Source organism: Streptomyces halobius (genome assembly GCF_023277745.1).
Taxonomy (GTDB): Bacteria; Actinomycetota; Actinomycetes; order Streptomycetales; family Streptomycetaceae; genus Streptomyces; species Streptomyces halobius.
Window position 1 is genome coordinate 9079133 of the sequence record NZ_CP086322.1, and the last position, 57671, is coordinate 9136803.

A 57671-nucleotide genomic window follows, 5' to 3' on the forward strand; every position below is an offset into this window, starting at 1 on the left:
CCTGGCACCGCACCTGGACGCGGCCGTGGCGGTCATGGACGAGTTCGCCGACTTCCCGGTGCGGGAGGTGCTGGCCGGTGAGGCCGGGGATCTGTCGCGGACGGGGTATGCGCAGGTGGCGCTGTTCGTGGTGCAGGTGGCGTTGGTGAACTGGCTGCGTGAGCGGGACCAGCGCCCGGATGCGGTGATGGGGCATTCGGTAGGTGAGTTCGCGGCGATGTGGGCGGCCGGGATGCTGGAACTGGCCGACGCGGCGGCGCTGGTGGCCGAGCGGGCCCGCCTGATGGAAGCCCTCCCCGACGGCGGCGCGATGATCGCCATCCACGCCACCCGTGAAGAAGTTGAGGCACGCCTCGCCGGCGCTCCTCGCTCGTCCGTCGCGGCGGTCAACGGGCCGGAAAGTACGGTGGTTTCGGGTCCGGAGGACGAGGTGACGGCTGTAGCGGAGTTCTTCCGCGACCGGGGGCGCAAGACGAGTCGGCTGCGGGTCTCGCACGCCTTCCACTCCCCGTTGATGGAGCCGGCCGCCGCCGAGTTCCGTACGTTCGCCGAGCAGTTCAGCTTCCATGAGCCGAGCGTGCCGTTCTACTCCACCCAGACCGGTACTCAGGTGACCGCCGTGGATGCGGAGTACGTGGCGACGCACATCACGAACCCGGTGCTCTACCACCAGGCGCTGACAGCCGTCGCGGAGCAGGCAGGCACGTTTGTGGAGGTCGGTCCGGACACCACTCTGACTGCCCTGGCCCGCACGGCCCACCCGCAGGCGGCGGCACTTCCCCTGCTGACCTCCGCCCCGGACACGGCCCCCGCCCACACCCTCACTCTCGTCCTGCACACTCTCACCCACCACGAAACCCCACCCCCCACCCTGGAGGCCGGCACCACCCCCCACATCGACCTGCCGACCTACCCCTTCCAACACACCCACCACTGGCTCACCGGCGGACCGTTCGCCGGCTCGAGCCTGTCGGCGGCTGAGCATCCGTTGCTGGACGGGATGACGGAGTTGCCGGTCAGTGGGGCGGTGTTGTTCACGGGGCGGGTGAGTGCGGGTTCACATCCGTGGCTTGCGGAGCATCGGGTGCATGGCCGGGTGCTGGTGCCGGGGACGGCATTGGTGGAGCTGGCGGCCTGGGTGGGCGCCGAGCTCGGGGCGCCTGTCGTGGACGAGCTGGTGGTCAAGGCGCCAGTGGTCCTGGGCGACGACGACGCACTGGTGCTCCAGGCGCTGGTGGAACGTGGGGACGAGTCCGGAGCTCGTGGCATCACCGTGCACAGCCGCCCGGTCTCCGCTGCCGCTGCCCACCCCGCCGAGTGGTCCGAGCACATGTCGGCGGTGCTGAGCCCTGCTGACGCTGACGCGTCCGAGCCGGATTCCTGGACGGCAGGACCCGGTGTCCCGGTATCCCTGGACGGTCTGTACGAGCAGCTTGCCGACTTCGGGCTGGACTACGGTCCGTTGTTCCGTGGGCTGCGGTCGGTGGAACAGGACGGCCGGACGGTGATCGGCCGGGTGGAGATGGACGAGGCATACGAGAACGCCGCCGGGTTCGCCTTGCATCCCGCGCTGTTCGACGCAGCCCTGCACGCCATCGCCGCCACCGCCGAGCGCAACGCCGACGATGACGTTCAACTGCCCTTCTCTTGGAGAGGAGTACGACTCCACCGTCCCGCCAACGGGGGAGCGGTGCGGGTCCTGATCCGGCAGCTGTCGCCGCGTTCGTACCGGTTGCGCCTTACCACCCCGGACGGTGAAGCCGTCATCGACGTGGCCGAGTTGACGGTCGCGGAGGTGTCCCCGCAGCAGATAGCGGCCGCTGGTGCACACAGAGCCGGGCAGCCCCTGCTGGTCCCCGTCTGGCGGCCCGCGGCCCTGACGGCCCCGGCCGAGACCGACCATTGGTCGAGCGTGGGCTTCGTCGACGATCTCGGGTTCGGCTCCGCGGATTCGCTGGAGGCGGCGGTCGAGGCCGGCGCCGGGGTGGTGGTGTACGAGCTGGGATCGTCGACTGTCGGCGACGGGGCGTCGTGGCCGTCGGCCGGTGTGGTGCATCAGGCGGTCGGTGCGGCGCTGGATGTGGTGTGCCGGTGGCTGGCGGCGGCGTCGGAGGACCAGCGGCTGGTGGTGGTGTCGCGGTGGGCGGCCGGTGTGGAGGGCGACCTGGTCGTGGACGCGGCGTCGGCGGCGGCGTTGGGGTTGTTGCGCAGTGCGCAGGCGGAGCATCCGGGCCGTATCGCGCTCGTGGACATGGATGACGATCCTCGCTCCTGGCAGGCGCTGACGCGTGTGCCGTTCGCCGCCGAGCCGCAGACCGCGATACGCGAAGGCACCCTCAGGGTCGCCCGCATCACCCCGAGTCAGGAGCAACGGGCGCTGGAACCAAACCCCTTCGGTTCGGGTGCGGTGGTGGTCACCGGTGCCGGGGGCCAGTTGGGGCGGGTGATCGCGCGCCACCTGGTGGTGACGCACGAAGTACGCGATCTGCTGCTGCTGAGCCGGTCGGGCGCGGCATCGGCGTCGGTGACCGGGCTGCGGGACGAACTCTCGGAGCTGGGCGCCCAGGTGGCGGTGGCGGCCTGCGACGTTGCCAATGGCGACGAGGTGCGCTCCGTACTGGCCGGCCACAACGGTGACATCACCGGAATCGTCCACTCGGCGGGTGTGCTGGACGACGGATTCGTTGAGTCGCTGACGGCAGAGCGGGTGTCGGCGGTGCTGCGCCCGAAGGTGGACGCCGTGCTCAACCTGCACGACGTCGCCACCGAACTCGGCCTCGGCCTCACACGTTTCGTGGTCTTCTCCTCGGCCGCCGCGGTACTGGGCGGTCCCGGTCAGGGCAGCTATGCGGCGGCGAATGCCTTCCTCAACGAGTTTGCGCGGGTCCGGTCGGCTGCGGGAATGCCGACGCTGGCGTTGGACTGGGGCCTGTGGGAGGCGTCCGGGGACGACGGGATGGCCTCCGGGCTGTCGGCGGCGGACCTGGCGCGGCTGCGCCGGTCGGGCTTTGTCCCGCTCGCGGAAGAAGAAGGGGTGGCGCTCTTCGACCGGGCGCTGGCGGGCGGTGATCCGGTCGCGATGCCGCTCGGACTGGACCGGCCTGCGTTGGGCAGGTCGGCTGAAGTTCCCACAGTCCTGAGGGAGTTGGCGCCGGTCTCTGTGCGTTCCGGGCACCGGATCGGCCAAGGTGAGGACAAGGGATTTGCGCAGCGGCTGCGGGGCTTGGACGCGGCGGAGCGGCGCGAGCGGGTACGGGAGCTGGTGATTGGTACGGCCACGGGTGTGCTGGGCCGCTCGGCCGATGCCGCAATCGACGCCGACACATCGTTCTCGGGGCTGGGCTTCGACTCGCTGACCGCGCTGGAGTTGCGCAACCGGCTGGGTGGTGCGGTCGGTCAGACACTTCCGGCCTCACTGATCTTCGACTACCCCGATGCCCGCAGCCTGACCGACTACCTCCTCGAACTCCTCGTCGGCACAGAGGCCGGGGCAGACACCGAAACCGCACGGCCCGCCGCCACGGCGGGAACGGGCGCCGACGAGCCGATCGCCATCGTGGGTGTGGGATGCCGTTTCCCCGGTGGTGTGGTGTCCCCGGAGGGCCTCTGGGGACTGGTCGCGTCGCAGACCGATGCCGTGTCGGGCTTTCCGGTCGACCGTGGCTGGGACGTCTCGGAGCTCTTCGACGAGGACCCCGACGCGGCGGGCAAGTCATACGCCCGCGAGGGCGGCTTCGTGCACGGCGCGGGCCTCTTCGACCCCGACTTCTTCGGGATTAACCCCCGCGAGGCCATGGCGATGGATCCGCAGCAGCGGCTGTTGCTGGAGTGCTCGTGGGAGGCGGCCGAGCGGGCGGGCATGGATCCGCTGGCGCTGCGTGGCAGCAGGACTGGCGTCTACACCGGCCTGATGTACCACGACTACGGAACCGAGCTCACCGAATGCCCCACGGACGTGGAGGGCCTGGTGGGTACCGGCGTCGCGGGCAGTGTGGCGTCGGGCCGTGTGGCCTACACGCTGGGCCTGGAAGGACCGGCGTTGACGGTGGATACGGCGTGCTCGTCGTCGCTGGTTGCGGTGCACATGGCGGTCAATGCGCTGCGATCGGGCGAGTGCTCGCTCGCGCTGGCGGGCGGCGCCACGATTATGTCCACCCCACGCGCGTTCATCGAGTTCTCGCGGCAGCGGGGGCTGTCGCCGGATGGCCGGTGCAAGGCGTTCTCGGAGGAGGCCGATGGTGTCGGCTGGGGCGAGGGCGTGGGCGTACTGATGCTGGAGCGGTTGTCGGATGCGGTGGCCGCTGGTCGCCGGGTGCTGGCGGTGGTACGCGGGTGCGCCGTGAACCAGGACGGTGCGTCGTCGACGCTGACGGCACCCCGAGGTCCGGCGCAGCGGGCGGTGGTCGAGCGGGCGCTCGCAGCCGCCGGTGTCGAGCCCGGTGACGTAGACGTCGTTGAGGGACACGGAACAGGCACCCGGCTGGGGGACCCGATGGAAGTCTCGGCACTGCAGGCGGTCTACGGGCACCGTCGCGGCGAGGAGCAGGAGCCGCTGTGGCTGGGTTCGGTGAAGTCGAACGTCGGCCATGCGCAGGCTGCTGCCGGCGTGGCCGGGATCATCAAGATGATCGGCGCGTTCGCACACCGAATGCTGCCGCCAACGCTGCATGCGGCGCAGCCGTCCTCTGCCGTGGAGTGGGATGGCGGCGGCGTCGAGCTGTTGCGGGAGGCGCGGCCGTGGGAGCCGGATCCGCAGCGTCCGCGCCGCGCAGGCGTCTCGTCCTTCGGCATCAGCGGCACCAACGCACACGTGATTCTGGAGGAGCCGCCACTGCCGGCCGAGCCGGTGGCGGAGGGTGCCACCGACGCCGACGCTGCCAGCCCCGTCGTGTGGCGGTTGTCGGCGAAGTCCTCCGGGGCGTTGCGTGCGCTGGCCGCCCGCATGGGCGAGCACGTCGCCGCGTCCTCGGACGCCGACAGCGCGGCGGGGCTTCGGCGGATCGCCGCCGCGCTGAACGGCCGGAGCCGATTCGCGCATCGGGCGACGATCATCACGACCCCGGCTGAGAACGCTTCAGAGGTCAAGGCCGGCGTCGTGCGGGCGTTGGAGACGCTGGCCTTTGACGAGGGTCTGGCGCTGGAGGGGCCTGCGTCGGCGCGGACGCTGGATGCGGGCACCGGGTTGGTCACGGGTGGTGCTCGGGCTGGTTCGGGTGCGGTGTGGCAGTTCTCCGGTCAGGGGACGCTGCGACCGGAGGGCCTGGGCCGGCTCTGGGAGGTCCCGGACCTGGCACCGCACCTGGACGCGGCCGTGGCGGTCATGGACGAGTTCGCCGACTTCCCGGTGCGGGAGGTGCTGGCCGGTGAGGCCGGGGATCTGTCGCGGACGGGGTATGCGCAGGTGGCGCTGTTCGTGGTGCAGGTGGCGTTGGTGAACTGGCTGCGTGAGCGGGACCAGCGCCCGGATGCGGTGATGGGGCATTCGGTAGGTGAGTTCGCGGCGATGTGGGCGGCCGGGATGCTGGAACTGGCCGACGCGGCGGCGCTGGTGGCCGAGCGGGCCCGCCTGATGGAAGCCCTCCCCGACGGCGGCGCGATGATTGCCGTGAACGCATCTCCGCATGAGGTGGAGGAGCGGTTGGCCGGGATGTCGCGCTCGTCCGTCGCGGCGGTCAACGGGCCGGAGAGCACGGTGGTTTCGGGTCCGGAGGACGAGGTGACGGCCGTAGCGGAGTTCTTCCGCGACCGGGGGCGCAAGACGAGTCGGCTGCGGGTCTCGCACGCCTTCCACTCCCCGTTGATGGAGCCGGCTGCCGCCGAGTTCCGTACGTTCGCCGAGCAGTTCAGCTTCCGTGAGCCGAGCGTGCCGTTCTACTCCACCCAGACCGGTGCCCAGGCCACCACCGTGGACGCGGAGTACGTGGCGACGCACATCACCAACCCGGTGCTCTACCACCAGGCACTGACCGCCGTCGCGGAGCAGACGGAGACATTCGTGGAGGTCGGCCCGGACACCACCTTGACCGCCCTGGCCCGCACGGCCCACCCGCAGGCGGCGGCGCTTCCCCTGCTGACCTCCGCCCCGGACACGACCCCGGCCCACACCCTCACCCTGGCCCTGCACACCCTCACCCACGGCCAGACACCCGAGCCGACCCCGACCGGTTCGACTTCGACAAACACCACGCCCCCGTACACCGAGCTGCCGACCTACCCCTTCCAACGCACCCACCACTGGCTCACTCCGACCCCGCACAAGGAGAAGGGGACCGAGTCCCAGCGGGACGACGACCGTTTCTGGAAGCTGGTCGAGTCGGGCGACACGGAGGCGCTTGCCGGCGAACTGGCGTTGACCGACGGCGAGTCGGTGGCAGCGCTGAAGGCACTGCTGCCCGCGCTGGCGCGCAGGCTGGAGCAGGCGGGCGGGCACGGTCAGGACAGCGGGCGGCTGCTGTCCCGCACCTGGCACCCCTACGTCGGCTCGGCGCGGGTACGCCCTCTGGCACGCCGACGCTGGGTGCTGGCCGGCCCGGTCGACGGAGCGGCCCCCGTGCTCACCGGGCGGATCGCGGCGACGTTGGGCGATCTGCTGGTCGCCGGGCCGGTCGCCAGGACGGCCGATGAGCTCGACGCGGCGGCGAGGGAGCACCCTGACGCCGGGTTGCTTCTCCTCGCCGACGCGGCGAGCGGACCGCTGCCCGCGCCGGGCGCCTTCGCCGGCCGCGCCGTGGTGCTGACGAGCGGAGCCGTGCGGACCTCGGAGCGTGACGCGCTGCCCGCACCGGGCGCGCTGCTGGACTGGGCGCAGGCATCGGCGGCTGACGACGTCAGCGCGGTAATCGATGTGCCGCAGGATGCCGACGAGCGTGCCTTGGGACGGCTGGCCGAGGCGCTGGGAGCGACGACCGTGGAGCCGTGGTTGGCGGTCCGTGCCCAGGGGACGTTCGTGCAGCGGCTGGAGGAGTGGACACCGCGTCCGGCGGTGTCGGCGCCCGGCGTGCGACCGCTGGTAGCCGTGGTGCCCGACGAGGCGGCCGCCGACCGGTTCGGCGGTCCCGGCCCGGACGTGGAGGTGCTGGTGCCGGCGGCACGGGACGGCGAGATGGATTCCTCGTACTCCTCGCTCCTGGCGCGGCTGGAGTCCGTGCTGGCCCGGCGCGGAGGCGACGCCGACTTCGTGGTCGTCGCCCTGCACGAGGGCGTTACGGGGCGGGAGGACCTGGTGCAGGCGGTGGCCGGACTGGTCGTGGACAGCCCCTCGACCGAACTGCTGGTGTTCACGCAGCACGACGACGCCCCGTTGGGCAGCGTGCGCGCGGACCAATTGCGCGCGCTGACCACGCAGTTGCGGGCCCTGGGCACGAACGCCTCGACGATCGGGTTCCAGGACCAGGCCGGCCTGCCCCCCTTGCGCGCACTGGTCAACGAACTGCACCGCAGGGGCGGCGTAGACGCGACAGCAACACCCCTGGACTGGAACACGGCGATAAAGGCCGTGCCGGCACGGCTGCACGCGCAGCTGCAGTCGGTGCCCGCCGCCCACGCCGCATGGGAGACCGCGCACGGCACCGGCACCCATGCGCCCGACTCGTCGGACGAGCAGCTGCGCACCCGGCTCGCGGAGAGCAGCCAGGACGAGGCGGCCGCGTTGATCGTCGAGGTCATCTGCCGGGAGGCGGCCGACGTGATCGGCTACGGGGGGAGCCGCTCCCTCGGGGCGGACCAGCTCTTCGCCGATCTTGGGCTCGGCTCCCTGATGGCGGTCGAACTGCGCAACCGCGTGGCCGCGCGCACCGGTCTCGAGATCCCCGTCTCCCTCTTCTACGACCAGCCCACCCCCATGGATGTGGCGGCCCGGCTGGCGGAGACGGCGGCCGCGGGGCACGGAACCGCGCCGTTGACCGCCCCGGCGCCGTACACCGACACGGGCGAAGCCACTGACGAGACCACGACCACCGCCGATACCACCACCGAGACCACCGACCAGGACACCGACGAGGAGGAGTACTGATGACTGGAGGAGTTGAGGCTCAGCCGAAATCCGCGGCGGAGCCATGGCTGAGAAGATTCCACCCGGCGCCGTCGGCCCGAGCCCGGCTGGTGTGCGCTCCGCACGCGGGCGGCGCGGCAACGGCATACCACGGTCTGTCGGAGCGGCTCGCCCCGGATGTCGAGGTGCTGACGGTGCAGTACCCCGGCCGTCAGGACCGCCGGCACGAGCCCTTCGCCGACAGCATCGGTGAGATCGCGGACCGCCTGGCGGAGGTCCTCCCGGCCACCGGCGCGGACGGTGCGCCGCTGATCCTGTTCGGACACAGCATGGGCTCGGCAGTCGTCTTCGAGCTGGCACGCCGGCTGCCGCCGGACGCTGTCACCGGAGTGATCGTGTCCGGACGCGGCGCCCCGTCGCAGGCCGTGGCCAAACCCATCCGCCTGCACGACGAGGCGGCGCTGCTGAAGGAGATGCGGCTACTCGACGGGACTGACGCGGACGTCTTCGCGGACCAGGACCTGCTGCGCATGGTGCTGCCGGCGGTGCAGGCCGACTACCGCATCATCCAGGCCTACCAGGCCGAGGAGTCCGCCTCGATCGACGCGCCGCTGACGGTCTTCAACGGTGACGCCGATCCGCGCGTGAGCGTCGACGCGGCCGCTGCCTGGCAGCAGCACTCCACCGGCCGCTTCCGCTCACGGGTCTTTCCTGGCGGGCACTTCTATCTGGACGACCTGTCCGTCTCCTTCGCCGAGCACGTCCGCGAGGCGATCGAACAGTTCCTCGACGACCGGTTCCTCGACGACCCGGACACGGTCGCGTACTCGTACTCGCGTAAAGGAGCTTCATCATGAGCGACACGTCGACCCCCTGGACCCACCTCGCGGGCAGCGGGAAGGACAAGGAAGTCGTCCTCGCCGTCGACTACCCGAAGACGGGGCGGCCGGAGGCGGGCTTTCCCGACCTGGTGGTCCATCTTCCTGACGACATCGAGGTGTGGGAGACCGCTCCGGTCTCGGTGGCCGGCATCGACGGAGAACTGAGCGGATCGGACTGGGTGGACCACTGGCTCGAAGGGATCGTGGCCAACGACTGGACCGTCAAGGCCGTCATGGGGTTCTGCGCCTCCAGCCCCTACGCGTCCACCCTGCGCGACCGGATAGCCGACACCCGGGGCAGCACGCCCAGGCTGGTGCTGTTCGATCCCGACGTTCCCCAGGAGTTCTATCTCGCCTGGCAGTTCACCCGGGTCATCGAGGGGTACCTGCCCGAGCTGACCCCGCAGGAGATCGCCGCCGCCAAGGAGACCGCCGAGCGGATGCGCGATGCGCACGACACAATGTCGGGGCTGGCCCGGGCGCTCCTCGACTTCGGCCGTCCCCTGGTCGAGCTCAACTGCAGCCGCAGCGGACTGGACGCCGCCCGCACCCAGGAGCTGTTCGACGCCTTCCGCACCTACGTCTCCTACCAGGTCGGCGCCAACGCGGTGGCCGTCGCGGACGCCGACGCCCTGCTGGCGAGCTGGGCAACCGCCACGGCTGTCTCTTCCTCCACCCCCGGCGACGGGGCCAAGGCCGCGGCCGAGGAGCTCTCGTTCCCCTCGACCATCCACGCCGATCTTCTGAGCAGCCGTGAGGTGGTCGAGGCCGTCGCCGGACTCCTGCGATGAGCGCCCCGCTGCTGCCGGAGCTGCTCGACGACCAGGCGCGGCACGGTCCGGACGAGCTCGCCGTCGTGGGCCCGGACCGCTCCCTCACCTTCGCCGCCCTGCAGGAGGAAGTGGCGGCCGTCGCCCGCGGATTGCGGGCCAGGGGAGTGGGCCGGGGCGACCTGGTAGGCGTACTGCTGCCCCGCACGGCCGACGTCGTGGTGTCGGTCTTCGGCATCCTCGCGGCAGGTGCCGCGGTCGTCCCGGTCGACGCGAGCTACCCGCCGGACCGCATCGCGACCATGCTCGCCGACGCGGCCCCGGCGGCGGTCCTCGCCGACTCCTCCCTGACCGGCCGGACTGCGCTGGACCCGTCCCGCCTCTGCGGCCTGGCGGACGTGCGGGTGCCCTCCGGTGACCGTCCGGCACCGCCGCTCCCCTCCGACCTGGCGTACGTGCTCTACACCTCGGGGTCCACGGGCAAACCCAAGGGCATCATGATCGAGCACCGTTCGATCGCCAACCTGTATGCCTCCCACCGGGACCGGATGTTCGCGCCGGCGACCGCGCTGGTCGGCGCGGAGCGGCTGCGGGTGGCCCATGTGGCCGCGTTCTCGTTCGACGCGTCGTGGGATCCCCTGCTGTGGATGCTCGCCGGGCACACCCTGCACATCGTCGACGAACCGACGCGCCGGGACCCCGTCGCGCTGACCGCCTATCTGCGCGAGCAGCGGATCGACTTCCTGGAGACGACGCCGAGTTACGCGGAGCAACTCACGGCCGCGGGCGCCTTCCGCCCCGGAGAGGGCCACGCACCGCGTGTGCTCGCGGTCGGCGGCGAGGCGGTCGGCAAGCGGCTGTGGGAGGAGTTCCACACCCGCCGGGACATGCTGGTGTTCAACCTGTACGGCCCGAGCGAGGCGACCGTGGACGCCGTCATGGCCACCTTCGACGAGGCACCCGACCCCGTCATCGGCACGCCGGTCGCCGGGGTCACCGCGTACGTCCTCACCCCCGAGGGGACCGTCGCCGCGCCCGGCGAACCCGGTGAGCTCTGCCTGGGCGGCGCGGGTGTGGGCCGCGGCTATCTGGGGCTGCCCGATCTGACCCGCGAACGGTTCGTGCCCGATCCGTTCGCGGGCGGGGAGCGGCGGATGTACCGCACCGGGGATATCGTCGTCCTCGGCGCCGACGGCCGGCTGCGCTACCTCGACCGTGCCGATCAGCAGGTCAAGGTACGGGGCTATCGGGTCGAGCTGGGTGAGATCGAGGCGGTCGCGGCACGCGATGCCGCCGTGGCCCGGGCGGTGGCGAGCGTGCGCCGCGAGACGTTCGACGGTACGCCGGTGCTGCGCTGCCACGTCGTGCCGGCGCCCGGTGCCCGGCCCGACCTCGAAGCGGTCGGCGGTCGGCTGGCCGAGGCGCTGCCCGACTACATGGTGCCCACCGAGCTGGATGTGATCGACGAGGTGCCGCTGACCCCCAACGGAAAGCTGGACCGGGCCCGCCTGGCGGCCCTGCCGCTCTCCACCCTCGTCGCGGCGGACCCCGTGGCCGGGGACGGCGACGAGGCCGAACTGCCCCCACGGGAGCGGCTGTCGCGTATAGCGGCCGGTCTCCTGGGCCGGCCCGTGGCCGACGACCAGGACCTCTTCCAGGCGGGCGGCGACAGCATGACGGCCGCGCGGCTGGTGGGCGCGGCGCGTTCGTACGGCCTTGAGGTGAGCCTGGAGGCCGTCTTCGAGTGCCGCACGGTGGAGGCGCTGGCGGCGCGCGTGGGTTAGCCGGGCGGCGGATCGGCGACGCGACGGCTTTTCGTCGAGAGGGAAGGTCCTGCACTCCCGGCCGGGAGTGCAGGACCTTTGTGCTGTCCGGCCGGGGGGATTACCGGACAGCGGCTCGGAGCCGGCGGCGGCAGGGCGGCAACCGCCGGACGCCCCCGGTGTCACAGGTCGGGGGCCGGTGTGGTCCGCTGCTCGACCGGGGTCTCGCCCGAGCGCAGCGGCCGTATGTTGATCAGCAGTCCCGCCACGACCGCCGTGGCGAGGAGGACGAGGCCCAGCCCCCAGGCGGCGTGGTTGGCGCCATCGACATAGGCATCCCGGGCGAGCTGTGCGGCCGGGACGTCGCCGCGGTGGCCGGCGATGTAGTCGGTCATCGCGTTGGCCGCGAGGCTGGAGCCGAGCGCGATGCCGAGTGAACCGCCGATCTGCTGCGACGTGGTGCGGAACGCCGAGACGATGCCCGTGTCCTTCGGAGCGATGCCGGTCACGGAGATGTTGGTCGTGGGAGACATGATCAGCCCGATGCCGAAGCCCATCAGGATGGAGGCCGGCAGCAGGTTCGTCGCGTACGGGCTGTCGGGTCGCAGTTGGGTGAGGAGCAGGACGCCGGCCGACGTGGAGACCAGTCCGCCGACCACCAGCCGGCCGGTGGGCACCTTGATCATCAGCCGGGCGGAGATCTGGGTGGCCGAGATCAGCGTTGCCGCCACCAGCGGCAGGAACGCGATGCCCGATTTCAGGGGCGAGTAGCCCATCACTGTTTGGAACTGATACGTGATGAAGAGCGACATGCCGAGCAGTGCGAACTGCGTCATACCGGTGGCGACGAACGCGCCGACCCGGTTGCGGTTGGCCAGTACCCGCAGCGGCAGCAGGGGGTGACGGGTCTTCGACTCGACGACGACGAAGGCGGCGAGCAGGACGGCGGCCAGGCCCAGGAAGGTCAGCACCCGTTGCGATCCCCAGCCGTGGTCCGCCACCTCGTTCAGCCCGTAGACCAGGGCGACGAGGCCGGCCGACTCCAGCAGCGCGCCGGCCAGGTCGAGGCCGCCCTCCCGGTGGCCGGGCATCGATGGCAGCATCACGAAGGCACCGGCCAGGGCCACGACCGCCATGGGGATGTTGATCGCCAGGCACCAGCGCCAGTCCAGCGCGTCGGTGAGCACACCGCCGACCAGCATGCCGAGACCGGTTCCCGCTCCCATCACCCCGCTGAACACGCCAAAAGCTTTGGCGCGGTCGGCCGGCTTGGTGAACGTCGTGGTGAGGATGGACAGGGTGGACGGCGACAGCACTGCCGCGAACAGGCCCTGCACCACACGCGCCGCCAGGATCTCCGTGGTGTTCTGCGCCAGGGTCCCGGCGAGCGAGGCGAGCGCGAAGCCGACCAGGCCGACCTTGAAGGTACGAGTGCGGCCCAGGCGGTCGGCGAAGCGTCCACCGAGCAGCAGGGCGCCGCCGAAGGCGAGGGTGTAGCCGGTGAGGACCCAGTGCCTGTTGGTGTCGGAGATGCCCAGGTCGCTCTGGAGTGAGGGCAGGGCGATGTTGATGATGGTGGTGTCCAGCATCACCATCAACTGGGCCAGGGCCACGACCGCGAGGCCCCACCATTTGCGGTCCCTCGCGTGGGCACCGCCGGCTGCCACCTGCTTCGTCTGCTCGGATGTCACGTCAGGCTTCTTTCTTGTACGAGTCCTGCGCGGTGTGGTCCGCCACCTTGCGCATCAACTGGAGAAGTGTGTGGATCTCGTCCCGGTCGAGCTGCCCGAAGGTGTGCTCGCCCCGGCAGTGCACGCTCTCCTCCACCCGGGTGAGGAAGGCTCGGCCTTCATCGGTCGGGCCGACCAGCACGGCCCGGCGGTCGTGGGGGTCGGGGGAGCGTTGGACGAGATTGCGCTGCTCCAGCCCGTCGATGAGCGGTGTGATCGCCCGGGAGGAGATGCCGTAGCCGTGGGCCAGCTCGGACACCCTCCGTGGTGCGCCGATCTCGAAGAGGTGGAGCAGTAGACCCGCCTGTGCGTACGGGATGCGCGCCTGCGAGAACAGGGCGCTGGTGTCGCTCACGAACGGCCGGGCGACCTTCATGAAGGCGTCGAGCAACGCGTCGAGCTCCTTGGCCCGTGGCATCTCCGGCCCCTCTCTTTGCTTACCTATCGTTGGTTATTACCTTAGCTCATAGACCAGGGTCAGTGAATACCCAGGATAGGTAAATAAAACCCCGGAGGCGGGGCGGGTGCGGTGTCGATGAATCTCGTGCAGCGCGGCGACATCAGGAGGCTTTGCCGCGGGCGGTGGAAAATGATCTACGTTGGCGCAGGAAACGATCTCCCCGAGTTCGCGCCCGACCAGCGACTTTCGTCGGTGCCCCGCCGGGGCGGTACCGGTCTCCAGGCAAGTCGGCCCCCACGCCGCGGCCCGGCCCGGGGAAGCTCAGCAGGATCTCGGCGTCCGGGTGCTGAGGGAACGCCTCTTCCACCGCCTTCGCGATGTCGTCGGCAGCGGTGCGGGCGGCTTCCAGCTGGATGAGGAGGGCGAGCATCTGCTTGCCCAAGGCGTCCTCCATCAGCGGCGGCTGGTGGGTCCGGTCGGCGCGGAAGACGTCGTGGATGCGGTGGGCCTCCGCCTCGATGCCGCGCGTGCGGCCGGCGGGCTTGAGGACGGCCTGGAGCTGGGTGCGAGTCAGCGCGCCGCCCGGGTGGGAGTGGCGCGGGGCTTGTGCAACGGCGGCCTCGTCAGCCCTCGCACGACGGGGGCCTTCCGTCATGCCATCTCCGTCATGTCATCTCGGTCATGTCATCTCGGTTGTGCCGTCGTGTCTTGCGCCATCACCGAGATGGCTGTCACCACCAGTCCGGACGCGATGAGCCATCGGCCGCCGAATTCTGTGATCCGGGTGCCGTTGACGACGGGTCCCGGTACGAGGAGACGGGCGGTGAAGGTGGCGTTCGTCGGGTCGAGGGTGAGGTGGGCCTCTTCGAAGTCCAGCCAGCGGCCGGTGAGCGGATACCACGCCTTGTAGACGCTCTCTTTGGCGCTGAACAGCAGGCGGTCCCAGCACACGTCGGGCTGTAGGGCTGTCAGCCGGGGGAATTGGGCGCGCTCTTCGGGGAGCGATATGGCGTCGACGACTGCGGGGTCGGCGATCGGCTCGTTGGGTTCCGCGTCCAGGCCGATGGTCATCACGTCCGTCGCGCGGGCGACGGCTGCGGCGCGGAAGCCGGTGCAGTGTGTCATCGAGCCGATGATGCCGTCCGGCCAGCGTGGTGCACGGCCGGGGCCGGGCAGGATGGGGGCGGGGGCGATGCCGAGTTCGGACAGGGCGCGGCGTGCGCAGCGGCGTACGGTGTGGAACTCCTTCTGCCGTTTCGGGACCGCGCGGGCCACCAGCTCCAGCTCCTCGGGGAACATGGTGGACGCCGGGTCGTCGTCGTGGTCGTCGTGGAAGGCTGCGGCGGTCGCGATCGGGGGCGGCAGCAGTTTGTCGATCATGCGGTGGTTCCTGCGGTTCCTGTGGTTCCTGTGGTGGTGGGGAGGATCTGGACGGGGCGGCCCGGCGGGGTGGAACGGCGTCGCCATTCACGTGGGTAGCCGAGCGACACCTCCTGGTGGGGGATGCCGTCGCAGATCAGCAGGCGCGGTATGTGGAGATGGCCGTAGACCACGGCGGCCGCGCGGAAGCGGCGCGGCCAGTCCGCGGTGGCCTCCGTCCCGCACCAGAGCGCGAACTCGGGATACCACAGCGGGCGGGTGGGTTCGCGTACCAGCGGGAAGTGGTTGACGAGGATGGTGGGCAGCTCCGCCGGCACGGCGGCGAGTTTGGTCTCGGTGGCCGTCAGCCGGTCCCGGCACCATGCGTCCCGCGTCGGATACGGATCCGGGTGCAGCAGGAACTCGTCGTTGCACACCACTCCGGCCTCTTCGGCGATGTCGAGCGCGGTTTCCTTGGAGTGCGCCCCCGGCGGCCGGAACGTGTAGTCGTAGAGGAGGAACAGGGGCGCGATGACGACCGGGCCGCCCTCGCCCTCCCAGACCGGATACGGGTCCTCAGGGGTGAGGACGCCCAGCTCCCGGCAGATTGTGACCAGATGCTGGTATCGGGCGACGCCGCGCAGCTGGACGGGATCGTTGGCGGGGGTCCACAGTTCGTGATTGCCGGGAACCCATACGACGGTGGCGAACCGGCTCTTGAGCAGGGCCAGGGCCCATCGGATATCGGCGACGCACTCGGCGACGTCCCCGGCGATCAGCAGCCAGTCGTCGTCGGACTCCGGTCTGAGCCGCTCGACGATCTCGCGGTTTTCCGGGTACCGGACGTGCAGATCGCTGACGGCCACCAGCGTGCCGCGCCCGCGCCCGCGCCCGTGCCTGCGGTCGCGTCCGAGGGGCGAGCCGGTGGCGGGTGCGGGGGTGGTGGTGCGGTCGGGGGTGCGTGTGCTGGGGGTTTCTGGAGGGAGGGTGCGGATCTCGTAGGTCACGTTCGAAAGTAAATACGGTGGTGGGGGGAGAGGGAAAGGGCGGAATGGGGAGGGGATGGAGCCGCCCTTGGGAGACCGGCCTGGCACGCTGCTGCCGCCTTTTTCTCCAGGATCGCCAATGCCGCGTTGAGGACGGCGGTGCGTGTGCGGGAGATGCCTCCGACGGGCCGCACGGTTCCGTGCGTGGCGTCGTACAGCTCGTCGGCGCAGCTGTGCAGGGGCCGGAGCCGCGGCAGCGCCCAGCCCCCGACGCCGGCAGCAGTGAGTACATCGAGCCGATTCCCGTCGCGGTGCGGCGTGCGAAGGTGGTGGAAACGAACCGATCGCACCCGACCCCGAAATGCAGGGCGTTACCCGCGGTTGCATTGCCTGGGTGACTGCCGCGGGAGTGGCGAAAGGCCCCAAGATCGCACGGCGGCCGAATCGTGAAGGCGGAGCTTGGAGATTACCGGGCGAGCATGGTCTGTTACTCGCGACGGCAGGGGTGGCACATGTCACGGGACGCGGATTGACATCCTCGGTACAGACTGAGGGAACTCATTGAGAAGCGTCTTGCGGTGCCGGCAGCTCATGACCAGAGCCGACCCTGCGCCCACATCCCGGCTCTGAGCCGCATCTCGGATGGCACGGCTGCCGGAACCGGCCTCGGACAGGCGTGGACACTTCGGCGGCCATGGCGTGGATCCACGAGTCGTTCCGGACTCCCCTCGTCCTGCAACGGACCGGCGCTGGATCCGGCGCTGCTGCGGGAGAGCACGTCCGTGGTCTCTCTGCACGCCAAGGCCACCACATCGTCGTGAACGGCTGGGGCCTCCGTTTGCTCTCACAGGTCCTCGGTCGTCCTCGACGGCCGCCAAGGAGGAGCGGGCATCTGCCTGCGGTGGTGCGCGGGTGCACATCACCTGCGCGTAGTCCGCAAGGTCACCGTCGTGGCAAGAAGGCGCCGTGTCGAAGGGTGTGGGCGTGTTGGAGGTGAGCGCCGTCGGGATCCTCCGAAGCCGAGGGGAGGTCCAGGCCAACACCGGTTGGCGCCGCTGGTACCCGGCTGGTACCGGCCGGGTACCAGTCGGGTGTGGGCCGGTCTGGGGGTGGTGGTCAGTGGAGGTCGAACCGGTCCAGGTTCATGACTTTGTTCCATGCCGCGGCGAAGTCGTTGACGAATTTTTCCTTGGCGTCGTCGCTTGCGTAGACCTCGGCGAGTGCGCGCAGTTCGGAGTTCGAGCCGAAGACGAGGTCGGCGCGGGTGCCCCTCCACGTGATCTGGCCCGTTGCGGTGTCACGGCCCTCGAACGTGTTCGCGTCCTGCGATGTCGCTTCCCAGATTGTGCCCGGGTCGAGGAGGTTGACGAAGAAGTCGTTGGTCAGGATCCCGGGGGTGGTGGTGAAGACACCCAGTGACGTCTGCTGGTGGTTGGCGCCCAGGACGCGCAGGCCGCCGACGAGGACGGTCAGTTCGGGGGCGCTGAGGGTCAGCAGGTTGGCCTTGTCGAGCAGCAGGTACTCGGCTGGCAGCCGGTTGCCTTTTCCGAGGTAGTTGCGGAACCCGTCGGCGGTCGGCTCAAGCGCGGCGAACGACTCCACGTCGGTCTGCTTCTGCGAGGCGTCCACGCGCCCCGGGGTGAAGGGGACCTGGAGGTCGTAGCCGGCGTCTTTGGCGGCCTGTTCGACGGCCGCGTCGCCGGCGAGGACGATGAGGTCGGCGAGCGAGATCTGCTTGCCGCCGCTCTGGGCGGCGTTGAAGGATTCCCGGATGCCCTCCAGGGTGCGCAGGACCGTCGCGAGCTGGTCGGGGTCGTTGGCCTCCCACCCGTTCTGCGGCTGGAGGCGGATGCGTGCGCCGTTGGCGCCGCCGCGTTTGTCGCTGCCGCGGAACGTCGAGGCCGACGCCCACGCGGTGGACACGAGCTGGGACACCGACAGGTCCTGGCTGAGGATCTGATCCTTGAGGGCGGCGATGTCCTCGGCGTCGACGAGTTCATGCGTGACTGCGGGCAGCGGGTCCTGCCACAGCAGGGTCTCGGCCGGGACCTCCGGGCCGAGGTACAGCGACTTCGCGCCCATGTCGCGGTGGGTCAGCTTGTACCAGGCCCGGGCGAAGGCGTCCGCGAACTCCTCGGGGTTCTCGTAGAAGCGGCGGGCGATCGGCTCGTAGACCGGGTCGAAGCGCAGCGACAGATCAGTCGTGAGCATCGTCGGAGCATGGCTCTTCGACGGGTCGTGGGCGTCGGGGACGGTGCCCGCGCCGGCGCCGTCCTTGGGCCGCCACTGGTGTGCACCGGCGGGGCTGGTGAACAGTTCCCACTCGTAGCCGAAGAGGTTCTCGAAGAAGCTGTTGTCCCAGGCCGTGGGGGTTTGCGTCCAGATTCCCTCCAGGCCGCTGGTGATCGTGTCCCCGCCCTTGCCGGTGCCGAAGGAGCTGCTCCAGCCCAGGCCCTGCTCCTGCATGGAGGCGGCTTCGGGGTCGGGGCCGACGCGGTCCGCCGGGCCCGCGCCGTGGGTTTTGCCGAAGGTGTGGCCGCCGGCGATCAGGGCGACGGTCTCTTCGTCGTTCATCGCCATCCGGCGGAAGGTCTCGCGGATGTCGCGGGCCGCGGCGAGCGGGTCCGGGTTGCCGTTCGGGCCCTCCGGGTTGACGTAGATCAGGCCCATCTGGACCGCGCCGAGCGGGTCCTCCAGCTCCCGGTCACCGGTGTAGCGCTCGTCGCCGAGCCAGGTGGTCTCAGGTCCCCAGTAGACGTCCTCCTCGGGCTCCCAGACGTCTTCACGGCCGCCGCCGAAGCCGAAGGTCTTCAGGCCCATCGTCTCCAGGGCGACGTTGCCGGCCAGGATCATCAGGTCGGCCCACGAAAGGCTCTGGCCGTACTTCTTCTTGACCGGCCACAGCAGGCGGCGGGCCTTGTCGAGGTTGGCGTTGTCCGGCCAGCTGTTGAGGGGGGCGAAGCGCTGCTGGCCGGCGCCGGCGCCGCCGCGGCCGTCGCTGATGCGGTAGGTGCCCGCGCTGTGCCAGGCCATCCGTATGACCAGCGGGCCGTAGTGGTCGAAGTCGGCCGGCCACCAGTCCTGCGAGGTCGTCAGCACCTGGGCGATGTCCCGCTTGACTGCCGGGAGGTCGAGGGTCTGGAACGCCGCGGCGTAATCGAACGTACTGCCGAGGGGGTTGGTCGCGGCGGAATTCTTGGCGAGGATCTTGAGGTTGAGCCGCTGTGGCCACCACTGGCGGTTTCCGCCGCCCTGGGTGGGGTGCGGAGCACGTCCGCGCGCGACCGGGCAGCCGCCCGTGCCCTGTGCCGTTGCCTCTGTGGTGTGTGCGTCGTGGTTCTCGGGCATGGGAGTCCTTCCTCCACTGGCGGATCACGGTGCTCAGGAACTGCGGGCGGCTGGTGGGGACAGGACCCGGGAGATGACCGCGGCCCCGTGGGCGAGGGGCTGGTCACCTGACACGGCCGGACGTCGGCCGGTTCGGTGCGGCACGACCGGGCGGTTTGATGCGGTGCGCGGCGGGCCGGTTCGGTGCGGCGCCGGGACCGACCGGTCCGGTGAGCGCCGGGAGGGGCTCCGGCACGGCTTGACGTCATCGGATACGGCCTACACTCTCGCACTCCGCGGAGGCGACCGCCTCGACGCCGAGGTGCTCACCGTCCAGGCCCCGGCGCCGCACACGCGGACGCTGCACACGCGGGGCAGACGGGCCGGCGTGCCCGGCAGGCACCGGGCCGCCGTGACCCGTCTGCCCATCGTTCTCGTTGGACTCGTTGGTCTTGTTGTCCGGGGCCGGGGCGCCGGATGCAGTGGTGAGCGGACCTGTCGACTGAACCGTCACATGCTCTTCCCTGCTGTTGTCCTGTCCCTTGGCTGTCGCCGCACCCGATCCTACGATCGACCAAGTCCAAGTCAAGACAACAGCCAGACCCGTACGGGCTCAATCATCAGACGATGCACAGTCGGGCTGGTGGGTTCGAGTTACCTGCGGGAACGGCTCCGCGGCCGAGGCCGGCGCATGCCCGTCCGGCGCCGGTTGGTCGCCTGGGTGCTCGACGACCACGTCCACCTCACCGCGGACGGAGGTCCTCGCACGCGCCCCGCCCACCTGCCGGAGCTCTCTCGCGGCCGTCTGCAACACCCTCGGCGAGCTCGTCTCGCTCGGCGAGTGAGCGAGGCGGTCACCGGCGGCCGCCTCCTGGCCGCTCCAGGCGGCCCCGACCATTGCACGCCGGCCCACCCTCCTGGCTGAACCGCGACGAGATCCAACGCGCCGTCCAATGCACCGCCCGACTCACCGCCGGCGTTACGTCACCCCGGAGTGCCCGACCACGCCCCGACCCGGCCCCGGCCACGCGAGAGCGTCACCGGGCGAACGCCGCCTAATGGGAGCTACGGGGCCGGGGAATGCTCGGTTCCGTAGCCGCCAGCAGGTGAGCACTATCGCCGCCGGAAGCAGTCGAGTTCTGGTGTCAGACCGTGCCCCTGCTGGTGGCCGGGAGGCCAGACCGCTGATGGGGTGGCGTGCCCGCCCCGCGGGGCGTGAGCACTGGATCCATTAGGCCGCGCGCCGTGCCTTCCGCAGGCTACGACGCGCAACGAGAACACACTTGGGGAGGGTTTGTTGCTGCTGATCGGTGACGACTGGGCCGAAGACCACCACGACGTCGAGCTCCAGGACGAGGCCGGCCGCAAGCTGGCCACCGCGAACCTGCCCGAAGGAGTCGCCGGCATCGCCAGGCTCCACGAACTCATCGCCCGTCACGGCGGTGAGCTGGATCCTGGGGAGGTGGTCGTCGGGATCGAGACCGACCGGGGCTCGTGGGTCCAGGCCCTGGTTGCCTCCGGCTACCAGGTCTACGCGATCAATCCCCGGCAGGTGGCCCGGTTCAAGGAGCGGTACGCCTCCTCGGGGGCCAAGAGCGACAAGGGTGACGCGCACGCGCTCGCCGACATGGTCCGCATCGACCGCGACCAGCTGCGGCCGGTGGCCGGAGACAGCGGCCAGGCCCAGGCCGTCAAGGTCGTCGCCCGCGCCCACCAGACCCTGATCTGGGAACGAACCCGCACCTTCCAGCGGCTACGCAGCACGCTGCGCGAGTACTTTCCCGCCGCCCTGACCGCCTACGCCGACCTGACTCTGACCAGCTCCGACGCCATGGAACTGCTGATCAAGGCGCCCACGTCGGCCACGGCGGCGAAGCTGACCCGCACTCAGGTCACGGCCGTCCTGGCCCGGCATCGCCGACGCAACCGCGACGCGAAGGCGGCCACCATCCAGGCCGCGCTCCGCGAGCGACAGCTCGCCCTGCCCGGGCAGGTCACCGCAGCCTACGCGGCAGCCGTGACCGCTCACGCGCGGCTGATCATCGCGCTGAACGAGCAGATCACCGGGATGGAAGAGCAGGTGAAGGCGCATTTTCTCGCGCACCCGGACGCTGAGATCTACCTCTCGATGCCCGGCATCGGGGAGATCACCGGGGCCCGGGTGCTCGCCGAGTTCGGAGATGATCCCACCCGTTACGCCTCCGCGAAGGCACGCAAGAACTATGCCGGGACCAGCCCCGTCACCCGGGCCTCTGGCAAGAGCCGCACCGTCCAGGCCCGATACGTCCGCAACAACCGTCTCGCCGATGCCCTCCAGCGCCAGGCGTTCTGCGCCCTGCGGGCGTCCCCCGGCGCCCGCCGCTACTACGACAAACAACGCGCCCGTGACATCGACTACAACCCGGCCCTGCGACAGGTCGGCAACCGCCTCGTCGGCATCCTCCACGGCTGCCTCAAAACACGAACCCGCTACGACGAAGCGACCGCATGGTCGCACCACGCCCAACCCCATGCCGCTTGACCTTCAACGACATGGGGTGTCTGACACACCCACGCCGGTTCGTCCGGCACGTTCTCGATCCCCCTGCCGGACGGCGCGCTCCCGCGTGTCCCCATGGCGCCCACACGCCTGCCCACCACCCGAAAAGGACCAGAATGTACGAGAAGAAGACCGCGACGGTACTGGGAACCACCATGGCCTACCTGGACGTCGGCGAAGGCGACCCGATCGTGTTCCTGCACGGCAACCCGACCTCGTCCTATGTGTGGCGCAACATCATCCCGCACGTGGCCGGCCGGCGGCGGGCCATTGCTCCGGACCTCATCGGCATGGGCGACTCGGCCAAACTGCCGGGCACCGGCGATGCCCGGTACCGCTTCGTCGAGCACCGCCGTCACCTCGACGCTCTGCTCGACCAGCTCGGCGTGGCCGGCAACGTCGTCCTCGTGGTGCATGACTGGGGGTCCGCGCTGGGCTTCGACTGGGCCCGCCGGCACCCTGACGCGGTCGCCGGCATCGCGTACATGGAAGCCATCGTCCGGCCGTACACCTGGGCCGGCTTCGGTGAGAGCGGCGAGTACTTCCGCGCCTGGCGCTCGGCCGCCGGGGAGGAACTCGTTCTCGAGCAGAACGCCTTCGTCGAGGGCTTCCTGCCCGCCGGCGTTCTGCGCGCCCTGTCCGATGCCGAACTCGCCGAGTACCAGCGGCCCTTCCGCACTCCGGGCGAGGACCGCCGCCCCACGCTTACCTGGCCGCGCGAGGTGCCGATCGACGGAGAACCCGCCGATGTGCACGCCGTCGTCGAGGAGTACAGCGCGTTCCTGCCCGGTACGGACATTCCGAAGCTCTTCGTCAACGCCGAACCCGGCATGGCGCTCACCGGCGACGAACGGGAGTTCGCGCGCACGTTCAAGAACCAGACCGAGATCACCGTGTCCGGCCTGCACTCCGTCCAGGAAGACGCACCGGACGAGATCGGTGCCGCACTGTCCCGCTGGCTTGATGCTCTCGACGGGCGGATCGGCTGACCCGTGCCCTGCCCTGCCCTCCCGGGGTTGCCGGACATGGGAGTTCCTGGCAACCCGGGGCGGGCGTCTCGTCTCGTCAGCGGCGGCGGTAGGGGCCCGGGCGGAGTCGGGCGCCGGCCATCCGGACGGCTTCCGGTGACAGTTCGGAGTGGGCTTCGATGAATTCGGTGACGCGGTCGGGCGCGGTGCGGGACAGTTCGCGCAGCAGCCAGCCGGGGCCGGTGTGGGCGAAGCGGTCACCGCTGACCAGGTTCGCGGCGGCCGCGTCCAGCAGCAGGTCGGCGAAGCCCGGGAAGGGGTGCGGGCTACGCCCGGCCAGTTTGACGAAGGCGACCACGGAGGCGCGGCGCTGCCACAGGCCGGGCGCTCGGGACCAGGCGGCGACCGCTTCGGCACGGGGCCTCAGTTGCGCCTCGTCGGCGGTGAGGAAGGTGTGCACCGCCTTGGTGGCGTACCAGTCGCAGACGTTCCAGTCCGCGATCCAGCCCTCGGCGAGAGGGCGGGCGAGTGCATCGATATGGTCGTTGCGCAGCCGGTCGCCGAGGTGTTCGGTGATGAGCAGGATCGCGGCGATCTTGTCCTCGCTCATCGGCTGGGCGAACCACCGGTGGGCCAGACCGAGCAGGTCCGCGTCGGACCAGGTGGTGAGGTGCCGCGTCCGCCAGAGGGAGCGGACCGAGGCGCGGACCCCCGCCATCGGCACGCCACGGAACTGAGCGGTGCCTTTCAGATACCGCTCCCAGTGGTCCCGGGTGCTCTTGTCGGCCGCGGCGGTCAGCAGCGCGTCCAGCAGGGCGGTGACCTCGGTGGCCCCGGTCTCGTCCGTGGTGCTCATGCGGGCCCGACCAGGGTGGGGAGGGACTTCGACAGACGGGTCCACAGCAGCGGGGGTGCGTCGAAGGCCGGGTCGGACCGGTAGACCTCGGCCACCGCGACCGCAAGGTCCAGCTCCCTGGCGGCGGTCTCGACGGTGGTCGTCTCGATGGGCAGGGTGACCCCGGCATGGCGGGCCCAGCGGGGATTCACCGGATCGGTCAGGCCGAGGTCGACGCTCGCCCGGACGAGACGGTCACAGCGGCACGGGTTGGCGGCCCGGACCAGGCCACAGCGTTCGCGCATCAGTTGGCGCATCACCGAGCGCGCCCGGGAGAGCCGCTGCCGGAACGCGGCACGGCTGATCCCGCAGATCTCGGCGCCCTCGGCGTCGGTGAACCGCAGCAGGTCACCGAGCAGGTACGCGACCCGCTGCTCCCGGGACAGGCACAGCAGCATGCCGTACGTGCACGACAGCCGGACGTCCGCGCACAGCTCCTGGTACTCGGCATGACGGGCGGGCTCGAACGCCGGGTCGGTGGCGTGCCGGTCGAGGAACGCGGCGAAGGCCTCCGGGCTCGCGACCGACGCCTCGGCCCCGCGCCGCGCCGTGCGCATCAGCTGGCGTACCGCGACGGTGTACGCCCAGGTGGTGAACCGGGACCGGCCCTCGAACGAGCCCAGATGCGTCACCAGGCGGATCATCACCTCCTGGGCGGCGTCCTCGGCGTCGGCCGGGGTTCCGGAGAACCGCAGCGCCAGCCGGTACATCGGCTGCTGCATCGCCTTGCACAGCGTCTCCAGCGCGGCCGGGTCACCGTCCCGGGCGGCCAGCGCCACCCCGGTGAGCTCACCCATGTCCACGTCCGGGCCCAGGCCCGGGGAACGGGGCTCGTTTCTCTCCGCTCTCCCTGCTCTCCCCGCTCTCTCCGCCGAGTGCTCTTCGGGCCCCTGCCGGTTACCCACCCTGATCTCTCCTTCGTCCCGCGGGGGCCTGGACGCGACTCGCGTCCAGGCCCCCGCACCAGTCGTGGGTCAGTGGGAAGCCGACGCGGTGGCCGGCTCCCCGTGCAGCATCAGCACGGACTCGTGGTCGATGAGCCCGAACATCGGCGCACACTCCGTGGAGGTCTCCGCAGCGTGTGCGGCCGACTGGGCGTCCTTGAGGCTGCGCCACCAGACAACGTCGATCCACTTGTCGTCCTGCGGCGAGTATGACAAGTCCCGCGACACGAAACCGGGCTGCCTACCGGCCCACTCCGACACGGCGTCGACGGCGCCGAGCAGCTGCTCAGGGGTGACACCGGCCTTCAGTTTGAAGACCACCAGCTCCAGTACCTTGTTTGCCTGCTCATCCATCTTGATTTGCACCGTTCCGTCTCGTTCGATCACGGATCGTTCCGACCCGGGTGGCCCGGTCGGCCGCCTCACAGAGATGAGAGACAGGGGCGTATGCGACTGTGACAGAAAAGTTCGGAGCACTTTCGCAGCACCACGGAACAGACCGGCGAGCTCCCAGACCCCGTCCGCGGTGAGCCACCTGCTGAGGCCGATGCTGTCGAGCACCTGCGGGCCAAGGCCATCACGCTGATCTTCGACCCGACGGCCGGGACACTGACCGCCGATACTGCACGAGCAGAAAGGATCACTATCGGCTGACCGACGCCAACCTGCACGAAGACCGAGGTGCGGGCTTCGGCCAGGCGGTCGGCGAAGGTCTCGTAGAACGAGATCCCGTCGTCGATGTCGGAGACCTCGACGTGGCGCGGGAGAACGTCGGCGAGACGGGTGCCGAACGGCCCGAGAGGGGCGTCGGGCCGTCCGCCGGGCGCGATGAGCTCGGTGGCGGGGACCGAGCGGGCGCGCCGGTCGCGGATGAGTGCGGCGAGCTTTCCCATGGCCGTCTGTTCACCCGCGGCGAGGATGCGGCTGCGGCTTCCGACGGCGTACAGCCTGGTCTGTACGCGGGTGACGGCGACGTTGAAGAGCCGTACGCCGTTGCGGGCCCAGGCCGTCGCTTCGGACCTCCAGGGTGGCTTCCGCCTGTGCCGGGTACGGCGCGACGACGCCGGCTTCCTCGCCGTCCTCGCGGTGCAGGTCGATCAGCGCCCGGGCGAGCAGGGCACCGGCCGGCCACCATCCCTTGCGGCGGCGGGATCCGCGAACTCCGGAACGCGCACCGGCAGGGCGGTGCCGTCCTTGAACACATCGAGTACGGAGTGGCCCGCGTCGACGCCGCTCTCATCAGGCCCGGCCAGCCTGAGGCCGTCGCCCTGGAGCTGATCCGTCCCGACGTCGGAGCCGAGTACGTCGACGACGTACTCCCCGGGCTTTTTGCCCCGCACCGCTCGCCTCGGGTCCTGGCTCGCACCACACCCACCTGGCGAGGCACCTACTACGGCATACGGAGCAATCTCTCCACATCAAATGCCCTCTGCCGTGGCGCGCCGAGTCGCGAAACTTGAACACCGTTCATCGGACGGTGATCCTATGATTCGCTTACTGCACGCATTTACGTGGTCACAGCCTGCGCCCGCGGCAGAAAAGGGTCTGCGCAACACCACTTCCGTTTCGGTACCAGTAATGCGGAGCCAGTAATTCGGAGCAAGGAGGAACCGTTGCCCGTTGACGGATACGACGAAAGCATGGCATTGGTGGAACGGACCCGTCGGCACGGCGCCGGCGAGTTCCAACTCCTCGGGCGTACCTGGGAATTGCTGCCGGAGGTGTGGTTGCCGACCCTCTCCTATTCCACCGAGTTCTACACGACGCATCTGCCGTACCCACAGGACGGCTCGTTCCTTGAGGTCGGGTGTGGTGCCGGCGTGACGGCCGTTCATGCGGCCCTGTCCGGGTGCGCGACGGTGACGGCGACCGATGTCACCTCGCAGGCCGTGGACAACACCGCGCGCAACGCCCGGCGGCATGACGCGTCCGGCGTGACCACCGTGGTCAGTGACGTCTTCACCGGGCTCGACGACCATGACCAGTTCGACTGCGTCTTCTGGAACCTTCCGTACGTGGCGATCTCGACTGACTACCGCTACCCGGACGGGCTCACCCGGGCCGTGTTCGACGCCGGAATGGCCGGCTGTCGCGCCTACGTGGCCGGAGCCGCGCGGGTACTGGCCCCCGGCGGGCGACTCTTCCTCGGCCTCGGCGACATCGGGGACCGCGATGCCATGGAGGGAGCCGCCGCGGAACACGGCTGGCAGGTGCAGCTGGTCGCCGCCTCCCGGGGCGAGCCCGACGCCCATGTCGAACACCGGCTCTTCGAGCTCGTGAGGGCGTAACGGCAGAGCCGGTACCGAGCATCGCCGCCTGGCGCCGTAAGACCGGGTTCACCGCAGGGGTTCAAGCCTTCATACGGGCCTGAATGGCCGAGGCGAGTTCGATGATGCCGGTGGCTTTCAGTGCGCTGTAGTGATCGGCGTGGAGATTGATCACGGTGGGGGGTGTGGCGGCGGCGGAGCCGGACCATGTTTCGAGGAACGAGTAGTCGTCGCCGGTGGCCTTGAAGAGGGTGACCGGTGTGCGGAGCCGCCGTTCGGCCAGTTCGCGGACGTTGTACTGGAACTCGTATGTCTGGGCGACGATCCGGGTGATCCGGCGGATCAGCTGCTCGTCCAGGGTGGGGCGCAGCCGGCGGATGAAGGTGACGAAGGTGTCTTCGTCGCGGGCCGTCGCCAGGCACTGGTCGAAGTCGAGTCCGCTGGTGGTTCCGGTGAAGACGGAGCACAGGATCGCCAGGTATGTCGGGTTGGCGTAGGATACCCGGCGCCCATAGCGGTCGGCGTTGGCATGGTGGATCTTCGGATTGCCGGGGCAGAGCAGCAGCAGGTTGTCGACCTGCCGGCCGGACTGTTCGAGTTGCCAGGCGGCCTCGAAGGCGACCCGGGCACCGAAGGAGTAGCCCCACAGGGTGTAGGGCCCTTCGGTCTGCACACGCCGGATCTCGGCGAGGTCGGCGGCGGCCATCTCCCGGACGGTCGGGTAGGGCTCTTCCCCGGGGTTGATGCCGTATGCCTGGATCCCGTGGAAGGGCCGGCCCATGCCCGCCTGACGTGCCAGCAGGCGCAGGTTCATGGGGTAGCCGCCCAGGCCGGGCCAGCAGAAGACGGGCCGGCCGGCGCCTGCGTCGTGCAGTGGTATCAGCCGGGAGGACGGCCGGGCGGTGCGATCGGCGATACGGGCGGCGAGGTCGGAGAGCTTCGGGTGCGCGAAGACAACCTGCAGCGGTAGCTGGGTGCCGAACTCGTGGTTGATCGTCATGACGAGCTCGACGGCGGTGAGTGAGTCACCGCCGCAGGCGAAGAAGTTGTCCTCGGTCGAGACGTTGTCGTACTTGAGGGCCTTGCCCCACGCCTCGGCGAGCCACTTCTCCTCCGGTGTGGCGGGGGCGACGTACGGGGTGGTGCGGTCCGCGGACCGTACCTGGTCGCAGGCGGTGAGGGCCCGGACATCGACCTTGCCGTTCGCCGTCAGCGGCAGCCGGTCGAGCACCAGGACCCGGTCCGGGACCATGTAGCCGGGCAGGATATGGGCCAGCTCGTCCTTGACGATCTCGGCCGGTCCCTTCATGTGGACGGTGTCCTCGCGCATGCCCTCGCTCCGGATCTGCTCGTCGCTGATCCTGCCGCCGAGAAAAAAGTACGAGGGGCCGGTGGGGATGCCGTGGGCGGCGAGCAGGTCGTCGATGCGTTGGGCGGCGGGCAGCGGATGGCCGGTCTTCGAGCTGTATCCCGAGGACATGAAGCCGAGGTTCAGGCTGTTGCGTTGCAGGTGGTGGAGCTTTCTGCCCAGGGCGATGTACTCCAGCCACGGCTGGTCGGCGCGGCTGACGGCGGTGATGCCGAAGCTCGCGCGCTGGTAGACCTGCTGGTTGATGGCGATGACATGCTTGGGCAGTACGAGATCGTCCGAGACGCGCTCCAACTCACCGTCTGTGTAGTGGTACTGGCCGGTGGGCAGATCCGGTACGCGGCCCGGGTGGGACTGTACGTAGATCTCGACGGGGTCCCGCCAGGGTTCCTCGCCGGCGGGCCGGATGGCGAACGTACCCAGGTAGTAGTCCTCGTCGGAGACGTCCAGGAGGTCCTTGACGGACCGGTCGTGGGCCAGCGGCCGGATGGTCAGCCCGTACTCCGGCAGTACGTCCTCGAAGAGACCGACCATGTGCCCGGCTTCGATCTCCAGCACCTCCTGGAGGTTGTTCTTGTACACCGGCTCGATGGCCCGCTTGCGGCCGAGGAAGTGGACCTGCAGGCCACCGTCCGGTCGAGGGGAGGCGGGCGGTCCGGTCCGTACGAGGGTGTGGTCGACGGGGTGGTAGTAGTACACGCCCGCCTCAAGTCCCGCGATGCCGCTGCCGGTTTCCAGGTACAGCTGGGTGGCGTACAGCGCTCCCGGGGAGGCGTAGGCGTACTTCGGCAGCAGCCTCTGGTCGCTGCGGTACGCGCCGAACCAGCGCAGCAACTCACCCAGTTCCGCGAACGTCAGCTCGTCGAGGCCGCGGGACGGACCGCCGGCCGACCGCTCGGCGAGCAGGGCCAGCAGGGCGGCCCGGGTGACCGGGGCGCCGTCGTAGAAGCGGTAGGTCTTGCGGGCGAAGACCTCTCGGCGCTGCCGGGACGTCTCCTGGCTGCCGGGGAGTTCCACCACGGGCCGGCCGGCGAGCTGCTCGCGGCGGCGCAGACCGGGGTTGGACAGCTGTGCCCTGACCTGGAGCCTGCTGGCCTTGGACTGGTGGTGGGCGCCGTGCTTGCCCTGGTCCATCAGCGCCGCTTCCTTGGGGTTCAGCTCGACGCAGGCGACGAGGCTCGCCGAGCCGGTGCGCGGGTTGTCGCTGACGACCGCCGCCGCGCGCCGGACCCAGATGTGCTCCTCCAGGGCCAGCGCGATCTCGTCGAGCTCGATGCGATGGCCGCGCAGCTTGACCTGGTTGTCGGCCCGGCCGGCGAACTGGATGGTGCCGTCGGGGTTCCAGTACGCCAGGTCGCCGGTACGGTACAGACGTTCGACGGAAGTGAACGGCGAGGCGATGAAGCGTTCTCGCGTCTGGTCGGGCCGGTTCAGGTAACCGCGGGCCAGCTGGATGCCGCCGATGTACAGCTCACCTGTCTCCCCGATGTCCACCGGCGCCAGATCGGCGTCCAGGATGAAGCACTGGGTGTCGCTGACCGGCACCCCGATCGACACGCTGCCCGCGCCGTCACCGGCCGCGTCCGGGTCCACCAGACAGGCGGTGGCGTTGATGGTGGACTCCGTCGGCCCGTACAGGTTGACCAGCGAGGCCCACGGCAGCTCGTCGGCGAGAGCGCGCGCGAGCCGCCAGGACAGCACCTCGCCGCCGGAGAACACCCGCCGCAGTGACGTGCACCGGCCGAGCTCCCCGGTGTCCAGCAGGGCCTGCAGCAGCGTGGGCACGCACTGCAGTGTGGTCACCTCGTGCTTGCCGATCGCGGCTACCAGGCCCCGCGGGTCCCGGTAGATGCCGCGGGTGCCCATGGCCACCCGCCCGCCGACGGCCGGGGCGAGGATCTCCCACTGGGCCGCGTCGAAACTCATCGGCGTCTTCTGCAGCACGGTGGTGTCCTGGCCCAGATGCCCGTAGGCGTGCATCCACCGCATCTGGGAGGCGATGCTGCGGTGCTCGATCATCACGCCCTTCGGTCTGCCGGTGCTGCCGGAGGTGTAGATGACGTACGCCAGCGAGTCCGGCCGTACCGTGGCCGCCGGGGCGCGCGTGGTGCCGCTGCGCACATCGGCCGGGGTGACGATCCGGGTGCCCGTCGGGGCCAGCTCGGCCAGCCGGGCCGCCAGGTGGTCCTGGGTGACGATGACCCGCGTCCGGCTGTCGTCGATCATGTAGCGGAGCCGGTCCTCCGGGTACTCCGGCGACAGCGGCAGATAGGCACCCCCGGCGAACAGGGTGCCCCACACCCCGATCATCAGTGTCAGGGACGGCTCGACGAACACCCCGACGCATTGCTCATGATCCACACCGAGTTGGCCGAGGCACCCGGCCAGCCCGCGAGCCCACTCCGCAAGCTCGCGGTACATCAGACACCGGTCGCCGCAGACCACCGCGACGGCATCGGGCCGTGCCGCGACCTGCTGCTCCAGCAGGTCGGGCAGGCACCCCATGCTGGTGCGATCGGTGTGTGTGCGATGCGATGCGGTCTTCACGGCTTTCCTCTGCCGGCCGGGGACTTGTCAGGAGGGAGCGGCGGGCCGGCCGGCGGCTCCACCGCTAAGAGCAGGCCGCCCGGAGCCGTGACCGACAGTGCACATACGCACACGACACCACCTCCGATCCAGTGCGCACGGGCTGCGGCGGCGCGGCTCGTCACGCTCGACCCACACAGTCGGGGGTCGGCGGAGCTCGCCTGGACGCTCTCTTCCTGCCCGCTCGACGAGCGCACTGACGACTGAGGCGAAAGAAGCCCTAACCGGCTCTCCAGCTGCTCAGCCAGGCATTCCGTTCCCTCGAAGGAACTGCTCCTCATGTCCTCACTCAACGATACGCTCAACAGGGCGAACCCTCACGCTGTGGCCTTCTCCCGGGTCATTGCCGGCGCACTTCGCCTGCCACACGAGCATCTGGCCCTACCGATACGCGGCACTCATCCGTCTCATATGCGAACTCCTGGCCCTGGGCAACTCCTGGCCCTGGGCGGCAGCCCATTCAGCCGCCGCATTCAGCCCCTCCGTCACACTGGTCCGGATACCGCGAGGCCCATCCTTGATGGAGTTGAGGCCACGTCAGTGGCCAGTCGCACATTGATCGTCAGCCGTCCATTGGTCGTGCGACGTACTCTCGATAACAGGGAGGAGATGTCGTGAGGAATGGGGGTGTTGGGATATGGCAATTGGCCGGAGCAGCCTGTCGTCCTCATGCCCCACAGCTACGAGCCCCTCGACGACGAACTCACGAGCCCCGCAGTCGCGGTCACAACCCATCCAATCACTCCCAAGATCCTCGCGACGGCCGTGCGCGAATGGGAGCGGCGCGTCCGAAAGGGCGACGACGCCAACACCCTGGCCCCGCTCCTTGCAGAAGCCGAAGTCCAACACGCTCGCCTCTCCTCATTCGTCCGCGGTTCCACCGACGGACGCCCCCACGCGCCCGGCTGGTTCCACCGCGTCGCCGCATGGAACTTCGCCCAACGGCTGTCCCGAAAGCCTCTCCCCATCCCCAACGGCCCGACGAACCGCAAGGTCCGCTGGCGGATGGACACCCAGGGCAGCCTCATCAGCTGGGACCGTGTGACCAAGCGGACCACTTACTGGGCGTTTAGTCATGGGTCGTGTTGCGAAGTGAGCTTTGGGCATGACGGGTTTCTCAGCTCTTGCACCATAGGTACACCTTGGTGCTCGCCGAGGCATCAACCTGGCTGCCCGATTGCTCTACATCTCGCGCTCGAAGTCCGTCTGGTTTGAAGATGAGGCAGAAACGCCTGACAGGACGCGGAACGTCATCGTCCGCCTCATCCGCGCAGACGCTACGGCGTCAGCCAGCGGAAGCCGTACCCCAATGACCTGTCCAACGCCCGATGGGCCCTGATCGAGCCGACCTTACTGACTTCGGCTCGTCAGGGTGACGCTGGATCGTCGAGGGACAGGCCGGTTCCGGCTATGAAGCCGTCGAGGGTCTCGGGTCGGTACTGGAGGCGTTTGAGGCGGTTGCGGACGAGTGTTTCCAGGCGGTCGAGGGCGACGACAGCGAGGTTGGCCAGGCTGCGTTTGACGTGTGCCCACACCGCCTCGACGGGGTTGAGGTCGGGCGCGTAGGCGGGCAGCAGGAACACCGTCAGCCACTCGCGCTGGGCGATCAACTCCCGTATGGCGTGAGAGACATGGGTGTTCAGCCGGTCCCACACCAGCACGATCGGCGCCTTGACCAGCTGGTGCACGCCGTCGATCAGCGCGACGAAGTCGCGTTCGCTCATGCTGCGGCGCTTGCCGGCTCCCGCCCGGTGGGTGCGCAGGCGGTGGCACAGCCGGGTGCGGGACCCGGGCCGCATCGCGATCAGCCCGGCCACCGACAGCCGCCCCGAGCGCCGCCCGCTGACCGTCACGGCCGGGGTGACGCCACGCCGGCCCCACGTGCGTCCTCGGGGCGGCCGACGGGTGAAGCCTGCCTCGTCCTCGAAGCAGATGCAGCCGCCGCAGGCCGCCCGGGCTCTTCTACCTCCGCCCAGGTCGCCTCCGTAAGTTGTTGGGCGGCCCGGGAGGGCCGGGTGTGGCTCAGGTTGCCTTGCCTGTAGTGGCTCGGAAGGAGTGGCCGCCCGGCTTTCCGGGGCGCCCTGGCTGCTGATTGAGATGTGCGCGCCTTGTGCGGTCGCTGATTACGGAGATGACAGCGGGGTGTTCCTCGGGCCGACAGCATGATGTTGGAGACGAGGAGGGGCGCGTGCGCAAGGAACGGGACCGGGTCTGGGCCGGCATCGACGCCGGCAAGGCTCATCACTGGGCCGCAGTGGTCGACGAGACCGGAGCCACCTTGTGGTCGAAGAAGATCGACAACGACGAGTCTGCCATCCTGGCTGCGCTCGGCGAGATCCTGGCCCTGGCCGACGATGTCCACTGGGCGGTGGACATCTCCGGCACGGCCTCCGCGTTGCTGCTGGCCCTGCTCGCAGCTCACGGCCAGCGGGCCGTCTACGTGCCCGGCCGCACGGTCAACCGGATGTCCGGCGCCTACCGGGGCGAGGCCAAGACGGACGCCCGCGACGCCTACGTCATCGCTGAGACCGCCCGCCACCGCAACGACTTCACCGCGATCGACGTGCCGGCCCAGCTGGCCGCCGACCTCGCTTTGCTCACCGCCCACCGCTCCGACCTGGTGGCCGATCGGGTAAGGATGATCAATCGGCTGCGCGACGTGCTGACCGGCGTCTTCCCCGCGCTGGAGCGGGCTTTCGACTACTCGGCGCACAAGGGTGCGCTGGTGCTCCTGACCGGCTACCAGACTCCTGCCGCCATCCGGCGCCGCGGCCGGGCCCGGCTGACGGCCTGGCTAGCCAACCGCAGCGTCCGGAGTGCCGATACGGTCGCCGCCACCGCCCTGGAAGCCGCTCAGGCCCAGCAGACCGCGCTGCCCGGCGAGGACATCGCCGCCCAGATCGTCGCCGACTTGGCGGCGCAGATCCTGGCCTTGGACGACCGGCTCAACCGGATCGACAAACAGATTCGCGAGACCTTCCGCAGTCACCCGCAGGCCGAGATCATCGAGTCCCTGCCCGGGATGGGGCCAATACTCGGAGCGGAGTTCGTCGTGGCGGCGGGCGATATGTCTGCCTACGCGGACGCCGGGCACCTGGCCTCGGCAGCCGGGCTCGTGCCCGTTCCCCGCGACTCCGGCCGACGGACCGGCAACCTTCACCGGCCCAAGCGCTACAGCCGTCGCCTACGCCGGGTGTTCTATCTGTCGGCGCAGACCAGCATCATCCGCGACGGCCCGAACCGGGACTTCTACCTCAAGAAGCGCGGCGAGGGCTGCAAACACGTTCAAGCTGTCATCGCCCTCGCCCGACGCCGGGCCGGGGTGCTCTGGGCACTCCTGCGTGACGGACGGCTCTTCACCCCCGCCCCGCCGGTCGCGCAAGCGGCTTGACTTCGTCATTGAGACTCCTTCCACAAGGTCACGGCCTGCTCGTCGCGCTCGGCCACCCGCCGTGCGGGCACCTGCGGGCTGAATCCGAGCCGGTGCATCAGCCTGGTGGCACCCGAGACGCTGTAGGAGACGTGGAACTTCCGCCCGATCAGAGTGGCCACCCGCGCGGCCGTCCACACCTGGTCCTCCACCCAGCCATGCGCGGCCGGCCCTGCTCCAGGTACCCGGCCAGCTTCTCCAGACAGCGCGACGACAGACGGCACCGCGACCCGCTCGGACCGCGCGAGGCCAGGGCCTGCACACCGCCTTCCCGCCATATCCGGTACCACTGGTAGGCCGACTTCCGGCTCACCCGCAGCCGTTGCGCCACCTCCGGCGGCTTGACCCCCTCATCGAACAGCTCGGCCGCCTGCATGCGTACCGTCTCCCGGCGCTGACGTCCCGCAGCGGTGAGCCCGCCGCCATCCGCATACCTCACCCACCACGAAGTACAACCAACACCCCAGCCCCATCAGGGGAACCAGGAAAGATCACCCTGACGAGCCGAAGTCAGTAAGTCGGCTGCCTCCGCAACCCTGTGGTCCTCAATGGCCCGCTTCAACTCGACCAGGGTGTGATTCAAGGTGCGCCGAACAGTGGCGATTTCCATGGCCGTGCGCACCTGCCGGCCTGTCGTCCGGCGTCGGAAGTCGGTCTGCCAGGCAGAACCACCACTGAGCCGAACGCGATGCTTCGACAATGCCATTCCCCCTATCTCCACGCCGCGCACCGATCGGCACAGCGACGCAATCGCAGCCGAGCAGCTTCAGGAACGGACGCAGATTTCCGCCGGTGCTCGACAGCGAACCTCTGCATCCTTCCCAGCTGTTTGATCACTTACGCACCGAGCTGGCTTGCTCCAGTACCGCGGCCACCAGGAGTGCGGCGGTGGCAGTCTCGTACGGGTCGCTATATGCGGTGTGGTCGCTGACGTCGAACACGGCCGCCCTCGCTGTCACCGTGATCCCGGGCGCGGTACTGGTATTCTGCAAACGAGGACTTGTTGGGGATGCTCTCACTCAACTCCACACTTCCGCCGATCAGTTGCTCCGCCACGTCGTCGTAGGAGTCCTGTTGGAACAGGGCCAGGGCGAGCGTGAAGTAGACCATGAACCCGGTCGGCAGGGCACCGGGCTTCTTGTCGCGAACCCCGCATTTCTCCAGCACGTCGGCGACGAGCTCCGGGGTCACCCATCGGGTCACCACTCCCAGCCGCACATGATCGAATAACCCCACCCACGGATGCATGTAGGGCCCAACGACCGCGCTCCTTCGACGTCACCGAGAACTGCTTGCCACGCTCAAGCAACGGCATTGAACGTCCCGGGAGGCAGGTGGCAGATGGTGATCGTCAGTCCGGCCTCGGCGGCGAAGTGGGCGAGTTCGGTCTTCCAGGTGCGGGTGCGACACCGCGCTCGACGGCGCACTGCCGACCTTTGAAGACCTCGACCGTCTGCCGCTCATGTAGCACGTCCTCACCGAGACGCTGCGGGTCCATCCCCCTGCCTGGCTCATCAGCCGGGTCACTCGGGAGCCCACCGTCCTGGGCGGCTACGCACTCCCGGCGGCCGCTGACGTGTTCATCAGCATCCATGCCCTCCACCGCAATCCTGCTGAGGACCATCGCGGGGAGCGGGCCCGGCGGGCTGATCCTGCGGGCCGATGTCGAGGGACCTGCGGCGCCGACGAGGCCCGCCGTTCCAGCCGGATCCGGCGCCGCCGACATCGGTACCGTACGGATCCCGCTTCGCGGCGTGCGCAAGGCCGTGGCCGACAAGCTGGCGCTCAGCCGCCGTGAGATCCCCGACGCCACCACATGGGTGAACGTGGACGCGACCCGTCTGCTGGAGGTCAGGCGGGCCCTCGGCTCCGGTGACGGCGAACCGATTACCTTCCTCGCCCTGATGGCCCGTATTGTGGCGGTGCTGGGAGGGTACCCGGAACTCAACGCCTCCGTGGACACCGAGCGCCAAGAGATCGAGTGGCACACCGCCGTATGCCTCGGATTCGCGGCCCAGGCCGAACGCAGCCTGTTCGTGCCCGTCGTAGTGCGCCAGGTGGGCCAGTTGTCCCTCTCCTTCGACCACCGTGTCTGTGACGGAGGCGTCGCCGGTGGCTTCCTGCGACGTGTGGCCGACCTGGTGGAAGAACCGTTTGGCCTGCTCCGGCTCGTGTGACTCACAAGGATGAAAGCGAATGTTACTGAACATCATTTTCCGTCCCACCTCTTCGCCTATTTCGGTGCACGGGGGTGATTGCGCATGAGCGCCACAGATAAGTGCCCTTCCGTGACCGTCATCATCCCCGCGGGTCTGGACGTTCCACTGACCGTCCCGGCCTTCGGGCGCCTCGCCGGCAGCCTGGCCGGGATCCCCTTCGTGAAGCTCGTCGTGGACCTCGACGACGCGACGCTGCACTTCATCGACAGCACCGGCAACCCACTGCATGTGCAGTACATGGCGAAGCACATCCTCGATGTGCCGCTGGACGACCTGCTCAGCGACATCGACACCTTCAACCACGAGGTGTACGCCCGCCCCGACCGGCGCTTCTGCCTGGGAGTGCTGGCCCTGCACAGACGGCCCGGCGTCGACGGATCCGAGCCGGAGTCAGTCTTCATGTCCCTGGAGACGGTGGAGGCGGACACCATGACCGGTGACCTGCTGCTCACCTTCTACCGGCACGTGCGTGCACACATCCATCCGTCGGTGCCGCTGTTCCTCAAGCCGGCCAACCACGTCCAGGAAGGCTCCGTCGCGGACATCCCGCCCGGCGAGCTGCCTCGTGTGCCGGCCCACGAGCTGTTATCCCGGCGCACCTACGTCCCCCTCAACCCCGGCACCGCGCACGGCAGGCTCCGGGTGTTCCGATCGGCCTGCGCCTACCGCGCATCGGCGGACACCCTGCGCCCCCATGACATCGTCGTCATGCCGCGCGTGCCCGACGACATCCCCCGTCTTTCCGGGCTGATCAACGCTGAGCACACCACCCCGCTGTCGCACACCAACGTTCTTGCTACTGGGTGGAATATCCCCAACGCCATTCAGACCGACATCATCGACCGGCTCGACGAGGCGGGTCTCGACGGCGAATGGGTCAGCTACGAGGTCACCGCCACGGCCGCCGGGGTACGGGTGGAGGCGGCCGAACAGTCGGCGGCCCTGGACGGCTTGAGGCTCCGGGCCGCCGACCGCACCGTCCTCAAGCGACGCCCCGACACGGACCCTGCCCCCATCGTCGCGTTGTCGCGACTGCGCATGGGCGATCACCACCGGTACGGCACCAAGGCCGCCAACCTCGGCGAACTGTCCCACGTGATCGAGAACGGCTCCCAGCACTTGCTGGGCTTTTACCGAGTGCCCCGGCCGCCGCGCGCCGACCTGCTCGGCCACCTGAGCCGGCTCCTGGGCGTGCACGGCCCCGGCCGCGGGCCCGCCGACGAGGCGGCGCTGGCGGCCTCGGCGCAGCGTTTGATCGGCAGGCACCTGCGGGTGCCGCGCGGCATCGCGCTGCCGTTCTGGCTCCAACGGCGGTTCCTGGAGTCGTCTCCGGCCGTCGTAGGGTCGATCGACCGGCTGGTGAAGGCGCTGGAGCTCGGCACCCAGCACCTCGACGAGATCTGTGCCGAATTGCAGCACCTGATCCGCACGACCCCGATGCCGGACGACATCCGGACGCGGATCGACCGGGCCGTCGCCACCCATCTGCCGGGCGCCGACCGGCTCGTCGTGCGTAGCTCCTCCAACGCCGAAGACCTGGAGGGCTTCTCGGCGGCGGGAGTCTACGAGTCCTTTCGGTGCGCCGGCACACGCGACGCGATCGCCGACGGCGTCAGGGAGGTCTGGGCGTCCCTGATGTCCGCGCGCAGCGTGCGGCTGCGCGACCAGGCGGGCCTCCCGCTGGAGGACTGCTGCATGGGCGTCGTCGTCCAGGAGGAGGTGGCCGTACCACTGGGCGGGGTCCTGGTCACCTGCAGTCCGTTCGACGGCAGGGACTTCCGCAACGTCTACGCCAACATCTCCGCCAGCTCGGTCGCCGATGTGGTCAACGGTGTGGGGGCACCGCTCCAGCACCTGTACAACACGGTCGAAGGCGGCGGCCGCACCGTCTCGCTCGGCTCCGCCACCGCCGACCTCGACGAAGGAACCAAGCACGCCCTGGGCCGCCTGGCGCTGGTCGGCCGTCTGCTGCAGTCCCACTTTTCCCCGGATGGCCTGTACGGGACCCCCGTCGACATCGAATGGGCGCTGGACGGCGAGCGGATCCAGATGCTGCAGATACGCCCCTACGGTGCCCGGGCCGGGGCATGACCGCGACCGTCTCACCCGCCGTCCGGCGGGTCATCAGGGCCCACAACGGCTTCAAGCTCTTCACCGGCCTGCTGTGGTGGCTGCCGGTCTTCTACGTGTACCAGCGCGACAGCGGCCTGTCCGACTCCCAGATCTTCAGCATCCAGAGCATCTACTATCTGGCGTTCTGCGTCCTGGAGATCCCCACGGGCGCACTCGCCGACCGCTTCGACTACCGCCGCTTCCTCCAGTCCGGCGCCGCCCTGCTCACGGTGGCCAACCTCGTTCCCGTCCTGTGGCCGTCCTACAGCGGGTTCCTGGCCCACTTCCTGCTCGTCGCCCTCGCCAACTCCCTGGTCTCCGGGGCAGGCAGCGCCTACCTGTACGAGTACCTGCAGCGCGGCGGCGCGTCCACCGCGTACCAGCAGGCCGAGGGCAGCGGCCGCGCCTACGCCCTCACCGGCCGCATCGTGTGCCTGCCGGCCGCCGGTGTCCTCATGAAGTGGCACACCCCCAGCCCCTACCTGCTGTCAGCGGCATGCTGCGTGGTCGCCGTCCTGCTGGCGATCCGACTGCCCGCGCTGCCTCCCGGAGGCGAGGAGCCCGGCGGAGCGGGCGGACCCAGAAAGAAGTGGTCCCCGCGTGACCAACTCGCTGCGGGCCGGGTACTCTTACGTTCCCCGCAGCTCGCCATGTACATGGCACAAGGAGTCGCCGTCTTCACCCTTGTACGGATCGGTCAGGCCAATCTCTTCCAGCCCATCCTCACCGTCAAACAGCTGCCCCTGGCCGCCTTCGGCGTGGTGATGGCGGTCACGACCCTCTTCGAGCTGGCGGGGACCGCGAGGTCGAGCTGGCTGCGGCGCCTGGGCGATGTACGGGCCGTGCTGCTGCTGACGGTCGTCATGGCCCTCTCCCTCGCCCTACTGGTTCCCGCTGGGCTGATCGGCACCATCGTCTGTCTGTGTGTCTTCTCCCTGGCGTGCGGGCTGATCTTCCCGATCCAACGCCAGCTCATCAACCGGGCCATCCCCGGCTCAGAGCACCGCGCCACGCTCCTCTCCCTGGAATCGCTCATCGACCGGGCCGTCTGCGCTCTCGTCGTGCTGGCGCTCGGAAGCTACCTGTCACAGGGCGAGATGAACCTGTTCCTGGTCCATGTCGCCATCGGCACGACCCTGCTCATGGGTGGAGTGGCCCTCCTGGTCCGCCGCCACCAGTCAAGCGCTCCCCAGGAGCAGCGCACCGTCACCAAGGAGAACGTCGCATGAACAGAATCCTCTATGTCTATGCCAAGGGCGGCGCTCCCCTGGAGCACGCCTTCCCGCGCATCGCGGCCTGCGGCGAGCTGCATGTGCTCGCGCTCATGCCGCTGCCCACCGCGGCGGAGGAGCTGTGGCGCCCGCGCTGCGCGAGCATCACCGGGGCGTACGTGGAGGCTGGTTCCGGCGAGGCCATCATCCAGGAGATCATGTGCCACGCTCGACTCGTCGGCGCCGACGCAGTGGTGACGCTCTCGGAGTTCGCCGTCCTGGCGGTCGCCCACGCCGCCGACCGTCTGGGGCTGCGGGGCGCCGGCCCCGCAGCCGCCGAACGGGCGCGCGACAAGCGGCTCATGCGGGAGACCTGGGCGGCCGCCGGCGTCCCCGTTCCCGGGTTCCGACGGGTCGGATCCGAGACGGAGCTGCGCACCGCGCTGACCGAACTGACCCCACCGCTGCTGCTCAAGCCCGCCTGGAGCGCGGGCTCGATCGGCCAGCTGGTCCTGCAGACGCCCGACGACGCCGCCCTCGCGTGGAAGCAGGTCGCGCACGCCCTCGACAAGGGCCGTCAGGTGAAGATGAGCGAACTCTACGAGACGGGCGCCGACCGGGACTGGCTCGTGGAGGAGATCGTCGACGGCTCGACCGAGGGCTGGTACGACCGCTCCGGCTACGCCGATTACGTCAGCGTCGAAGGGATCGTGGCGGATGGCGTCTACCACCCGCTGTGCATCACGGCGCGTCTTCCCGCGATACCGCCGTTCAACGAGGTCGCCAGCACGACGCCCTGTGTGCTGCCGGAGTCGCTGCAGCGCAGGCTCGAGGACGCCTCTCGGCTCGCCGTGGAAGCACTGGGTCTGGGAACCTGCGGTACGCACACCGAGTTGAAGCTGTGCGCCGACGGGCGGACCGTCGTCATCGAGACGGCCGCGCGATTCGGCGGCGTGATGATCACCAAGGAGGTGGAGGAGGTGTTCGGGCTGGACCCGATCAGCATGCTCGTACGGGAACTGCTCGGTTGGCAGGTCGACTATCCGGAGCAGTTGCTCATCGAGGGAGATGGTGCCGCCGCGTCGCTGGTTGCCGTCCCCGCCGACGCCGCCGGCGTTCCCTGGCGGACCCAGCCCACCTGGTCCCCCCGGGCGGTGGACTGGTCGGACATCCTGTCACCCGACAGCGACATCGCACCGGTGGCAGCGTTCGACCCGGCGCCAGGGCGCGACGTCCCGGTGTACGACCCGGCTGCCGGAGTCGCCAACTGGCTGGGCGTCTTCATGGTCACCGCCCGTGACGCCGAAACGCTCCTGAAGGACTGTAACGCCGTACTCAACGGCCTTGAATCCGGCCTCTGCAGGGCCGGGAGTGCGGAAGCGGGGTCCGGCGCATGACCGAGGTGATGCGCACGGCCGCCCAGGCGGTCGACTTCGACTTCGAGGCGCGGCCCGGGAGCTCAAGGCCAGCGGCACGCTCCGACGCGCTCGACGCGGTTCCCGCGCTCAGTGGGAAGGCGCCGCCGCCCTCACTCCCCGTGGGGACCCATCGGCTGCTGGAGCAGACTGCTTCGCGGCTGACGGGCATCCGCACCATCCCCGACCGGCTGGTCTCGTTGGCCGACCCCGATGCCCGGCCGATCCGCAAGGGCAAGCCCCAACACCCCACCTAGTGTCCTGCGCCAGGAATTCGATCAAGATATGAGGCGAGGCGTTCGAAGATCTCGTCGGCAGTCTTGGTCCAGGTGAACGGGCGGGGGTTGGCGTTCCAGGTCTTGATCCAGGCGCGGATGTCCTTCTCCAGCGCCTTAACGGACTTGTGGACCCCGCGCTGCAGCTTCTGGCCCGTCAGCAGGGCGAACCACCGCTCGTCGGGTAGGACCGCTGCATTGCTGCAGCGGTCCCCCCTCAGAACCGGCCGTGCTCGATCTCCGAGCAACCGGCTCAAGCAAGCCCCTTGGGCTCGCGGGCGGACAGAAGCGCTGGTCTCCGGCTTGTGCCGGTGGCCAGCCGTCGATGGCAGTGGGTGTGGATCAGGCGTGGGGCGGCGGTTTTGTCCGGCTTGCCGTTGCCCGCGTCGGCGGTGATCGCGTGTTTGCGGATCGCCGTGCGGGTGACCTTGAGCCACTGTTCCCACTGTTCGGGGCTTTGCGGCTCGTGGTCGGCGTGCAGCAGCAGCCCTCCGCAGAGTGGGCAACGGCCGTCCTGCTTCTGCAACAGATGCAAGGTGCCTTTGCCCAGCGGGAGTTTGCCGCGGCGGCGCCGCTTGGCCCAGAAGTCGGCCAGGGCGGGATCGTCGGTTGACGCCCTCCCCGGCACCATCCGGTGCCGGACGATCGGCGTCCAGGCGAACTTGTAGAGGTAGAAACCGCTGGTGCGGTCCCCGAACACCCACGCGTCCTGCCTGAACGGGTTGAACATGCCGAAGTACCGGGCGGTCACCCAGCGCACCGGCTTGTTCGGGTGGGAGAACTTGGCCCACTTGTAAGCCAGTCTCCACACGTAGACGTCCAGCGAGTTGAACGCCCGCTTGGACACCCCGATCCGGTAATAGGCAGCCCACCCCTTGATGATCGGGTTGAGCTTGGCGATCACCGCGTCGGCGTTGGCCCCTCGCAGGCCCAGCACCTCGGTGGCGAGCCGTTCCCGGATCCGCCGCAGGGCCTCGTTGCTCGGCTTGGTCAGCAACTTGCCGCGATAGCGTCGGATGTTGAACCCCAGAAAGTCACAGCCTTCATCGAGGTGGACGATGCGCGTCTTGTCCTCGTTGAAGGCCAATCCCCGGGGCGCGAGCCATGCAGCCAGCCGCGCCTTGACCTGCTCAGCCTGTTCCCGTGAATGGCACAGGGCAAGGAGGTCATCGGCGTAGACGACCAGAACCGGGGAGTCGCGTGCCAGGATCGCGGCATCACTGCCGAGAGTCTGGTAGCGGACTCCAGCGGCCTTCCCCATTCCGTGCAAGGCAATGTTCAGCAGCGTGGGACTGATCACGCCACCCTGCGGAGTTCCCTCCACTGTGGGCGTGAACCAACCCTTCTCGACCACACCTGCCTTCAGCCATCCGGCAATCATTCCCCTCCCGGGGAATGAGCCCAATGACGCGAGTAGGTGATCGTGGTCGATTCGGTCGAATGCCGCTTTCAGATCGGCGTCGAGCACCCACAGGCGTTTGGCGTTCTTGCCGCTCGCCGTCGTGTGGATGGCAACGATCGCGTCATGACAGCCGCGGCCTGGACGAAAGCCATAGACTTTCGGCTCCATCCGCGCCTCCCATTCGGGTTCCAGTGCATTCAGCGTCAGAGCTTGAAGGCATCTGTCGGCGATCACGAGAATTCCGAGTGGGCGCTGTTTTCCATTCGCCTTGGCTATATACACCCGCTTGACGGGTTTGGGTTTCCACGGGGCCGCGTCATGCTGGACCCAGTCGGCCAACTCGGCCTTTCCCTGGGGCAGCAGGACGATTTTCCCGTCGATGCCCGCCGTCTTGCGGCCAGCGTTGATCTCCGTGACCCGCCGCACACTCGCGAGTGTGTTGGAGCGGGAGCGGAGCATCAGCTTCTGCAGGTTCCTGACCTTGGCCAGGTCTCCTGCCTGCGATGCCGTGAAGATGCGCTGCCGAAGCCGCCGTACGTTGTCCTCGACCTTCCGCCAGTCGATTGACGGCCAGTCGGTGATCTCGTCCTCCGGTCCGTTCGCCATGCCGGCGGCGGCCACTGCGGCGTGCGCCATCGCGGCCGTGTGTGTCGTCATGGCGTCCAACTTGCCCTTCGGTTCCGGTGTCTCCGGTCATCGTTTCTCCACAGGCTCACCAGACCCACGTCAGCACCCTTTCAGGTCGGGGCATCGGCCCCTATCCGGCCAGTTATGCGGGAGCCACCGACGGAGGTGTCGGTGCATGGTCCCCGGTTTCCTGCTGCCTTTCGGCGACCGGCATTCGCTTGCTGGGTCTTCCTGCACCCGCTGGAGAGTTGGGCCTCCCTTGCGGTTGGCTTACCAAGCCAAAACGGCATGGCCTGGACTCCATCGGGGTTGTCACGTTCCGCATGAGAGAGATGCTGCCGGGGAGGGCGCCCTCTGCACCCCGGGGACGGCGGTGCACTCCCGACTGGCCAAGTTTCTCCAGTCGGCGCCTGCCGCTTTCCAACGGCCAGTCCCTATCTCCCGCTGGAGCAACCCATCGGCGAGAGTGATCATGACGAGGCATCATCAAGGGTTCATTCGCATTCGCCCGTCCGGCATTTCCCAGCCTGTAACCCCGGATGGAACGATGGTCCTTGGGCATTTCCCCAGGCTTCGCACCCCGCGATTACTCACGACGCACGCTGGGGCGGGAACGAGCCCTGTGCACTGGCTCGGGTCCTACACCTTCGACATCAGTCGAACCTCCTTGGTGATTTCCACTCTTCTCAAGCGACTTTCGTGTCGCACGACCTGGTTGAGCCAGGACGAGTAGGTGGGGGTGAAGTGCAGGTGGAAGCGGGGGTGGGCGGCCAGCCACTTGCGGATCGTCTCGGTCTTGTGGGTGCCGTAGAAGCCCCTATGTTTCGTCAAGCCGCAGAAGAGAGTTGGCTGGTGGCCAGGGGCTGGATGTGCCGGTAGAGCTCACGGGCGACGTATCGCTTGAGGCACCGGATGATCTCACGCTTGGACATGCCCTCGGTGGTGCGTCGCTCCAGGTACTTCTGCGTGCGTTCGTCCCAGCGTGTGCGGGTCATCACGATGCGGTAGAGGGCAGCATTCGCTTGGCGGTTGCCTCCGCGGTTCAGGCGCCGCCGTTGTGTCTTGCCAGAGGACTGCTCGACCGGGCTGACGCCGCACAGGGCGGCGAAGGATGCCTCGTCAGTGATCCGATCAGGGTTGTCACCTGCGGCGATGAGGAGGACCGCGGCGCTGTCGGGCCCGACACCGACCAGGTCCAGCATCTGGGGCCGGCAGGAGCGGACGGCCCTGGCGGTGCGCCGGGTGAGCTCTTTGACCTCGTCGGACAGGTGCTGGATTCTGCGGGCGAGCAGGCGCATCGTGAAGACGGCCTCGCCCCGGTCATCGACGTCGAGGGCCGCGCAGGTGGCGACCAGCGCAGGGTTACTCAGACCTGTGAGCAGTTCGCGCAGGTCCGGGTCAATGGCCAGGAGGACGGCCTTGAGCTGGTTCAGTGCCTGGGTGCGGGCCTTGACAGCCGATTCCTTGGCCAGTCGCAGGACCCGCATGTCCGCTGCGGGGCCGTCCGCGCTCTTCGGCACGGTGGTGGCGCGTCCGGACAGCACCGCGCGGGCGGCCGCGTCCGCGTCGACGGCGTCTGTCTTGCCGCGCTTGCGCCGGGTGGCACGGTCGGGCTGGTTGACTTCGACGACGTCGATGCCCTCTCGGCGCAGGGACCGGGTGAGCGCGGTTCCGTAGGATCCGGTGCACTCGACACCCGCCCGGTGCAGGACGCCGAACGACCGTGCCCAGGCCAGCAGTTGGCGATATCCAACGGCGGTTGCCGGGAACTCCTGGTGAGCGAGCGAGGCGCCCAGGGTAGTGATGACAGCGGCAACATGGATGTCCTTGTGGGTGTCCACCCCCAGGATCACCTCCTCGGCCGCGTCCGGGACTCGCTGCGCGGGCAGCGTCGGCTGGGGCATGCTGGTGACGGTCACGAGGCTCCTTGGACTGGGTCTGGTGGCTGACACCGGTCCGGTGGGCGGTCAGAACTGTGACGGTACTTTGTGCGGCAAAGCCCCTATCGGGACACGTTCACCGGGCCGGCGGCAGTACGCACCGCAGGGGGCCAGAGCCGACAGTTCTACACCAAGGCACTGCGGCCAGTTGTCGCACGGGTCAGGCTCCGGCCCCCTGCGGCACACCATGATCCTCACAGTTGTCACAGACGAGGTGGACGTCCAGGCCGGCGGGGACTTCCTTGTCGAGCTTGGTGAGGAACTTCTTGAACTCTGTTGCCCGATGGCGGCGGTGGAGGGCGCCGATGACCTCGCCGGTGGCCATATCCAGGGCGGCGAACAGCGTGGTGACGCCGTTGCGGAGGTAGTCGTGGGTGCGGCGTTCGGGCATGTCCGGCATCATCGGCAACACCGGTGCAGACCGGTCCAGTGCCTGGATGTGGCTCTTCTCGTCGACGCACAGGACCAGGGCGCTCTCCGGCGGGTCCAGGTACAGCCCCACCACGTCGCGGACTTTGTCGATGAACTGCGGGTCGTTGCTGAGCTTGAAGGTGTCCACCTGGTGCGGCTTGAGGCCGAAGGCCTTCCAGATCCGGCCGACGGTGGACTTCGACAGTCCACTCTCGGTGGCCATCGATGCCCTTGACCAGTGGGTGGCATCTTTCGGGGTCTGTTCCAATGTAGCGACGACCACCTCCTCGACCTGCTCGTCAGTGATCTTCCGCGGAGCGCCCGGTCGGGGCTCGTCCACCAGCCCTGCCATCCGACGTTCCAGGAAACGCCTCCGCCATCTGCCCACGGTCTGCGGCCAGATGCCGGGACGGGCATCCGGAGCGGTCCCGCATCCAGCTGGCACCGGACCCGGAATCCCCGGAGAGCGTGGCCTCCTCCCAGTCCTCCAGCGCCCACGTGCGGGGCTGTCCGTCCCGGTCGCCCGGTGCGGCGCCGGGGATGCGTAGACGGCTGGTCCGCCAGCCACGGGAGCACAGGGCAGCGTCGAGCGCTGCGGACAGGTCACCGCCGTCGTCCAGCAGCAGGGCCTTAGCGTTTCTGTAGGTCACGCAAGGGGAGTTGGTGACCATGTTGTGGCGGCGTAGAGGCCGGGGCCGAGCTTGTGGATGAGTCCGCTGGCGGCCCAGCGGTTCAGTTGTCTGTACATGGTTTCCAGGGTGACGTCGCCGAAGTGAGCCGCGATGTCGCGGGGTTGCCAGAGGCGGGTGGGGTCTTCCTGGAGCAGTGTCAGGATGCGGTGTCGGCGGCGCTTGCCGGGGGCGGTGTGCCGATCATCCCGGGAGGCGGTCGGCAGTGCGGGCAGCGGATCGGAGGGTTCGAGGATGGTGACGTCGAGGTCGGTGACGGTGCGGCTGGCATCGGGTCGGCCGTCGTCGCGTCGCCCGCTGTAGCGGGAGATCGGTGTTTTGACCTTGCGGGTGCTCACCCGCTGCCGCCGGGGCGGGAGCAGGCCGGACAGGATCTGGCGTCCGATGAGACCGACCGGTTCGACGGTCGTGGTGACGACGTCGGCGGCCTGGATGACCTGGTCACGGGCGGTCTGGAAGGCGATGGTGAAGCCGCAGCGGTCGGGGTCGGTGCCGGGGACGGACTCGGCGGCGTCGACCATGACGGTCCGCAGTGCTTGGTAGAGCGTGAGGAGCGACCACACCTCCTGCTCGATGCCGATGGGGTCGCCCGAGCGCAACAGGCGTCCGTTCATGATCGTGTGTCGGAGTGCGTAATACGCCGATTCGTGCTCCTCGTACGTCTGGGCGGCCTGGGGCCGAACACCGCGGACGTACCCATGCCGGGCGGGAGGTGTGTGCGACGCCACTCGAATGATGCGGTGCCGGCCCCGGCCGGCGGGCGAGGTGCCGCCCCGTGACACTTTGCCCGGCCGGTCCCCGCCCTGTCATCACCCGATTGGCGGCCCGGTCACGCCCTGCTCCGCGGAGGCGACGGAAAGCGAGGTCGGGCCCCGGGGCCGATACTGGGGTGAGCATCGCGGGTACTGCCATCGGACCACGGCGGGGAGTCACCCCGGGCGGCCGTGTGGTGTCGCCCGCTCGGCAGGCACAAGGTGGTGGTGATGGACGCATCGCTGTCGACGTTCAGCGAGGGGCCGGAGGATCCCTTCGCCGTGCGTCGCGCAGCCTCGGTGGTCCTCGATCCTCGGGGGCGTGTCGTCGGGTGGAGCGAGCGGGCCGAGGAGATGCTCGGCTATGCGCCCGAGGAGGTGCTCGGCCGGGCGGCGGACGACGTCCTGATGGACTTCGAGGACCGTGGTGTCGTCCTGGCGGCGGTGTCGGCCTGCCTGCGTGACCAGGGGTGGTTCGGCATCGTGCCGGTGCGGCACCGGGCGGGTCATCGGGTGGAGATGGGGTGCCGTGCCCGGGTTGTCCTGCGGCCCGATGCCGGCTACGAGTGGTACGTCGTCGCTGCGCCGGCGCAGGAGGTGATCCAGTGGGAAACCGATCGGTCGCTCCTGGACGGGCTGTTCCGCCGCTCCCCGATCGGGCTGGCCGTTCACGCTCCGGACCTGAGGATTCTGCGGGTGAACCGGGCGATGGCGAAGTTCAGCGGGGTCCCGACCGAGCTCCACCGTGGCCTGCGCGTCCGCGACTTCCTCTTCGAGGCCGACGCGGAGACGGTGGAGGCCCGGCTGCGGCAGGTGCTGGAGTCGGGGAAGTCCTTGATCTTCGCCGAGCAGCCTGTCCGTATTCTCTCGGCCCCCGGCCAGGAGCTGGTCGCGTCGTCGTCGACGTTCCGGATGCAGGATTCGGCCGGCCGGGTCCTTGGCGTGGCGCAGACGGTCGAGGATGTGACCGACCGCGTGCAGGCCCGTCGTCGCCTGGCGCTGCTCAACGAGGCCAGCGCCCGCATCGGGACCACGCTGGACGTGGCGACCACCGCCCGTGAACTGGCCGAGGTGGCCGTGCCCGACCTGGCCGACTATGTGTCCGTGGACCTGCTGGATCCGGTGAACCGTGGCGAGGAGCCGGTTCCGGGGACGCACGGAGAGATGCGCAGAATGGCGATGCGCGGCATCTCACCGGAGGCGTCGGAGGTGATGTATCCGGTGGGCGAGATGATTCCCTTCCCGCCTCAGGCTCCGCACCTCCGGTGCCTGGCCGAGCGCCGACCGGTCTTCGAAACGTACCGGGCCAGCCAACTTCCCTGGCTGGCCGAGGACCGCGAGCGGGCCGAGCGCGTGCTCAGCGAGGGGCTCCACTCCCTGATGGTGGTGCCGCTGGCCGCGCGCGGGCTGGTGCTGGGCACGATCGGCCTGTGGCGGTCGCGACGGCTGGAGTCGTTCGAGGATGACGACCTCACCCTCGCGGAGGAATTCGCCTCCCGCGCCGCGCTGTGCATCGACAACGCCCGCCGCTACACCCAGCAGCATCAGGCGGCGCTCACCCTCCAGCACAGCCTGCTCCCCGCGGAGGTCCCCGGACACCCGGCGGCCGAGGTCGCCCACCGCTACCGGCCGGCCGACCCGGCCGCGGGCGTCGGCGGCGACTGGTTCGACGTCATTCCGCTCTCCGGTCTCCGCGTCGCCCTCGTCGTCGGAGACGTGGTCGGCCACGGCACCCACGCCGCCGTCACCATGGGGCGGCTGCGCACCGCCGTCCACACGCTGGCCAACCTCGACCTCGCGCCGGACGAGATACTCGCCCACCTCGACGCCCTCGTGGACCGCCTGGCCGTCGAGCAGGAGGCGACCGGTACGCCCTCCCCGCAGCTGATCGGTGCGACCTGCCTCTACGCGGTCTACGACCCGGTTTCCCGCCGCTGCACCATGGCCCGTGCGAGCCATATGCCGCCCGTGGTGGTCACCCCGGACGGACAGGTGAGCATCCCCGACGTCCCCGCGGGCCCGCCGCTCGGCCTGGGCGGCCTGCCGTTCGAGAGCGCGGAGCTGGAACTGGCGGAGGGCAGCCTCCTGGCCCTCTACACCGACGGCCTCGTCGAAAGCCGTCGGCAGGACCTCGACGACGGGTTGGCGCGGCTGCGTGCGGCGCTGACCGCGCCCGCCCGCACGCTGGAGGAGACCTGCACGGCGGTCGAGGAAGCGATGCTCCCCGAACGTCCGGCCGACGATGTCGCCTTGCTCATCGCCCGCACTCGCGCCCTGGCGGCGGAGAAGGTGGCCACCTGGGAGCTGTCCGCGGAGCCGACCATCGCCGCCGAGGCACGTAACCTGACCACGCGTCAGCTCACCGCATGGCAGCTGGACGAGATGGCCGTCACCACCGAACTCATCGTCAGCGAACTCGTCACCAACGCCTACCGCTATGCCGAGGGACCGATAACCCTGCGACTCATCCGTCACCGCGACCTCATCTGCGAAGTCTCCGACAGCAGCAGCACCGCCCCGCACATGCGCCGGGCCCGCACCATGGACGAGGGCGGCCGTGGCCTTTTCCTGGTCGCCCAACTCGCCCAGCGCTGGGGCACCCGGTACGTCCGCGACGGCAAGACCATCTGGGCGGAACAGCCGTTGCGGATGACTGGGCCGCAGAGGGACGGCCCGGCGCGGGGGGTGTCCGACCCCAGATCCATGGTCTGGCACGGGCGTTGAGCTGTCGGGTGGCCACGGCCGTGGCCTGGGTGATGTCGTCGGGATTGGCGAAGGACCGCCCGGCCAGGGCGGTCTTGCGGAAGATCCGCCACCAGCCTTCTTGCAGGTTGAGCCAGCAGGCGCCGACGGGGATGAAGGCGTGTCGGATGCGGGGGTGATCCTCCAGCCAGGTCCGGGTGGACAGGCTGTTGTGGGAGGAACGGTTGTCGGTGACGATCCAGATCTGTCCGGTGGGGTTGGCGTCCTCTACCTGTTGCAGGAACTCCTGGTAGAAGGCGCTGTTGCGGGAGGGGGCGGTCATGGTGATCTCGTGTCCGTCCGTCACACGCAGACCGCCGTAGACCCAGGTCTTCTCCGGCCCGCGGCTGTAGTCGATCTCATTCTTGATCCGGTGCCCATCCGGCGACCAGCCTGGTGCGGGCGGGAAGGCGCGCGGGATCACCGGCCCCAGTTCGTCGGCGCATACGACCGTCGCGCCGTCGGGCGGGTCGCTGTAGAGGCCGATGATCCGCGTCCTTTTCCCGCGAAGTCCGGGTCCTTCGAGCGGGTCCAGGAGCGGGTGCGGCGCCAGCGCACTCCCTCGGCCAGCAGGATCCTGCGTACCTGGGAGCGGCCGACCTCGATCCCCAGCCGCCTCGCCGCGGCGGCCAGCGCATCCAGCGTCCACTCCGACGGCCCCGACTCCTCGGCCGCCCACAGGTCCCCGCCAGGCTGCACCTCCAGCCTCCCGGGCGGCACCTGCTTGACCAGGGCGATGATCCGCGACCGTTCGGCCTCGGTGATCCGTCGCCTGCGGCCCTGGCCGCCCAGATCTTCCAGCCCGCCAGACCCGTGCGGTTGAAGCGGTGCAGCCAGCGCCGCACTGTCTTCTGGCTGCAACTGAGCTCGTCCGCGATCGTCGGCACCCGTTGCCCAGCCCAGCTCAGCTCAGCTCGATCATCCGGGTCCGCATCACCAGATCCCGGGGCGCCTTGCGGGCCCGGGCCAGTCGACGGACGATTGCCTGCTAGTACTCGTCACGGCTTGGCCGTGCCCGTAACACCATCATCCAGCACCCGCCCCCGAGCATTCGCAACCACCCCGCCACCAGGACATATACCCAGCGAAAGAGGAATCCAGCACTAGCGGTGGTTTGTTGACGGCGGTTCGGGTCGGTAGTAGGCCAGTTGGTGGGAACTCCGCTCGCTGTCCCGGGGGTTGTGATGACCAAGCGTGTGCCGTGTCCGCCCGCGCCGGGGCCGTTGGAAGCCTATGCCGCCCGCTTCGATGACCTGTTTTCCACGTTGGCACAGCGCCGGGGGTTCCGCGAGTACCTCGCTGGACTGCTGCTGCCGAGGGACCGGAACAAGACGCTGACCTGCCTGGCCGGTACGGAGCCGGTGGCCGGTGCCCAGCACCGGGCGGTCCAGCGGCTGCAGTTCTTCCTGTCCGAGTCGACCTGGGACCACGAGAAGGTCAACGCCCGCCGTGTGGAGCTGCTGCTGGCCGATCCAGCCACGGCCACGCACTCGGGCGGGGTGCTGGTGATCGATGATTCCGGTGACCGCAAGGACGGGAGTGCGACCGCGCACGTCGGCAAGCAGTACCTGGGCTCGGTCGGGAAGATCGACCGTGGCGTCGTCACCGTGACCACTTGCTGGGCGGACGAGCGCGTCTACTACCCCCTGCACGCTGTGCCCTATACCCCCGCCCACCACTTCCCGAAGGGGAAGAACGACCCCGACTTCCCGCACGAAACTCCAGATCGGAGCCGACCTGGCCCGGAAGGCGAAGGAGTCGGGGGTGTCTTTGCGGGCGGTGGCCGCCGACTGTGCCTACGGCGACCAGGACGCCTTCCGCGGGGAACTGTCGGCCGCAGGGCTGCCGTTCGTGATGGCGCTCAAACCCCGGCGGGGAGCCTGGGCCTACGGCGACGAGGCGTACACGCCCGTCGACGCCGCCCGCGACCTGGCCTGGCACGGACCGGACCGCCCCGGCGACTGGACGGCGGTGACCCGCACCTTCCGCGACGGGCACACCACTACGTGGTGGGCCGCCGACGCGCAGCTGGGCTGGTGGGGTCCGCACGGCACCACCCGGCTGGTGATCGCCACCACCGACCCGGCCACGCTGCCCGCGCAGTCCACCTGGTACCTGGCCACCAACCTGCCCCGGCCGGGATCGACACGCGAGAGGGGCAGCTGTCACCCGGCCGCCGATCTCACCGAAGTCGTGCGGATCTACGGACTGCGGCACTGGGTCGAGCAGAGCTACAAGCAGGTCAAGGACGAGCTCGGATGGGCTGACTTCCAGGTCCGCTCCGATGTCGCCATCCGCCGCCACCAGACCCTCGTCACCTGCGCGTTCAGCTTCTGCTGGGACACCTGGTTCACCCCACCCCCACCCGTCGCCCATGAGGCGGAGCCGGCTCCTGGCCGGCCAGAGAGGGGGCACCCCACCGCCCCACCAGCCCCAGCCGGCCTGCTGGCCCCACGCCATCCGGGCCGTCCGTGGCTGGCTGACGCCCTGGGCCACGCTGCAACGCTACTGGCGGGCATGGTCAACGAAACCCCCTCCCACCGCACTCCAGTCCCTGATCAACGCCGTCGGCACAGGCAGACCACTTGACCTCTACTGCCCGGTCTAACAAACCACCGCTAGTCGCGGGTGGCACCTTCCGGCCAGAGCACGCGGGCAGTGACGCCGTTACGTTCGGCATAGGCGACGACATCGGCCGTCCCGCCGTAGCCACGGGCGGGCTGCCCATCCCACACCGCGACCAGCTCGTCCACCAAGCCGACGAGAATCTCGCTGCCAGCCATGTGAGCCTCCGAGGTCGACTCGTCGAGCCCGGTCCGGTGCACCTCGGCGGCGCGCTGCAGCAGCTCGTCATACGTGGCGTGGTGCCATGCCGGGAGACCCTCCCGGTACGAGCTGGCGGGGATGACGACCTCGATGCGGCCGCCGTGATCCAGGACCGCCTGCGCGAACCACGAATCCGGCCCGTCCGCGATGCAGGAGACCCCCACGAGATCATCCGGGCGATGCCGCTGCACCTCCCGCTGCAGGGCCGCGCGAACGAGCTTCTCGGACTGTTCAGGCAGTCCACGATGCCCCGTGATCCCCAGTCGCATCGTCTGTTCCTTCCACTTGTTGCTCACAGATAGACGCCGTGCAGCCGCTCGTCGAGGTCCCGCACGACCTTCGGCGGCGTTGCCGATGTGTACGCGCGGCGCAGTGCACGAGCCCGCTCCACGATCCTGCCGGATCGGTAACGCAGGCCAGTCTCGACTGCGCGCGTCGCCAAGGCGAACGCGCCGTCGAGCCGCCCAGCGGCCATGTGACCGGACGCCACGTCGAGTATTAGGAGCGCCCGCTGTTTGTCGTGTCTCGAAGACAGCACAGCCCCTGCGGCATCCTGTGCCCCGAATACCCAGTTCGGCAGGCCGAGTCGGGCACCGCAGGACAGGCGGCACGCGGCCACCTTGCTCTCGCTGAAGGTGAACACCCAGGGCCACGGCGGCGGCTCCTCGATCGCGATCCGCTCTGCGCTGCGTTCTGCGCCGGCGAGCGCCGTGTCTGCGGCGCCGGAGTCACCGGCCGCCGCGTGGGCGAGCGCTTCGACCGTGCACAGCCATGCCTCGGCAATGGCGGGGCGACCGTCGCCGAGCTGCCTGCGCGCCGCCCGCACAAGGTCAAGCCCTTGTGCAGCATTCCCGGCGTGTGCCTCGAACTGGGCCAGGCTGCCCAGCTGGTAGGCCGCCAGAAGCGGGTCAGCGGCGCGGCGGGCGGTCTTGATGGCGTTGCCGTACCAAGTCCGGGCGGAGCCGTAGTCGCCCATGTCCCAGGCCAGCCACCCGGCCAGGCTCGCCGCTTCGCTGCCGACGGCGGCCAACCTGGCGCGCTGGTCCTCGTGTTCGGTCTCGCTGGCGATGGTCTGGGTCAGGCGGAGGTGCGCGAGCACGGGCTCGGTCAGGTGCCGGGAAGGGGTCGAGCCGTCCATGCGGCGGAAGGCGGACGTGGCCAGGCGCAGCGTGGCGGCCTGGCCGTCGCCCGAGTGCCCGTGATGCGCGGGGAGTGCCGCGAGCGCCGGTGCGGTGGCGACTGCGGCCGCGCCTGCGAGGAAGTTGCGCCGTTCCACTTCTGTTCCGTCCACGTGCGTGGCGTGTGCCGCTGTGTGATCGGCGAGTCCGACCAGCCGCGGGGGGATGTGTAAGTGCGTGGCGGCTCTCGCCAGGAGTGTCATGTTGTAGGTGGCGGTCCCGTGGCTTTCCATCCGGGAGACCGCGGACTGGCTGATCCCGCACGCTTCGCCCAGCTGCTTCTGCGAGACGCCGGCCGCGGTACGGGCGAGGTTCACCACCCGACCGTAGTCACCGGCCCGTGAAGCATCCCGGATCGCCTGCGCGGACCAGTTCATCGATGTGATCCCCCCTGACTCGGTCGTACATGGCCCCAGGCGCTTCTGGTGCACCGGTATGCGCGCTGCGCATGCCCGTATGCGATAGCCGGGTCAACGTTGGCCTCCCCAGCATGACGCGCGGTTTGGTCATCGCACTACCCGCCGTCGAGAAGCGGATACCGAGTGTTAGACGGTCCGCGGGGAGGTTACGACCGTGACAACCACGGAACAGCCCAGGGCAGCCGAGATGGCCGACAACATCGACGTGGACCGCATCGCCCTGACGATCGACCACGCACTGGCCGAGCGGCGGGTCCTTCCTCCGTACGAGGAGCTGACCGACCTGGAGCAGCTGCTTCGCCGACACATCCAGCTGCTCCTGCCGGTCGTGCAGGAACGCACCAACGGCATGGACCGGGGTAGCGCGGCGTGGTACGAGCGCCAGGCCGCCCTGGACAGCGTGCGTCATCTGGTCGACCGCGGTATGGGGAATGGCTTGATGTCCGCCACGGTCCACGTCCAGGAGTTGGGGCGCGCCTGCCGCTTCCTCCTGGACTACTACCGGGAGGTGCCCCGTGGCGCTTCTACCGCCTGATCTCGAAGAGCTTCGCTCCCGCTTACCGGCCGTCGACTCGCTGCCGGTCAAGGGCTTCCCGAAGCAGAGCACCGCGGTTCGGAGGCTGCGGACTGTCCAGCACCTCTACGAACGTGCTGGGGTTCTCGCTCACATCGGGTTCGCCCCGGATGAGGGCTACGCGCTGACCGACAAGACCAGTCCCCACGGTGTCCATGAGCTGATGATGATCTCTGCCGGACGCAGCCACCGGCCCGGCCTGCACGATCATTCCCCCGCCTTCGCGGGGGCCCTCGGAGTCATCGCGTCCTGCTTCGCCGCACACTGTGCCGAGCGCGACCTGTCCCCGGCCGTCTCGTGGAGCTACGACCCCGCCACCCGCGACCGCGAGTCCATCCAGGGCGAGAAGCGCTTCCACGCCCACCTGATCGGGCGCACCGCCGGCGAACGGGCCTGGGTCGCGGAACACGCCCAGCCCGCGGGGAGCCTGAGCCCGATGCGCCGGCGCCGCATCGCTGAGGAGGCCTCCGTACTCGGGGCGCTGCTGGCCGCCGACTGCATCGACCCCGACGCCTTGCGGGTCCTCATCCCGGTGCCCGCACTGTCCAGCCCGGCCGCGACCACCTCCGCCGTATTCACGCTTCCCGGGGGCTGGGAGGAGTTCACCGCGCCCGGCCTGTACGAAGACCTCGTGTACGTGCACCGCAAGCTGACGCGCATCTACGATGAGATCATCCGGGCCTGCACCCTGGGCGTCTCCGGAATCTGGAAACGCCCCGCCGTCGACCCCGGCCGGGTGGACGAGGTACGGCTTCCCTTGACCGTGCCCACCCGCGACGCCCTCGCCCACTACTTCGCCGCACTGCGCCCCGGCGTGCTCGATGGGATCCAGGGAGCCGGCGCCTGCGGCCGCCAGGCGGTCACGCACGTCTACCCCCTCGCGGGGCTCGCCTACGCCGTCACCTTCACCCAGGCCGGCAACCGGCTGCACGCCCACGTCCGCGCCAACGTGTTCTCCGACCTCGGCGGCGCCGCGGTCTTCATCGACAGCCCGCCGGAGAACCCGAACCTCCTCATCATGTGCCTGGCTGCGGCTCGATGGCTCGTCACGCCGGTGAAGAGTGACGGCGCCTCACTCGAGGACGGCCTCAAGGACATCGCCCGGAGCTTCAGCATGGTGAAGGCGCAGATCAACCCCATGCTGACTCTGCTGGGCGTCGTACACTTCTCCTCCCCGCGCAACGCAAGGGGCATCCACAAGGAAGTCGACGAGCGAGCCAAGAAGATCCTCGGCAAGGTCTCGCACACGTTCCAGAATGTGATCGGCCAGTCGGAAAAGACCGCCGAGCTTGCCCGTCGGCCTGGCTACTTCTGCCCTGTCCACGAGCTGCATGAGCGCCGGCTGCAGGGAGACCGCACGATCCCGGAGGCAGCCTCTGCGCTGGCCCAGGATCACGACGCCCTGACCATTGAGATCTTCGAACGAGCCCAGATGCTGAGGAGCGCTACCTGATGGCGAAGAGCAAGGACGCCGCAACCAATCCTTCGGACGGGAACGAGGAGTCCCTGGAGGACGCGTTCTCAGGCGGAGCATCGGATGCAAGCAGTGAGGGAGGGGTCTTCGGCGCCTGGCAGGGCGGGGGAGTGGCAGCACCTGCTCCTACTGTGCCCGCGCCTGCCCCTGCGCCGGCCGCCGCGGCCAGCACTCCCGCTGTCAGTCCTGTGGTGACTGAGACTCAGCAAACGGTCACCGCGGACGGGCGTGAGCCCTTCCGTAAGCCGGTCGGGTTCCGTGTGTCGGTGGGTGTCGCCAAGCGCTTGGAACGTTTCCGCAAGGACAAGAACCTCACAGTGACCGAGGTCGTCATGCTGATGGCTGACAAGTCCGTGGCGGTCATGGAGGAGATGCTGAAGTACGCGGTTCAGGGGCCCAAGGTGCAGACGTCTCTGTTCGCGCCGCAAGGTGTCGCGGGTCCTCCGAAGGGGACGGGATCGGAGCAGCGTCAGTGGGCTCCTCGTCCTGAGGACCGCCAGGTAATGGCTCAGTTGGTGGAGATATCTGGGCTGGCGAACGAGTCGTCTTACATCGCGGCTCCCTCAACTACTGCCTTCCTGAGAAGCCCTGCAAGAAGGATTGAACTGACGCGAAGCATGATGTGCGGGGCCTGTACGTGAGCTGGTCCAGGTCCCGCAGGGTTTCTCGTACGGCGTCGCCGTACTGCCAAAACTCCGTCAGTTTGCCCCTAATTGTCGCTTCGCGCATACCGTCTGACCTGCGAAAACTCCTCTGGCGCGCAAACAGCAGCGCGTCGGAGTCATCGCCCAGCGGCGATGTGAAAGCCGCTCAGAAGGGCGTACAGCCGTTTTCATCCGACCGGCGAGCCATGCCATGCGCCGCTCAGCGTCGCAACAGTCCAGACCCCGTCCCCCCCCCGGCGGGCGATTTCGCCAGACTCTCGGCTCGATAGCAGGCGAAGCCAACCCAGACCCTCGCAACCGCTCCGCCCCGGGGCCCGGTAGTGGCACAGGTCGAACAACTCCGACGCGATCCCGCCGGACCGAGGCCAGTCGCCAGCAGCTGTGAGAATGTGAAGGCCGCTCTGAAAGCACTGTGAAAGAAGGCGAGCGGCGTGGCCGAAGGAACGGGGAGGCCATCAGAGATAGGCCGGGCTCACCGGATCCTGATCTCGGTAGTCGTCGCTGGAGCAGTAGCGATCGCTGGCATCGGCTTCGCC

At 69.3% G+C, this 57671-nt stretch carries 38 protein-coding genes and 10 pseudogenes (2 of these 48 running past the window's edge); 21 read left to right on the plus strand and 27 right to left on the minus strand.

The window, feature by feature from the left end; genetic code table 11:
• From K9S39_RS41040 to K9S39_RS41055, 4 genes are all read left to right on the plus strand, one after another.
• On the plus strand, window positions 1-8011 hold the 3' portion of the coding sequence (locus K9S39_RS41040; protein ID WP_283113362.1) for a type I polyketide synthase. 7109 nt of this gene lie to the left of the window's left edge; only the last 8011 of its 15120 coding nucleotides appear in the window; its start codon lies beyond the left edge, outside the window; it ends in the stop codon at window positions 8009-8011.
• A gap of 89 nt (window positions 8012-8100) precedes the next feature.
• On the plus strand, window positions 8101-8847 hold the full coding sequence (locus tag K9S39_RS41045) for a thioesterase II family protein (RefSeq protein WP_248868378.1): 747 nt from the start codon (window positions 8101-8103) through the stop codon (window positions 8845-8847).
• Window positions 8844-9662: a hypothetical protein gene (locus tag K9S39_RS41050; RefSeq protein ID WP_248868379.1), complete on the plus strand. Its 819-nt coding sequence runs from the start codon at window positions 8844-8846 to the stop codon at window positions 9660-9662. The genes K9S39_RS41045 and K9S39_RS41050 overlap by 4 nt, the downstream gene beginning before the upstream one ends.
• Window positions 9659-11425 carry a non-ribosomal peptide synthetase gene (locus tag K9S39_RS41055; RefSeq protein WP_248868381.1) on the plus strand — a complete coding sequence of 589 codons (1767 nt, stop codon included), beginning with the start codon at window positions 9659-9661 and terminating at the stop codon, window positions 11423-11425. Before K9S39_RS41050 ends, K9S39_RS41055 begins: the two co-directional genes overlap by 4 nt.
• A 161-nt stretch (window positions 11426-11586) precedes the next feature.
• Here the strand turns inward: K9S39_RS41055 and K9S39_RS41060 are convergent, their stop codons facing one another.
• The 6 genes from K9S39_RS41060 to katG form a co-directional block, all read right to left on the minus strand.
• The gene (locus K9S39_RS41060; RefSeq protein ID WP_248868383.1) at window positions 11587-13095 is read right to left on the minus strand and encodes an MFS transporter; all 1509 of its coding nucleotides are present in this window, start codon (window positions 13093-13095) and stop codon (window positions 11587-11589) included.
• Window position 13096: 1 nt separating this feature from the next.
• Complete coding sequence (locus K9S39_RS41065) at window positions 13097-13552, minus strand: MarR family winged helix-turn-helix transcriptional regulator (RefSeq protein WP_248868385.1); 456 nt, start codon at window positions 13550-13552, stop codon at window positions 13097-13099.
• 142 nt (window positions 13553-13694) lie between these two features.
• Window positions 13695-14189, minus strand: a complete 495-nt coding sequence (locus tag K9S39_RS41070) for a hypothetical protein (protein ID WP_248868386.1) — start codon at window positions 14187-14189, stop codon at window positions 13695-13697.
• Between the two features lie 29 nt (window positions 14190-14218).
• Window positions 14219-14914, minus strand: coding sequence for a 4'-phosphopantetheinyl transferase family protein (locus K9S39_RS41075; protein ID WP_248863378.1), 696 nt, complete (start codon window positions 14912-14914; stop codon window positions 14219-14221).
• Complete coding sequence (locus K9S39_RS41080; protein WP_406708108.1) at window positions 14911-15900, minus strand: metallophosphoesterase family protein; 990 nt, start codon at window positions 15898-15900, stop codon at window positions 14911-14913. The genes K9S39_RS41075 and K9S39_RS41080 overlap by 4 nt, the downstream gene beginning before the upstream one ends.
• A gap of 1095 nt (window positions 15901-16995) precedes the next feature.
• A complete protein-coding gene (gene katG / locus K9S39_RS41085) occupies window positions 16996-19227 on the minus strand; it encodes a catalase/peroxidase HPI (protein WP_248868388.1) in 2232 nt (743 codons plus the stop codon).
• Window positions 19228-19897: 670 nt separating this feature from the next.
• On the opposite strand from katG, the pseudogene K9S39_RS41090 reads away from it, so the two are divergent.
• From K9S39_RS41090 to K9S39_RS41100, 3 genes and pseudogenes are all read left to right on the plus strand, one after another.
• A pseudogene (locus K9S39_RS41090) lies at window positions 19898-20048 on the plus strand (transcriptional repressor); the annotation flags it as partial.
• A 455-nt stretch (window positions 20049-20503) separates the two neighbouring features.
• On the plus strand, window positions 20504-21727 hold the full coding sequence (locus K9S39_RS41095; protein ID WP_248861321.1) for an IS110 family RNA-guided transposase: 1224 nt from the start codon (window positions 20504-20506) through the stop codon (window positions 21725-21727).
• A 134-nt stretch (window positions 21728-21861) separates the two neighbouring features.
• Window positions 21862-22734, plus strand: coding sequence for a haloalkane dehalogenase (locus K9S39_RS41100; protein WP_248868389.1), 873 nt, complete (start codon window positions 21862-21864; stop codon window positions 22732-22734).
• 76 nt (window positions 22735-22810) lie between these two features.
• Here K9S39_RS41100 and K9S39_RS41105 read toward each other — a convergent pair whose 3' ends face one another.
• The 5 genes from K9S39_RS41105 to K9S39_RS41125 form a co-directional block, all read right to left on the minus strand.
• Window positions 22811-23569, minus strand: coding sequence for a DNA alkylation repair protein (locus K9S39_RS41105; RefSeq protein WP_248868391.1), 759 nt, complete (start codon window positions 23567-23569; stop codon window positions 22811-22813).
• Window positions 23566-24405 (minus strand): RNA polymerase sigma factor, encoded by an 840-nt coding sequence (locus K9S39_RS41110; protein ID WP_248868393.1) that lies wholly within the window; start codon window positions 24403-24405, stop codon window positions 23566-23568. Before K9S39_RS41110 ends, K9S39_RS41105 begins: the two co-directional genes overlap by 4 nt.
• A gap of 177 nt (window positions 24406-24582) precedes the next feature.
• Window positions 24583-24906, minus strand: a complete 324-nt coding sequence (locus K9S39_RS41115) for a hypothetical protein (protein ID WP_248868394.1) — start codon at window positions 24904-24906, stop codon at window positions 24583-24585.
• A gap of 68 nt (window positions 24907-24974) precedes the next feature.
• The gene (locus K9S39_RS41120) at window positions 24975-25445 is read right to left on the minus strand and encodes a hypothetical protein (RefSeq protein WP_248868395.1); all 471 of its coding nucleotides are present in this window, start codon (window positions 25443-25445) and stop codon (window positions 24975-24977) included.
• Window positions 25446-25649: 204 nt separating this feature from the next.
• Window positions 25650-25892 (minus strand): hypothetical protein, encoded by a 243-nt coding sequence (locus K9S39_RS41125; RefSeq protein ID WP_248868397.1) that lies wholly within the window; start codon window positions 25890-25892, stop codon window positions 25650-25652.
• Window positions 25893-26192: 300 nt separating this feature from the next.
• On the opposite strand from K9S39_RS41125, the gene K9S39_RS41130 reads away from it, so the two are divergent.
• On the plus strand, window positions 26193-26840 hold the full coding sequence (locus tag K9S39_RS41130) for a methyltransferase (protein ID WP_248868398.1): 648 nt from the start codon (window positions 26193-26195) through the stop codon (window positions 26838-26840).
• A 61-nt stretch (window positions 26841-26901) separates the two neighbouring features.
• Here K9S39_RS41130 and K9S39_RS41135 read toward each other — a convergent pair whose 3' ends face one another.
• Window positions 26902-30735 carry an amino acid adenylation domain-containing protein gene (locus K9S39_RS41135; protein ID WP_406708109.1) on the minus strand — a complete coding sequence of 1278 codons (3834 nt, stop codon included), beginning with the start codon at window positions 30733-30735 and terminating at the stop codon, window positions 26902-26904.
• Window positions 30736-31443: 708 nt separating this feature from the next.
• Here K9S39_RS41135 and K9S39_RS41140 point away from each other — a divergent pair.
• Window positions 31444-31989 (plus strand): pPIWI_RE module domain-containing protein, encoded by a 546-nt coding sequence (locus K9S39_RS41140; protein ID WP_248869207.1) that lies wholly within the window; start codon window positions 31444-31446, stop codon window positions 31987-31989.
• Window positions 31990-32141: 152 nt separating this feature from the next.
• Here the strand turns inward: K9S39_RS41140 and K9S39_RS41145 are convergent.
• A pseudogene (locus K9S39_RS41145) lies at window positions 32142-32758 on the minus strand (transposase); the annotation flags it as partial.
• Window positions 32759-32962: 204 nt separating this feature from the next.
• On the opposite strand from K9S39_RS41145, the gene K9S39_RS41150 reads away from it, so the two are divergent.
• A complete protein-coding gene (locus K9S39_RS41150; protein ID WP_248862330.1) occupies window positions 32963-34165 on the plus strand; it encodes an IS110 family RNA-guided transposase in 1203 nt (400 codons plus the stop codon).
• Window positions 34166-34176: 11 nt separating this feature from the next.
• On the opposite strand, the pseudogene K9S39_RS43265 reads toward K9S39_RS41150, so the two are convergent.
• From K9S39_RS43265 to K9S39_RS43270, 3 genes and pseudogenes are all read right to left on the minus strand, one after another.
• Window positions 34177-34643: pseudogene (locus K9S39_RS43265) on the minus strand (helix-turn-helix domain-containing protein); the annotation flags it as partial.
• A 470-nt stretch (window positions 34644-35113) separates the two neighbouring features.
• Complete coding sequence (locus K9S39_RS41165) at window positions 35114-35440, minus strand: transposase domain-containing protein (RefSeq protein WP_248868400.1); 327 nt, start codon at window positions 35438-35440, stop codon at window positions 35114-35116.
• 83 nt (window positions 35441-35523) lie between these two features.
• Window positions 35524-35610, minus strand: a pseudogene (locus tag K9S39_RS43270) (ISAzo13-like element transposase-related protein); the annotation flags it as partial.
• Between the two features lie 207 nt (window positions 35611-35817).
• On the opposite strand from K9S39_RS43270, the pseudogene K9S39_RS41170 reads away from it, so the two are divergent.
• The 5 genes and pseudogenes from K9S39_RS41170 to K9S39_RS41190 all read left to right on the plus strand — a co-directional run.
• A pseudogene (locus K9S39_RS41170) lies at window positions 35818-36381 on the plus strand (2-oxo acid dehydrogenase subunit E2); the annotation flags it as partial.
• An 84-nt stretch (window positions 36382-36465) separates the two neighbouring features.
• The gene (locus tag K9S39_RS41175) at window positions 36466-38514 is read left to right on the plus strand and encodes a PEP/pyruvate-binding domain-containing protein (protein ID WP_248868401.1); all 2049 of its coding nucleotides are present in this window, start codon (window positions 36466-36468) and stop codon (window positions 38512-38514) included.
• A complete protein-coding gene (locus tag K9S39_RS41180; protein WP_248868403.1) occupies window positions 38511-39764 on the plus strand; it encodes an MFS transporter in 1254 nt (417 codons plus the stop codon). Before K9S39_RS41175 ends, K9S39_RS41180 begins: the two co-directional genes overlap by 4 nt.
• A complete protein-coding gene (locus K9S39_RS41185) occupies window positions 39761-41143 on the plus strand; it encodes an ATP-grasp domain-containing protein (protein ID WP_248868405.1) in 1383 nt (460 codons plus the stop codon). The genes K9S39_RS41180 and K9S39_RS41185 overlap by 4 nt, the downstream gene beginning before the upstream one ends.
• Window positions 41140-41418, plus strand: coding sequence for a hypothetical protein (locus K9S39_RS41190; RefSeq protein WP_248869255.1), 279 nt, complete (start codon window positions 41140-41142; stop codon window positions 41416-41418). The genes K9S39_RS41185 and K9S39_RS41190 overlap by 4 nt, the downstream gene beginning before the upstream one ends.
• On the opposite strand, the pseudogene K9S39_RS41195 reads toward K9S39_RS41190, so the two are convergent.
• From K9S39_RS41195 to K9S39_RS41225, 7 genes and pseudogenes are all read right to left on the minus strand, one after another.
• Window positions 41415-41615: pseudogene (locus K9S39_RS41195) on the minus strand (IS630 family transposase); the annotation flags it as partial. The gene K9S39_RS41190 and the pseudogene K9S39_RS41195 overlap by 4 nt on opposite strands.
• Before the next feature lie 74 nt (window positions 41616-41689).
• Window positions 41690-43495 (minus strand): reverse transcriptase domain-containing protein, encoded by a 1806-nt coding sequence (locus K9S39_RS41200; RefSeq protein ID WP_319949533.1) that lies wholly within the window; start codon window positions 43493-43495, stop codon window positions 41690-41692.
• Between the two features lie 672 nt (window positions 43496-44167).
• Window positions 44168-44275 (minus strand): annotated as a pseudogene (locus K9S39_RS41205) (transposase); the annotation flags it as partial.
• Between the two features lie 17 nt (window positions 44276-44292).
• The gene (locus K9S39_RS41210; protein ID WP_454896523.1) at window positions 44293-45369 is read right to left on the minus strand and encodes an IS110 family transposase; all 1077 of its coding nucleotides are present in this window, start codon (window positions 45367-45369) and stop codon (window positions 44293-44295) included.
• Between the two features lie 214 nt (window positions 45370-45583).
• Window positions 45584-46207: pseudogene (locus K9S39_RS41215) on the minus strand (IS630 family transposase); the annotation flags it as partial.
• A complete protein-coding gene (locus K9S39_RS41220; RefSeq protein ID WP_248869256.1) occupies window positions 46116-46466 on the minus strand; it encodes a hypothetical protein in 351 nt (116 codons plus the stop codon). The gene K9S39_RS41220 and the pseudogene K9S39_RS41215, both read right to left, overlap by 92 nt.
• Window positions 46463-47119, minus strand: coding sequence for a hypothetical protein (locus tag K9S39_RS41225; protein ID WP_248868409.1), 657 nt, complete (start codon window positions 47117-47119; stop codon window positions 46463-46465). The genes K9S39_RS41220 and K9S39_RS41225 overlap by 4 nt, the downstream gene beginning before the upstream one ends.
• Window positions 47120-47488: 369 nt before the next feature.
• Between K9S39_RS41225 and K9S39_RS41230 the strand changes: the two genes are divergently transcribed.
• Window positions 47489-49981: a SpoIIE family protein phosphatase gene (locus K9S39_RS41230; RefSeq protein WP_248868411.1), complete on the plus strand. Its 2493-nt coding sequence runs from the start codon at window positions 47489-47491 to the stop codon at window positions 49979-49981.
• 94 nt (window positions 49982-50075) lie between these two features.
• Here K9S39_RS41230 and K9S39_RS41235 read toward each other — a convergent pair.
• A pseudogene (locus K9S39_RS41235) lies at window positions 50076-50423 on the minus strand (transposase); the annotation flags it as partial.
• The gene (locus K9S39_RS41240) at window positions 50420-50860 is read right to left on the minus strand and encodes a helix-turn-helix domain-containing protein (RefSeq protein WP_406708110.1); all 441 of its coding nucleotides are present in this window, start codon (window positions 50858-50860) and stop codon (window positions 50420-50422) included. The pseudogene K9S39_RS41235 and the gene K9S39_RS41240, both read right to left, overlap by 4 nt.
• 323 nt (window positions 50861-51183) lie before the next feature.
• Between K9S39_RS41240 and K9S39_RS43440 the strand changes: the two are divergent.
• Window positions 51184-52588 (plus strand): annotated as a pseudogene (locus K9S39_RS43440) (IS701 family transposase).
• 29 nt (window positions 52589-52617) lie between these two features.
• Here the strand turns inward: K9S39_RS43440 and K9S39_RS41255 are convergent.
• Both K9S39_RS41255 and K9S39_RS41260 read right to left on the minus strand, forming a co-directional pair.
• On the minus strand, window positions 52618-53094 hold the full coding sequence (locus K9S39_RS41255; protein WP_248868412.1) for a hypothetical protein: 477 nt from the start codon (window positions 53092-53094) through the stop codon (window positions 52618-52620).
• A 23-nt stretch (window positions 53095-53117) separates the two neighbouring features.
• Window positions 53118-54380, minus strand: a complete 1263-nt coding sequence (locus K9S39_RS41260; RefSeq protein WP_248868414.1) for a helix-turn-helix domain-containing protein — start codon at window positions 54378-54380, stop codon at window positions 53118-53120.
• 196 nt (window positions 54381-54576) lie between these two features.
• Here K9S39_RS41260 and K9S39_RS41265 point away from each other — a divergent pair, with 196 nt between their 5' ends.
• The 4 genes from K9S39_RS41265 to K9S39_RS41280 all read left to right on the plus strand — a co-directional run.
• Window positions 54577-54957 (plus strand): DUF6415 family natural product biosynthesis protein, encoded by a 381-nt coding sequence (locus K9S39_RS41265; protein WP_248868416.1) that lies wholly within the window; start codon window positions 54577-54579, stop codon window positions 54955-54957.
• Window positions 54938-56449 (plus strand): ParA family protein, encoded by a 1512-nt coding sequence (locus tag K9S39_RS41270; protein ID WP_248868418.1) that lies wholly within the window; start codon window positions 54938-54940, stop codon window positions 56447-56449. Before K9S39_RS41265 ends, K9S39_RS41270 begins: the two co-directional genes overlap by 20 nt.
• Window positions 56449-57111, plus strand: coding sequence for a hypothetical protein (locus tag K9S39_RS41275; protein WP_248868420.1), 663 nt, complete (start codon window positions 56449-56451; stop codon window positions 57109-57111). Before K9S39_RS41270 ends, K9S39_RS41275 begins: the two co-directional genes overlap by 1 nt.
• A gap of 455 nt (window positions 57112-57566) precedes the next feature.
• On the plus strand, window positions 57567-57671 hold the start of the coding sequence (locus K9S39_RS41280) for a DUF2637 domain-containing protein (protein WP_248868422.1). It continues 1527 nt past the right edge of the window; the window shows 105 of its 1632 coding nt (coding positions 1-105); its start codon is at window positions 57567-57569; its stop codon lies beyond the right edge, outside the window.

What these genes read in the sequence shown, in the direction of transcription:
- K9S39_RS41110 (WP_248868393.1), bottom strand. Translation starts at nt 24,405, where the DNA reads ATGGGTGAGCTCACCGGGGTGGCGCTGGCCGCCCGGGACGGTGACCCG.
- K9S39_RS41140 (WP_248869207.1), top strand. Translation starts at nt 31,444, where the DNA reads ATGCCCCACAGCTACGAGCCCCTCGACGACGAACTCACGAGCCCCGCA.
- K9S39_RS41120 (WP_248868395.1), bottom strand. Translation starts at nt 25,445, where the DNA reads ATGGGAAAGCTCGCCGCACTCATCCGCGACCGGCGCGCCCGCTCGGTC.
- K9S39_RS41210 (WP_454896523.1), bottom strand. Translation starts at nt 45,369, where the DNA reads ATGCCCCAGCCGACGCTGCCCGCGCAGCGAGTCCCGGACGCGGCCGAG.
- K9S39_RS41100 (WP_248868389.1), top strand. Translation starts at nt 21,862, where the DNA reads ATGTACGAGAAGAAGACCGCGACGGTACTGGGAACCACCATGGCCTAC.
- K9S39_RS41180 (WP_248868403.1), top strand. Translation starts at nt 38,511, where the DNA reads ATGACCGCGACCGTCTCACCCGCCGTCCGGCGGGTCATCAGGGCCCAC.
- K9S39_RS41105 (WP_248868391.1), bottom strand. Translation starts at nt 23,569, where the DNA reads ATGAGCACCACGGACGAGACCGGGGCCACCGAGGTCACCGCCCTGCTG.
- K9S39_RS41050 (WP_248868379.1), top strand. Translation starts at nt 8,844, where the DNA reads ATGAGCGACACGTCGACCCCCTGGACCCACCTCGCGGGCAGCGGGAAG.
- K9S39_RS41130 (WP_248868398.1), top strand. Translation starts at nt 26,193, where the DNA reads ATGGCATTGGTGGAACGGACCCGTCGGCACGGCGCCGGCGAGTTCCAA.
- K9S39_RS41190 (WP_248869255.1), top strand. Translation starts at nt 41,140, where the DNA reads ATGACCGAGGTGATGCGCACGGCCGCCCAGGCGGTCGACTTCGACTTC.
- K9S39_RS41055 (WP_248868381.1), top strand. Translation starts at nt 9,659, where the DNA reads ATGAGCGCCCCGCTGCTGCCGGAGCTGCTCGACGACCAGGCGCGGCAC.
- katG (WP_248868388.1), bottom strand. Translation starts at nt 19,227, where the DNA reads ATGCCCGAGAACCACGACGCACACACCACAGAGGCAACGGCACAGGGC.
- K9S39_RS41185 (WP_248868405.1), top strand. Translation starts at nt 39,761, where the DNA reads ATGAACAGAATCCTCTATGTCTATGCCAAGGGCGGCGCTCCCCTGGAG.
- K9S39_RS41230 (WP_248868411.1), top strand. Translation starts at nt 47,489, where the DNA reads ATGGACGCATCGCTGTCGACGTTCAGCGAGGGGCCGGAGGATCCCTTC.
- K9S39_RS41260 (WP_248868414.1), bottom strand. Translation starts at nt 54,380, where the DNA reads ATGAACTGGTCCGCGCAGGCGATCCGGGATGCTTCACGGGCCGGTGAC.
- K9S39_RS41225 (WP_248868409.1), bottom strand. Translation starts at nt 47,119, where the DNA reads ATGAACGGACGCCTGTTGCGCTCGGGCGACCCCATCGGCATCGAGCAG.
- K9S39_RS41200 (WP_319949533.1), bottom strand. Translation starts at nt 43,495, where the DNA reads ATGACGACACACACGGCCGCGATGGCGCACGCCGCAGTGGCCGCCGCC.
- K9S39_RS41255 (WP_248868412.1), bottom strand. Translation starts at nt 53,094, where the DNA reads ATGCGACTGGGGATCACGGGGCATCGTGGACTGCCTGAACAGTCCGAG.
- K9S39_RS41065 (WP_248868385.1), bottom strand. Translation starts at nt 13,552, where the DNA reads ATGCCACGGGCCAAGGAGCTCGACGCGTTGCTCGACGCCTTCATGAAG.
- K9S39_RS41275 (WP_248868420.1), top strand. Translation starts at nt 56,449, where the DNA reads ATGGCGAAGAGCAAGGACGCCGCAACCAATCCTTCGGACGGGAACGAG.
- K9S39_RS41075 (WP_248863378.1), bottom strand. Translation starts at nt 14,914, where the DNA reads ATGATCGACAAACTGCTGCCGCCCCCGATCGCGACCGCCGCAGCCTTC.
- K9S39_RS41070 (WP_248868386.1), bottom strand. Translation starts at nt 14,189, where the DNA reads ATGACGGAAGGCCCCCGTCGTGCGAGGGCTGACGAGGCCGCCGTTGCA.
- K9S39_RS41175 (WP_248868401.1), top strand. Translation starts at nt 36,466, where the DNA reads ATGAGCGCCACAGATAAGTGCCCTTCCGTGACCGTCATCATCCCCGCG.
- K9S39_RS41115 (WP_248868394.1), bottom strand. Translation starts at nt 24,906, where the DNA reads ATGGATGAGCAGGCAAACAAGGTACTGGAGCTGGTGGTCTTCAAACTG.